This is a genomic window from bacterium, from assembly GCA_035691305.1.
In the GTDB taxonomy this organism is placed as follows: Bacteria; Sysuimicrobiota; Sysuimicrobiia; order Sysuimicrobiales; family Segetimicrobiaceae; genus DASSJF01.
In genome coordinates this window covers 1-50,191 of the sequence record DASSJF010000036.1, presented here as the reverse complement: position 1 = coordinate 50,191, position 50,191 = coordinate 1, and the positions used below count along the sequence as shown (strand labels likewise).

The following is a 50,191-nucleotide window of genomic DNA, read 5'->3' as shown; positions in this document are numbered from 1 at the left end:
CCGGCGTGGATGCCGCCGCGCCCCCTCGTCCGGTCACCCCTCGCTATCGCGGCGCTCGTGGTCGTGGGGGCGTGGCTCACCGTGGCGACGGCCGCGCCGCTCATCGCCCCCTCCCCGCCGCTCGCCCAGGACATCGCCGGCCGCCTCGCCGCGCCCGGTCCCGCGCACTGGCTCGGCACCGATCCGCTCGGCCGGGATATCCTGAGCCGCGTGCTGTACGGGGCGCGGATCTCGATCCCCGTGGGCGTCGCCGCGGTCGCGCTCGCGGTCCTGCTCGGCACGCTGGTGGGGAGCGCGGCCGGATACGGCGGCGGCGCCGCGGACGAGGCGATCATGCGCTTCACGGACCTCATGCTGGCGTTTCCCACGGTCATCCTGGCGATGATCATCTCCGCCGCGCTCGGGGCGGGCATTCGCAACGCGGTGATCGCGATCATGGTGGCGTGGTGGCCGTCGTACGCGCGGTTTGCGCGAGGGCTCGTGCTCGCCGCGCGGGATCGCGAATATGTGGAGGCGGCCCGGGCGGTGGGGGCCTCCCCGCTGCGCGTCTTCGGCCGCCACATCCTGGTCAACATCGTATCGCCGATCGTGATTCTCGGTACGCTCGACATCGGGCACGCGATCCTGACGTTCGCGTCGCTGAGCTTCCTGGGCCTCGGCCCGCCGCCGCAGATTCCCGAATGGGGATCAATGATCGCGTCGGGGCGCGACTATCTCGTGCAGTGGTGGATTTCGACGTTTCCGGGACTGGCGATCCTGACGCTGGTGCTCGCGCTGAACGTGGTGGGCGACGGTCTGCGGGATGCGCTCGATCCCAGACTGCGCCGTCTCTGACGCTCCGCGTCAGAAGTTGATCGTGGCAGACGTGACAGGCAGCGACTTGCTCACCAGCACGTTGTATAGGCCGACCGCGACCTCCACCGCCAGGCCGGCCGGCGTCGCGGCGAGTTTTGCGATCGACCGCGCAGCATGCTCCGCCCAGGTCGCGGCCGGATGCGCTTCCGTCTGGGCGTTGACGTCGAAGACCGGGTACGAGGGATCGTCGTTCGTATAGACCGTCGTCGCCCCGACCGGCCTCACCGTCAGAACCACCAGTACGATCACACTCAGCAGCGCCACCATAGCCCCACGTCCAGTTCCGCCCGGTCGCGTTGGCTTCGATGCCGTTTGCCGTATGAAGGTGTCCTACAGAATGGCGTTCAGATTATTCCATCATTGCGGCTCGTTCCAACATCTTTCGGAAAACTTGTTTGAGCGGCACACGGCGGAACGGCGGGCGGTGGCCGGCGTAGGGAGGCTAGCGGTGCGGGACGACCGGGGTGGAGGAGGACGGTACGTAATCCAACAGTTCGGCGCGGTCCCGGAGGGCTTTGGTCATCACCTTCAACCCCGTCGCGGCGTCGCCCGTCACGCCGGACGCGAGCGGCAGAGCGATGCCGCGGAACCGCTCGACGGCCGTCAGGCGTACCCGGTGCGGTTCGAGCTCGGTGATGTCAAAGGTCACCACGCGCTCGAGCGCCCCCAGAGGGATCTTCCCGCCCCAGCTGATTTCTTGGTTCGGTTTGGCCACGAGCACGGTAGGGTGAAAGTGGATGACGGTGCCCCCCCGGAGGGTCAGATTAAGCTGGTGGCCGGCGATGGGGTCGCCCGAGGCCGGATAGATGTAGGGGTTCCAGATATCGTACGCGGGGAAGTTGGTCAGGATCCGCCAGACGGTGTCGGCCGATGCCTTGATCTCGACCTCGACCTTGATTTCCTTGTGGGTGCTGAGGTCCGGAATGCCGGAAAGCGGGGGGACCTGCGCCAGTGTCAGGACGAGAAACGAGATCAGACCGGTCGCGAACATGAAAGCCCCCCGCGATACCGGGCGCGCCGCCTGCCCGTGGCGCAGGCCGGCCCGCGGGAGTCCACCGTCGCGCCCGCGGCCAGTGGTTCCATCATAGCCCAAGAACGGGCCGGGCGGCAGGCGGGTTCCGCGGCAGCCGCTCCCCCGGGTACGGCCTCGCGGCCGGGAACCCCGGGCGCGGCGGACCACGTTATTATGTAGGCGGCGGGTCAGTTTGGGGCATGAATCGGTGTAGCATGGATTCCTGGAGTCCGTGGCGTGGAGAGGGGGCTCTCGCATGCGATCGCTCGTAATGGCAGTCGCAGTCGTGACCTTGACCGCCGTTCTCGGGCCGGGCGCACCGGCGGCGTTGGCGGAAGACGTGCCGACGGGGCAAGGCTGGTGCGATCCCGCTACCCCGTTCGCTCCTGGAGTCGGGCTCGGTCCCGTCCGGATCGGGACGCCGCTCGACGCCGTCCAGCGCTGGTACGGCCGACCACGCTCGATGGAGAACCGGACCCTGCAGGGTCACCGGTGGACCCACGCCCGGTTCACCAACCTCGACGTGATGGCGCGGGACAACACCATTGTCGCGCTCAACGTGCTGCAGAGCTGGCCCGTGTCGGTGCCGCCGCACTGCGCCGCCCAGGCCGCACGCCCGTTTAACGTTCCGGTCCGCTATGTGCAACAGACCTGGGGGCCGCCGGTCCAGAGCGCCGTCCTGAACGGCCTGCAGTACTGGCTGTACGATCGACTCGGGCTGCTGCTTACCGTTCCCGTGGGCGGGACGTACGTACAGGGGCTCACGGTTTATCAGCCAAACGACTTCTGTTATTGGGCGCCGGTGTACGTGTCCTTCGGCGGTTTCACCATCAACGCGGGCAACGCACTGCATTGCGAGAGGTCGGCGGGAGACCGGGAGCGCTGACGGGCCGCCGAGCCGGCTCGCCAGTTAGTCCGGGGGACGCCCGGGAGACGCCGGCCGGGCGCGGGCGATCCGCTCGCGCGTGCGCTCCGGCACGGTCACGACGAGATCGCCGTCGACGACGTCGATCTTGACGGGACGCAGCCGGAAGTGCGAATTGCCCTGGTGGCGGCCCGTCTCGACGTCGAACTCGTAGCCGTGCCAGGGGCAGGCGACGTTCGTCCGGTCTTTTGAGAACGCCAGCCCGAGGCTCGTCTTGTCCTCCGCGATGACTTCCTGGACCCGGGCGATGATCTTGCCCTGACAGACCGGCCCGCCCAGGTGGGGGCAGACGTTCTCGAACGCCGTGAACCGGCCGTTGACGCGGAACACGCCGATCTCCGCGTCGTCGACGGCGACGACTTGGCGACCGGACTCCGGAAACTCCGATACTCTCCCGATCACCACTTCCCGCATTGGATCACCTCGGCCGCCGATACCACATCGCGAGGTCGAACAGGCTGACGTCCACCGCGCGGAGCATCTCGCTCACGACCACGACGACCTCGGTGGGGGTCACCCGATCCGAGGCGACCGGGGGAGCGGGCGTTTCCTCCGACTCCGTCTTCGCCGCGTAGAGCTTTATCGCCGCGCTCATCGCCCGTTCGATGTCGGCGGAGGCGACGTCCGCGCCGGCCGCGAGCGCCCGTTCCGCCGCGGCCGCGAACGCGCCCGCCGCCGCGGCGAAGTCCGCCGCGCCATCCGCCGGGGCGGCCGCTTCGCCCATCCCGCTACTCACCGTTCTGCCGGCGGGCGGCGAGCACGTCGCGCGCCTTCGGACGGGTCCGCTTTACTTCGAGATTGAACACGCGGGCCGCGTTGAGCCCGAGGATGTTGCGCTTCGCCTGCTCGCCGAGGAACGGGATCGTGGTGAGCGCGGTCGGCGGGTCGAAGTCCCAGTGCGGCCAGTCGGACGCGTAGAGCAGCTGCGTCTCCGCGTTGACCGCCTCGAACGTCGCCTGCAGCAGCTTCATGTTGGTCTTCTCGAGCGGCTGCGTCGTGAAGTACATCTCCCGGATGTACTCGCTCGGCGGCCGCCGCAGCGCCGGCGCTTCGCAGACCCGCATGTGGAACTCGTGGTCGAGCCGCTGCATGATGAACGGCACCCAGGCGAGGCCGCTCTCGACCCACACCAGCTTGAGGCCCGGGAACCGCTCCGGCAGGCCGTTGATGACCCAGTTGGTCAGGTGGATCAGGCTGTAGTGGACGAACGAAATGCTGTGCATCGAGATGAACCGGTTGAGCTGCGCGAACGACGGGTCGCCCCAGTGATAGCCCGAGTGGAAGGCGAGGGGCTTGCCGCTCTTCTCGATCAGCGCGTAGAGCTTCATATAAGAGTCGTGGTGCACGGGCTTGTTCCGAGTGGCGCAGACCGTATAGCCGATCACCCCGGGCGCGTCGCCGAAGTCGTTGATCACGTCGACGCAGGCCTGCGGCGTGTTGAACGGCAGGTAGAGGAGGCCCTTGATTCGCTCGTCCTCGGGGAGGATCCGCTCGATCAGCCAGCGGTTGTAGGCACGGCCGATCGCCACCTCCAGGTCTTCCTGGGGATGCATCCCGAGGACCAGCATCGGCGTCGGGAAGACGACCTGGTAGTCGAGGCCCATCGAGTCCATCGCGCGGCGCACGAGCTGCGTGAAATGATGGCCGCCGTTGCCCTCGACGGTCTCCGCCAGCGCCAGCTGGTGCGGGATCCGGCCGTAGACGTTCTGGAACATGATGCCGGGCATCTGATTGAGGAGCGCCAGCGACTGGCCGGGCCGCTGCATCATGCCCTCGCCCATTTGTCTGATCACGTCGTTTTCGATCAGGCTGATGATCTCCGGCCAGAAATACGTCTCCGTGACGTGGGCGTCGATGTCCACGAGGAAGTAGTCCTCGAGCGCCTCCGCCTGGATCGCGGCGTGCGCGAGGACGTCGCGCGTGTCGGTCTTGATCGTGATCTCGCGGAGTTCCTGGACTTTTTCTTCGGGTCGCTTGAGCATCGGAGACCGGCCTCCGCCATGGGTGACGTGACGGTGCGGGGTTCGCCGCGAGCCCGGCGCAACCTCCGTGGAGGGGACAGGCGTGCGCCTGCCACGCGTGGTATCTGTCGTTGCAGGGCGCCCGCAGCCCGGGCCGCCCGATCCCCGCGCTAGAGGAGGCGCCGTATGCCGTTTGTCCGCGTGACCCTGTTCGAAGGCCGCTCGCTCGAGAAGAAGCGTCGAATCGCCGAGGCCATCACCGAGGCGCTCATCACCATCGGCGGAACGACGCGGGAGGCGTGCGACGTGGTCTTCGAAGACGTCAAGAAGGAGGACTGGATCAAAGGGGGTGCGCCGGAGTTCTCGGTGAGTGCCGCCAAACGGTAGCGCGTCTCAGCTCCCGGCGCCCGCGAGCGCTACACGGATTTCTTCGACCGCCGCGCCGGAGAGCGGACGCTGCGGCGCGATGGGGTCGCCCGCGTCCAGCCCTTGGAGCCGCAGCCCCGCTTTCACGCACGCGGCGAGGCCGTGCCGCTGGAAGACCTCGTTGACCGGCCACAGCCGCCGCTGCAGGCGCTCCGCGTCCTCCCACCGCCCGTTCCGGGCGAGGTCGTAGAGCCGGACGCACGCTTCCGGCACCAGACAGGCGGGACCCGCCATCCACCCGACGCCGCCGAGGCGAAACACCAGCAGCGGCACGTGCGCGGACGCGCTGAAGACGCCGATCCGGCCCTCCGTCCGGTTCAGGATCGTCAGGATCCGCCCCGTCTCTCCGGAGGCGTCTTTGACGTAGCGGATGTTCGGGGTCCGCGACAGTGCGACGACCTGATCCGGGGTGAGGTCGAACCCCAAGAGGCGCGGATTGGTGTAGATACAGATCGGACAGGCTGCCGCCTCCGCCACCGTCTCGAAGAACGACATCACGCTCTCGCGTGCCAGCGCGAAATAGGTCTGCAGAATCAGGATCACGCCGTCCGCGCCCGCGCCGCGGACGAGCCGGATCTGCTCCACCGCGTCGTGGGTGCTGTAGGCGGCGACGCCCGGTACGACCGGCACCCGGCCGCGCGCGGCTTCCGCCACGGCGCGCACCACCTCCACGCGCTGCGCGGTCGTGAGGTACGGAAACTCTCCCGTGCTGCCGAGCGGGCTGAGACCGTGCACGCCGCGGGCGATGAGGTGCTCGGTGAGGCGCGCGAGCACCCCGGTGCGCACCCGCCCGCCCGGATCCACCGGCGAGACGAGGTAGGGGAAAATACCGTGCCACCCGGGCGATCCGGATTCCGCGCGCGCGTCGGCCGGCATGCGGGGACGTTCGTCCCGGGTGTGCCCGGCGCCCTGCAGGAAGCCGCCCGCGCACGCCGCGGGCGGGACGCGGTGAATCCCGCGCCGAACCGACTACACATTATGACTCTGGCCAAGCGTCGCAATCTCGCCGACGTCCAATGGGTCGCCCGGCACCTCGACGACCCGGCCGTCGTCATCGTCGACTGCCGGTTCGATCTGGCGAAGCCCGAGGCCGGCCGCGCGGCTTATGCCGAGGCCCACATCCCGGGCGCGGCCTATCTCGATCTGGATCGGGATCTCACCGGGCCGCGACAGGTCCACGGGGGCCGGCACCCGCTGCCGGACTGGGACACGTTCTGCCGCACGCTCGGCGGACTCGGCATCGACGGGACTGTGACGGTCGTCGCCTACGACACGCCGCAGACCGCGGCGACGCCCGCCGCCCGGCTGTGGTGGATGCTGCGCTTCCTCGGACACGACCGGGTGCACGTACTCGACGGCGGATGGCCCGCGTGGATCGCGGCCCGCGAGCCCGTGAGCTCGGAACTGCCGCGGCGCGCCCCCCGGCGGTTCGCCCCCCGTCCGAGACCGGAGATGGCGGTGGACGTCGAGGGCGTACGCCGCCTCGTGGCGGAGGGCGGTGCCGCCATCGTCGACTCGCGCGCGCCGGAGCGCTACCGCGGTGAGGTCGAGCCGTTGGACCCCGTCGCGGGCCGCGTGCCGGGCGCCATCAACCTGCCGTGGGTGCAGGTGCTCGATGAGCAGGGCCGGCTCAGGCCGCGGGCCGCCCTGGCCGAGCGATTCGACGGGCTCCGCGGTCGGGAAGCCGTGGTGTACTGCGGCTCGGGCGTGACGGCGTGCGAGAATCTACTGGCGATGGACGAAGCCGGGATCGAAGACGCGCGCTTGTACCCCGGCAGCTGGAGCGACTGGTGCTCGTATCCCGAGAATCCCGCGGCGCGCGGCGCCGGCGAGAAGGAGCGGAACGGATGACCCCCCGCCAGCAGGACGGTCCGCCGATCTTCGACGGGCACAACGATACGGTGCTCAGCATGGTCAAGACGGGCCGGTCGTTCTTCGAGCGGTCGGAGAGCGGCCACATCGATCTGCCCCGCGCCCGCGAGGGCAACCTCGGCGGCGGCTTCTTTGCCGTGTACATTCCGGATCCGGCCCCGCCGGCGGAGGACGTTCGGTCCAAGTCGTCCACCCTCGAGTCCTCGATGAACCGCTACGCGGACGAGCGCACGTGGCCGGAGCCGATGTCGCTCGAGTACGCGGAGGCGCAGGCCGTCGACCTGCTCGGCCGCCTGCTGCATATCGCGAGCGCCTCCGACGGGCGGGTGGCTGTGGTGGGGACCGCCGCGGAGCTCCAGGCGTGTCTCGACCGGGGCACTTTCGCGATGCTGCTGCACTTCGAGGGGGCGGAGCCGCTCGATCCGGACGGCCGCGCGCTCGAGACGTTCTACGCCGCCGGAATCCGCTCGGTCGGCCTGACCCACAGCCGGCGCAACCGGTACGCGACCGGCGTGCCGTTCAAGTTCCCGAGCAGCCCGGACACCGGGCCGGGCCTCACGGACCTCGGCCGCGCGCTCGTCCGCCAGCTCAACGCGCGGCGGGTGATGATCGATCTCTCGCACATCAACGAGAAGGGGTTCTGGGACGTCGCGAAGATTTCGACCGCGCCGCTCGTCTGCACGCACTCGAACGCGCACGCGCTGTCGGCGAGCGCGCGCAACCTCACCGACAAGCAGATGGACGCGATCAGGGACTCCGGCGGTATCGCCGGCCTCAACTTCCACGTCGGCTTCCTGAGCGAGACCGGCGAGCGCTCGACCGACGTGCCGATCGCACGGATGGTCGATCACGTCGAGTACATGGCCGAGCGGATGGGTATCGACCACGTCGGGCTCGGCTCTGACTTCGACGGCGCGACGATGCCGGCCGAGTTGAAGGACGCCGCGGGGCTGCCGCGTCTCACGGCGGCGCTCCGGGCGCGCGGACACACCGACGCCGATCTCGCCAAGCTCGCGCACGGCAACTGGGTGCGCGTGCTGCGGCAGACCTGGGGCGCATGACGCCGCCGCCGTCGTTCGAGGCGGGCCCGCGGGCCACGCCGACCCACCCCGTGGCATGTGAGCGGCACGCCGGCATGCGGCTGTCCGACGGGACGCGTCTCATGGCGGACGTGTATCTGCCGGCGGGCGCCCCCGGACCGTGGCCGGCGATCCTCGAGCGCACGCCGTACAACAAGCTCGGCGCGGCGCTCGTCATGTCGGCGAAGTACTTCGCGAGCCACGGCTACGCCGTCGTGCTGCAGGACGTGCGTGGCCGGTTCGAATCGGAAGGCGAATTCTACCCCTTCGGCAACGAGGGCCCCGACGGCGTGGAGACGGTCGGCTGGGTGCGGGCGCAGCCGTGGTGCGACGGCCGCGTCGCGACGATCGGCCTGTCCTACTCGTCGTGCACGCAGACGAGCCTCGCGGCGCTCAACCCGCCGGGGCTCGCGGCGCAGTTTGTCAGCATGGGCTTCCACAACTACCACACCGCGTCGATGCGCCAGGGCGGCGCGCTCGAGGTGCGGTTCGCGACCTACGCGTTCATGATGGCCACCACCTCGCGCGAGGCGTTGGCCGACGCGGCGACGCGCGTGGCGATGAACCAGGCCTGGGGCGAGGTGCGTTCCTGGCTCGGCCGGCTCCCGCCGAAGGCGGGCCTTACGCCGCTCCGGCACGTGCCGTCGTACGAGCGGTGGCTGCTCGACATCTGGCAGCACGGCGATTACGACGAGTACTGGGCCGGCCGGCCCGGCTACTCGATCGAAGGCTTGTACGACCGGCACGCGGACGTGCCGGTCTACTTCTGCGGGGGGTGGTACGACTCGTACGCGCGCTCGACCGTGACCAACTACGTCGAACTGAGCCGGCGCAAGAAGAGCCCGGTGCGCATGGTGATGGGGCCGTGGATTCACGGCGGGGCCAACCTCGATCTGCCCCACTCCGGCGACGCGGAGTTCGGGCCGGACGCGCCGCTCGGCTACGACCGGTTTCGGCTCGGCTGGTTCGACGCGGTGCTGCGCGGCGCGAAGAACGGCCTGCTCGAGGAGCCGCCGGTGCAGATCTTCGTGATGGGCGGCGGCTCGGGCCGCAAGGTCCCGGGCTCCGGCAAACTCGACGTCGGGGGCCGGTGGCGCACGGAGCGCGAATGGCCGCCCGCGCGGACCGAGTACACGCCGTTCTACCTGCAGCCGGGCGGCGGATTGGCGCCGCAGGCGCCGCCCGCGGGGGCCGCGCCGTCGCGGTTCGTTTTCGATCCGGCGGATCCGGTGCCCACGATCGGTGGCAACATCTCCGTCGGCTACGACATCATGCCGGGCGGCGGCTTCGACCAGCGCGGCGGGCCGCACGTCTTCGGCGCGCGCGACCGCCTGCCGCTGTCGGCGCGGCGAGACGTCCTCGTCTTCTCCACGCCGCCGCTCGCGCGGGACGTCGAGGTGACCGGCGCCGTCGAGGTCCGCCTCTGGGCGGCGTCGTCGGCGGCCGACACCGACTTCACCGCGAAGCTGATCGACGTCTACCCGCCCAACGTCGATTATCCCGACGGCTACGAGCTCAACATCGGTGACTCCATCATCCGCGCGCGCTACCGCGACGACCGCGAGCACCCGGAGCCGCTCGAGGCCGGCCGGCCCTACGAGTTCACAATCACGCTCTATCCGACGAGCGTCGTCTTCAAGCGCGGGCACAACATCCGGCTGCAGGTCTCGTCGTCCAACTTCCCGCGGTTCGACGTGAACCCCAACACCGGCGGGCCGCTCGGGCTCGACCAGGCGTACCAGACCGCGACGCAGACCGTCTTTCACGAAGCCGCGCGGCCGTCGCGGGTGATCCTGCCGGTCGTTCCGGCGTAAGGCCCCGGGAGAGGTGTGACCGCTGTGCCGAAGATCGCGATCGGACGGATCTCGCACGAGACCAACACGTTTTCGCCGGTGCCGACGACGCTCGAGTCGTTTCAGGAAGGGGAGGGCATCCTCGAGGGGGACGCCCTCGTCCGCGAGCACACCGGCGCCAAGACGGGTCTCGGCGGCTTTCTGGAGGTCGCCGCCGGCGAACGCTGGCAGGTCGCGGGCACGCTGACCGCCGGCGCGACGCCGTCGGGCAACGTGCAGGCGGCGGCGCACACCGCGCTCCGCGACCGGCTTGTCGCGCGGCTGCGCGCGGCGGGCCCCGTCGACGGGGTGCTGCTCCACCTGCACGGCGCGATGTGCTCCGAGGGCGCCCCGGATGCGGAAGGCGACATCTGCCGGCACGTCCGCGCCGCGGTCGGTCCGGAAGTGCCGCTGATCGTCGAGCTCGACCTGCACGGCAACATGACGCCGCCGTTCTGCGAGAGCGTCGACGGCGTGTTCGTCTACCGGACGAACCCCCACGTCGACCCGTACGAGCGGGGGGCCGACGCGGCGCAGTGCCTCGCACGGATCCTGCGTGGTGAGCTGCCGCGTCCGAAGGTGTACATCGCCAAGCCGCCCATGCTGCCGCCCACGATCAACATGCGGACCGCGGAAGGGCCGATGCACGATCTCAACGTCGAGGGACGCGCGTGGGAGACAAAGCCCGACATCGTGGACGTCTCGGTGTTCGGCGGTTTCCCGTACGCGGACTTCGATCAGGCGGGTGCCGCGGTGCTCGTGACGGCGACGGACCCCGCGGCCGGGCGCGCGTGCGCCGCCGCGATGGGCCGGCGCGCGTGGAGCCTGAGGGAGGCGTTCCTGAAACCGCTGCCCGCGGTCTCCGACGCCGTGGCGCAGGCGCTGCGGCTCGTCGCGGCCCGTCCCGCCGGGCCGGTCGCGCTGGCCGACGTCGCCGACAATCCCGGCGGCGGCGGGACCGGCGATACGACCGAACTGCTCCGCGAGCTGGTGCGGTGCGGCGCGCAGGGCGCGGTCGCCTGCGTCTGGGATCCCGAGACGGCCCGGCGGGCGGCGGAGGTTGGGCTTGGGAAGGCGGGTACCTTCCGGGTCGGCGGCAAAGTGGCGCCGGCCGCGTACGGAGCGCCGGTCGAGGTAACGGGGCGCGTCGCGCACCTCGGCAGCGGCGAGTTCGTCGGCGCGGGCCCGGTGGTGCGCGGCCGCACGATGCGCTGCGGACCGACCGCGCAGATCGACGCCGGCGGCCTCAAGATCGTCGTGACCTCGGTCCGGCACGCGGCCAACGACCGCGGGTTCTTCCGCGTCGGCGGGGTGGACCCGGAGCGCGAGCCGCTGCTCGTGATCAAATCGCGCGGCCATTTCCGCGCGGACTTCGAGCCGATCACGAGCGCCATCATCGAGGTGGACGCCCCCGGCGCCGCCAACCCGAACCTCGAACGCTTCCGCTTCGCGCACGTCCGCCGGCCCATCTGGCCGCTCGACCGTGATCTCGCCTGGAGCGGCGCGCATGTCTTCTGACCGGCAGCGCGATGGCGGCGAGTTTCGCGTCGCGCTGCTCGACGACTACCAGGGAGTCGGGCTCGAGCTGGCCGACTGGGCGTCGCTCGGCCCGCGGGTGGCGGTCGAGGCGTTTCGCGACCACGTGCGCGACGAGGCTGCGCTGCTCCGGCGGCTCGCGCCCTTCGACGCGATCGTGGCGATGCGTGAGCGCACGCCGTTTCCCGAGCGGACGCTGGCCGGGCTGCGGCGCCTGCGCCTCCTGGTCACGACCGGCATGCGCAACGCGTCGATCGACGTCGAGGCGGCGACGCGCCTCGGGATCGTCGTCGCCGGGACCGACGGGCTCGCGCCGCCGACGGTGGAGCTAACGTGGGCGCTGATCCTCGCGGTCGTGCGGCGGATTCCGCAGGAGGACAGGGCGACGCGCGCGGGCCGCTGGCAGACGTCGCTGGGCTCGGGCCTCCACGGCAAGACGCTGGGCGTGATCGGCCTCGGCCGGCTCGGCTCCCAGGTCGCCGCGATCGGGCGCGCGTTTGGGATGCGGCTCCTCGGCTGGAGCCAGAACCTGACCCCCGAGCGCGCCGCGGAATGCGGCGCGGCGCGCGTTACGAAGGAAGCACTGCTCGAGCGGGCCGACGTCGTGACGATTCACTTGCAGCTCAGCCCCCGCACGAGGGGCCTCATCGGGGCCGCCGACTTCGCACGGATGAAGCCGACCGCGTATCTCGTCAACACGTCACGGGGCCCGATCGTCGATGAGGCGGCGCTGCTCGAGGTCCTACGGGCGGGGAAGATCGCGGGAGCGGCGCTCGACGTCTACGGTGAGGAACCGCTGCCGGCGGAGCATCCGTTCCTGGAGCTCGACAACCTCGTGCTCTCGCCGCACCTCGGCTATGTGACGTTCGAAAACTACGTGGTGTTCTATCAGGGCGCATGCGAGGACGTGGCGGCGCTTCTGCGCGGCGCGCCGGAGCGGGTCTTGAACCCGGCGGTGCTGACGTCGCCCCGGCTCAGGCGTTTCTCGACCTGACCGCCTGTCCCCGCCCCTCGCGCGCGCCGGGCAGATTCCGTTATTCCGCCGTGGATAGATCGCCGATCATGTAGCCGTAGTCGCCGGGATTGATGCGGCACGGCGTGAGCCTGAGGAGGACGGTGGCGCTGGGCTCGAAGGGCGCGCGGAAGACTTCGAGTTCGTCGAAGGTGTACGGACTCAGCGTGCGCCCGAGGACCGTCCCTTGGGGCAGGCTCGCGCCGAGCGCCGTGACCTCCGGAAGGAGCAGGCCACCGGCTCGGGGCCGCAGAGTGACCAGCGTGCGTAACACGGTCTGGCGGGGCGGGGACGCAGGCTCTCCCTCGAGCAGTCCGGCCGCGCGCATGACGTTCAGGATCCCCGCCACCCCGCGTTCCACGTACCGGCCCTGATCGACCGCCCCGCCCCCTAATTCGACGGTCACGGAAGGAACGCCCCGTTTCACCGTATACGAGGAAGAGGAGCCGTGATAGCCGTACCCCTGCGGCGGGCGAAACAAGATCGGCGAGCCGAACGCCCGCGACAGCGTCTCTGCGTTGGTGATGTACACGTAGTCCACCGTTGCGTACGCGCCGCCGGCGTGGAGGTCCACGTAGTAGTCGAGCTTGCTCAGAAACTCCGCGGTCAGCACCTCCGCCAACTGATGTGTGAAGAAGCCCTCGCCGCCGCCGGGAAAGACCCGGTTGAGGTTCTGCATGTCGAGCGGCGTGTGCCGGGTGATCGCCTCGTAGGCGAGCGGATTGGCGACCGGGACGACGAGCAGCCGGCCGCGCAGGGCCCCGGTATCGATCCGCTGCAGCAACCGGTAGATGATCTCCGTGGAGACCTGCTCGTCCCCGTGGATGCAGGCGGAAAGCCCGAGGGTCGGTCCCGCGCCCGCCCGGCCCGTCACTTCATGAATGGGTACCCTGATCTCCGCACCGCTGGCGAGCGTCGCCACTGCCGCCGGCAGATATCGCGTCGTCACCGACAAAGCCGTCCCCCCTTTTGTCCGCTCGTTGTTCCGTCTTCCCTCACCGTCCGCGCAGCCTCGGATCGGTGAGATCGCGCACGCCGTCCCCAAGCAGGTTGAACGCCAGCACCGTCGCCATGATCGCCACGCCGGGCACCACGGCCAGATGCGGCGCCTGCCGCATGTAGCGCATGCCGAGCGCGAGGGTCCACCCCCACGACGGCGCCGGCGGCTGCACGCCGAGTCCGAGGAAACTCAGCGTCGATTCGATCACGATCGCGCCCCCCATGCCGAGGGTGGCGATGACGATGACGGGCGCGACCACATTCGGCAGCACGTGGGCAAGGAGGATGCGGGCGTTGGAGAGTCCTATCGCCCTGGCGGCGAGTACGTACTCGGCATTCCGTGTGGCCATGACCGTCGCCCGCACCACCCGCGCGTAGGTGGTCCAGTACACCAGGCCGATGGCGATCATCGTATTCGCGGGGCTCGGTCCGAGGGCCGCGACCAGCGCGATTGCGAGCAGAATGACGGGAAAGGCGAGAAAGACATCAATGGCCCGGCCGATGAGCGTGTCGGTCCAGCCGCCGTAGTAGCCGGCCAGCAGTCCGGCGCACATCCCGATCGAGGACGCGATCGCCACGCCGAGCATCGCGACGAGCAGGGAGTACCGGGCCCCAAGCGCCATGCGCGCCCACATGTCGCGGCCGAAGGCGTCGGTGCCGAGCGGGTGCGTCCACGACGGCCCCTGGAGGCGGTCGCCCATCACCATCTGGAACGGGTCGTAAGGCGTGAGCCACGGCGCAAAGGCCGCGGCCAGCACGATCGCGAGCGCGAGAGTCCCGCCGACCGCCGCCGATCTGGACCGAAGCGCCTGCCTCACCGGTGCCCCTTAACCGTACCGAATCCGTGGATCGAGCCAGGCATACGCGACGTCGACGATCAGGTTGATGCACGCAAACACCACCGCGATCGCCAGCACTGTCCCCTGCACCACGGGGAAGTCACGTTGACCGATCGCGTTCACGAGCAACTGCCCGATCCCGGGCCACGCGAAGACGGTTTCCGTTACGACGGCTCCGCCGAGTAGCGCGCCCACCTGCAGTCCCACAATCGTAATCACCGGAAGCACCGCGGTGCGCAGCGCATGCCGGTAGATGACGACCCGGTCGGGGAGGCCTTTGGATCGGGCCGTGCGGACGTAATCGTGACCCAGGACTTCGAGCATCGCGGAGCGGACCATGCGGGCGATGAGCACCACGGCGCCGGCGCCCAACGTGACGGCCGGCATGACGAGGTGCCGGAGGCTGCCGCCCAGCGGCCGGCCGTCCCCTCGCAGGAGCGCCGCGACGGCCGCGCCCATGGGGTCACCGCGCCCAAAGGTAGGCAGCCACCGCAGCTCAAGCGCGAACAGCAGAATCAAGAGAATGCCGAGCCAAAACACCGGCATCGAGACGCCGATTTGGGCAGCCGCCATGCTGATGACATCGACCAGCGACCCGCGCCGGACCGCGCTCACCACCCCCACCGGGATTCCGACGGCGACCGCCAAGACCGCGGCCGCCACCGCCAGCTCCGCCGTGGCCGGCAGGTGGGCGCCGATCAGCGCGGTGACCTGCTGCCCTCCCTGGAAGTTGGACGTGCCAAGGTCGCCCTGGGCGGCCCGCCACAGATACTCGCCGAACTGTTCCCAGATCGGGCGGTCGAGGCGCATCGCGTGCCGGAGACGGGCGATGTCCTCGGATGTCGCCTGCTGGCCGAGAAAGACCGCCGCCGGATCGCCCGGGATCAGGTGCAGCAGGCCGAACACGAGCAGCGAAATGCCCGCAAGCACCGGCAGCATCTGAACGAGGCGGCGGACGATGTACCAGGCCATCGCGTGCGGCGTCCGGACCGTTTCGGCACGGACGATCTGCCGTCCGCGCGGTCAGCGCGTCACGGCCGGCCTGAACCGTTCACCTGGCGTCACGGCGCCGCGAGGACGGCGCCGCGGAGGGACTTGAGGCTCCCCGTCGGATTCGGCACGAATCCATGGAGCCGGCGGGTGTGGACGACGACGTATCCCTGGTAGAGCAGCACGTCGTAGGGCTGCTCCTGCGCCAAGATGGCCGCTGCCTCCTGATAGATCTTGGTTCTGGCCGCGCGGTCCAGAGTCGTCCGGCCCCGCTCCAGCAGCGCATCGACCTTTGGATTCGAATACCGTTCCCAGTTCTGGCTGCCATTCGAGACGAACTGGTTGTACAGCAGCCGGTCGGGGTCGACGAGGTAGAGCCATCCCAGCAGCGCAACCTGGTGTTTGGAGGCCTGGACACCGCCCGAGAACGTGGGCCATTCGGTCGTCGTAACCTTCACCTGGATGCCGTTGCGCTGCCACTCGTTCTGTAAGAACTCGACCGCCTGAACCCGGTTGGGGTCCTCGCTGTGGGTGCTCAGCACGATCGAGAGCGCGCGGCCGTCCTTCTGGTACACATCGCCGCGCAGCGTGAAGCCGGCCTCCTGGAGGAGCGCCCGCGCCCGCGCCGGGTCGTAGTCGGGCTGACGAACGCCGCGGCCGTAGGCCCAGGAGCCTGGCAGCAGAAGGGAGGTGGCGGGCTGATCCATCCCCTGGTAGATCTTGGACGCGATCGTCTTCCGGTCGGTCAGGTACGCGAGCGCTCGACGAACGCGCATGTCGTCGAGGGGCCACACGGACGTGTTCATGTTGAGGTACGTGATGCCGAGCCCCGTCATTTTAGTAACGCTGAGGTCGGCGGCCCGGCTAAGCGCCGGCAGGTCCTGTGGCGATAGGGGGGAGTGGATGAGGTCGAGATCCCCGGCCTGGACCGCGGCGGCCCGGGCGGTGTTGTCCGGGACGATGTCTAGGACGACGCCCCGCATCTTGGGCGCGCCGCCCCAGTAGCGCGGATTGGCATCTAGAACGATCTTCGACTGCCGGTCCCAGCTGACAAACATGAAGGGCCCTGTCCCCACGGGATGCGCCGCCAGCGACGCCGGGTCCCGCTCGGCGATGTGCTTGGGCACGATCCCGATGTCCAGATAGGAGAGCAGCGGCGCGTACGGCGTTTTCGTCGTCAACCGGACGGTATACGCATCCAGTTTCTCGACTGTGCTGATCGGCGTGTAGAGGGCGCGGTAGGGGGCTTTGGAATCCGGCGCCAGGATGCTCTCGAAAGTGTAAACGACGTCGTCGGCGGTAAAGGGCGTCCCGTCATGAAATGTGACGCCGTGCCGGAGACGAAACACCCACGTGGTGGGCGTTGGATTCTCCCACGAGACCGCGAGGCCGGGCTCCGGCGTGACCTTGTTGTCGAGGTACACGAGGCCGTCGTACACCAGTTCCACCAGGCGAAACGCCGACGTATCGCGGGCATACCGCGGATCCGCCGATCCGGCATCCACATCCAGTCCGACCCGAACCAGGGCCGCCGCGGGGCCTCCGGTGGCGCGGTCCGTTGTTCCGAGGAACGCCGCGAGCAGGCTGACGGTGATCATCACGAGCATCGTCCGACAAGGGCGGCGCATGCATACCTCCCGTGGTGCGCGGATTGCAGCAGGGGTTCGCGGCGCGAATGCCCGCCCCCTCGGGCGGGTTACGGGCAGGGCTTCCGCGGCGCGCTGCTGCTGATGCCGGGGCGACGCGCGAGCCACGCGCTCCCCCGGGGCTGTCGCGGCGGTCCTACCGCACGCGCGAGGCGCCCGCGTCCGGCGCGCGCCGCTTCGCAGCCGACGCGAGAGCGGACACGACGCGCTGCGGCGTAATCGGCAGGCTGTCGACCCTGGCGCCGGTGGCATCGGCGATTCCGTTCGCGATCGCGGCGGAGACCGGAACGACCGGCGGCTCCCCGACGCCCTTCGCGCCGAAGGGGCCGCGCGGCGACGGCACCTCGACGAGCTGGACGTCGACGGGCGGCACGTCGGTCGATCGCGGCAGGGCGTAGTCCGCGAAGGTGCCGGTGGTCAGCGTCCCGCCTTCGTCGTACACCACCTGCTCGAGGAGCGCCCAGCCGATCCCCTGGGCGACCCCGCCGTGGATCTGGCCGCGCACGAGCGCCGGGTTGATCGCCTTGCCCACGTCCTGCGCGACCGCGTAGCCGGTGACCCGGACGCGCCCGGAGTCCGGATCGACGTCGACCGCGGCGACGTGCGCGCCGAACGCGGGCGAGCGCGTGGTGATCGCCTCGGACGCGGTCCCGAAGACCGGCGCGTGCTGCGCGCCGAAGCCCGACGTCATCTTGATGACGTCCGCCAGGGCCACCGCGCGCGACGGCACGCCGCGCACCCGCACCGTGCCGTCGACGATGTCGAGGTCGGCCGCGGACGCTTCCAACCGCTTCGCGGCGAGCGCGAGGATCTGCCGCCTGGCGTCGGCCGCGGCCTTCTCGACCGCCGAACCGACCGTATAGATAATCTTGCTGCCGCCGGACATGCCGGACTGCGGCGCGCCGTCGCTGTCTTCGGGGACGAGCCGCACTTGCTGCATCGGCACGCCCAACGTCTCGGCGGCGATCTGCACGAGCGAGGTGGAGCTGCCGCTGATGTCGACCGATCCGACGACGACGTGGATCGTGCCGTCGGGGTTCGGGCGGATGCAGGCGCTCGCCGCTTCGAGCCCGCCGAGCCAGCCGCCCACCGCGACCCCCGTGCCGGCCGGCGTGCCGTCCGCGGCGCGCGCCCCAGCGCCGCCGCCGCGGTGCGGCCGCTCCCGCCAGAGCCGGCTCTCGCGTACGGCGACCAGTGATTCACGCAGTCCGATCCGCGGCCACGCCCCGCCGTCGGGCATCGGATCGCCTTCCTGCGAGACGTTGCGGACGCGCAGTTCGAGCGGATCCTGCTCCAGCGCCGCCGCGAGTTCGTCCACCAGGCACTCGATCGCGAACGCGGCCTGCACGGAGCCCGGCGCCCGGTAGGCTCCCTGCGGCGGAGTGTTCGTGAGGACCTCGCGGCCGCGGATGTCGAGGTTGGCGACGCGATACGCGCCGCCCATCAACAGTCCGCAGATCGTCACCGGGGCGCCCGGCAGGGCGCCCGCGTCGAACAGCAGGCGCGCCTGCAGCGCGCGGAACTCGCCGTCGCGCGAGGCGCCCAGCGCCACTTCGAGGATCGACTGCGGCGCCGGCGTCGCGGTTTGAAACTCCTCCGCCCGGGTCAGCACGAGCCGTACCGGACGCCCCACGACCATCGCGAGGGCGCCGGCGATCGGCTCGAGAAGCAAGATCTTGCCGCCGAAGCCGCCGCCGACCGGCATCGGCACGATCCGCACGGACGACTCCGGCAGTCCCAACACGCCGGCAGTTTGCTCGCGCGTGTAGAAGAGGCCCTGAGTGGGCGTCCACACGGTTAGCCGGTGGGCCGTGCGGTCGTAATCGGCGATCGCGGCGTGCGGCTCGATGTAGGCTTGATGCACGACGGCGGTGCGGAACGTCCGCCGCACGACGACGGCGGAGTCGCGCAGGCCCCGCTCGATGTCGCCGCGCGCGAACTTCACCCGGCTTGCCACGTTGCCGGCCGGCTTTTCCTCGTCCTCCTGCGCGGCGGCCGCGGCGCCGTGCGCGCCCGCCTCCGAGCTCGCGCCCTGCAGCCCCGGCTGGACGAGCGGCGCCGAGCGGTCGGCGGCCGCCACCGGGTCGATGAGCGCGGGCAGCGCGTCGTACTCGATCGCGGCGGCCAGCCGGGCCGCCGCGTCCGCGGCGGCGGCGTCCGATTCCGCGACGATCGCGGCCACCGGCTCGCCCGGGAACCGCGCCTCTCCGCGCGCCAGCAGACAGCGGCCGCGCGCGTTCGGCGCGTCTTCGCCGAACGGCAGATCGGCCGCGGTCAGCACCGCGACCACGCCGGGCACGCCTTTCGCGGCATCCACCGGAATCTTCCGGATCTTCGCATGCGCATGCGGGCTGAGGACGAGCCGCGCGTGCAGCAGGCCCCGGAGGTCCTGGTCGGCCGTGAACACCGCGCGCCCGGTCAACTTCTCCCGCGCGTCGATGCGGGCCGGAGATTGGCCTACGATCGTCAAAGCCACAATGTCACCTCGGGAAGGACGTCTCGGGGAAGACGCCGGCTACCGGACCGATTCTCGTCCTTTCGGGGCGGTCCCTTGCGCGGGCTCGCCCCGCGCCGCCGCCTCGCGCGCACGCAGCACGTAGCGCTGCATCTTGCCGGTTGTCGTCAGCGGCAGCTCGGCGACGAACTCGATGAGGCGCGGGTAGGCGTGGAACCCGATGCGGGTCTTGACCCATTCCTGCAGGTCGGACACGAGGTCCGCGGACGGCTCGCGGCCCGGGGCGAGGCAGACGAAGGCCTTCACGCTGTGGCCGCGCTCGGGATCGGGGACGCCGATCACGGCCGCGAGGGCCACGGCGGGGTGGCGCAGCAGGCACTCCTCGACTTCGCCCGGGCCGATCCGGTAGGCGCCGCTCTTGATGAGGTCGTCCTTGCGCGCCGTGAACCAGAGGTAGCCGTCCGCGTCGCGCGCGGCGAGGTCGCCCATGAGCGCCCAGTCTCCGCGGAACTTCCGCGCCGTCGCCTCCGGGTCGTTCCAGTAGCCGAGAAACATCACCGGGTCCGGCCGCCGGACCGCGACCTCCCCAACCTCGTCCGTGCGGGCCGGGGCGCCGGACTCGTCCAGCACCTCGACCCGGTGGCCGGGATACGGCGTACCGATGCTGCCCGGCTTGACCGGCTGGGCGGCGCCGCAGTTGCCGGTGACGAGGTTCATCTCGGTCTGGCCGTAGAACTCGTTGATCGTCACCCCGAGATGCTCGCGCCCCCACGCGACCAGCTCCTCGCCGACCGGCTCGCCGGCGCTGCAGACCGACCGCAGGCGCAGGCCCGCGGCGCGCCGCGCCGCCGGCACCTGGCGCATCAGCTTGAGCGCGGTGGGGAAGATGAACGTGTTCCGGATGGCGTACCGCTCGAGCAGCCAGAAGGCGCGCTCCGGATCGAACCGCGTCTGCCGGTAGGCGACGACCGGCAGGCCGTAGTGCCATCCCGCGAGCAGCACGTTGAACAGGCCGCCGATCCACGCCCAGTCCGCCGGCGACCAGAGCCGGTCGCCCGGTTGGGGCGCGAGATCGTGGAACAGGCAGAACGCCGGCAGGTGGCCGATCAGCGCGCGGTGGGGCAGCACCGCGCCCTTCGGCTGGCCGGTGGTCCCCGACGTGTAGAGAATGCCCGCGGGATCGTCCGCGCGCGTCGCGTGCGGCGTGAGGCGGTCGGAGCCCCCTTCTTCGAGCGCCGCCGCGTCGAGCGCGCCGGGGATCGCCCGGGCCTCGGCGTCGGCGGCGATGACGGACGCGAGATCCGGCAGCCGGTCTCGAATCCGGGCGAAGCGCGGCGCCGCCTGCGCGTCCAGCACCACCGCGCGGGCGCCGGAATCCCGCAGCCGGTACTCGAGCGCGTCCTCACCGAAGAGCGTCGCGAGCGGCACCGCGACCGCGCCCAGCTTGTATACCGCGAGATGGGCGAGGGCGGTCTCGGGACGCTGCGACATCACGACCGCGACGCGGTCGCCGGGCCCGATGCCGAGCGCCGCGAGCGCGTTGGCCCACCGGTTCGAGCGGTCGCGCAGTTCGGCGAACGTGTAGGACCGCGGCGGGTCGCCGCTCGCGTCGACGAGCGCGATCCGGTCGCGGTCGCCGGCCCACTTGTCGCAGACGTCCGCCGCGATGTTGTACGCGGCCGGCACGGTCCAGTGGAACGCGGCCCGCAGTTCAGGCATCGGCCGGCGATCGAAGTGGACGAGCGTGCGAGGCTCCATCGCCGACCGACTTCTACGGCACGGGCGGCATCGCCTCGCGACCGGCGCGGCACGCGGCCGACGGGAGCGCGGCGCGAGCGCGTGGAAGACATCCGCGCCGCAGCACCGCGCACCGACGCGATGACGCGCACCATTTCTTGAAGGAAGGGAAGTGACAGTATCGATGCCCGCAACCTATGAAATCCTGGCGCTCAGCCCCGGGGCGAGGGAGGTCGATTGGTCGACACGTCTCTACCTGCATCCGGCCGGGACGGGCATGACGACGTCCGCGTACTTCCTGTGGCTGCTTCGGGGACCGGGGTCGCCCGTGCTCGTCGATACCGGCTTTACGCCGCGCCTGGCCGCGCTGAAGGGTCTGCCCGCCGAGGCGATCCCGCGGACCCGTTACCAGCTGCTGGAGGCCGTCGGCGTGTCCGCCGACTCGATCGAGACCGTGATCCTCACGCACCTGCACTGGGACCATTTCGATCTCGAGGACTGGCTGCCGCGGGCGACGTTCTGGGTGCAGCGGCGCGAACTGGAGTTCTGGACCGGCGGCGGCGGCCGGGACCCGTGGGTCCGCCGCTTCATCAGCGACTGCTTCACCGCGGATCTCGACGCGCTGCGCAGCAGCGGGCGGCTCCGCACGATTGAGGGGAACGCTCAACCGGCGGAGGGGATCCGGCTGGAGTGGGTCGGCGGCCATTCGCCGGGCATGCAGATCGTGGTGGTGGAGACCGCGACGGGGCCGTTCGTGATCGCGAACGACGCCCTGACGACCTACCGGAACCTCACGGACTGGGCCCCCCCGGCGATCCATATCAACAGCATCCCGGAATGCATGGACGCGATGGCGCGCATCCGGGACCTCGTCAAAGGGGACGAAAGGCGTCTTTGCCCCGGCCACGACGGGGAGGTGTACCGGCGTTTCCCGGAGACCGCCCCCGGCGTCTACCGCCTGGCGTAGCCCCCGGAGATGGCTGCGTAATGGGGGAGGGAATTGTAACAACCCGGCGAATCGCTCAGGCCACATCAGCCGAACCTGCGCGTCACCGCGCGATGGGGTCGTCGCGCCCGCTGCACTGACTCTAACGTCAGAAAAACGGAAGAGGTGGCGAATGTCGGCACAGGTAGGCGCAATGTCACGGGGCGGCGCCAAGCCGCTCAGCCTCATGCAAATCATCCTCGCGTCATCGGCAGGAACCGTTATTGAGTGGTACGACTTCTATATTTACGCCAGCCTTGCGGTATTCTTTGGCGCCCTGTTTTTCCCGAAAGAGAACCCCACGGCTCAGCTTCTTTCCACGCTGGCCGTCTGGGGGGCCGGCTTCGTCGTCCGGCCCTTCGGCGCGGTCGTGTTCGGGCGAATCGGCGACCTGGTCGGCCGGAAATACGCGTTCCTCGTGACACTGAGCGTCATGGGCCTCGCGACGACGCTGACCGGCCTCGTGCCGACGTACGCGTCGATCGGCATTCTGGCGCCGACGCTGCTGGTGTTGTTCCGGCTGATGCAAGGCCTCGCGCTCGGCGGGGAGTACGGCGGCGCGGCCACCTACATCGCCGAGCACGCGCCGGACGAAAAGCGCGGCTACTACACCGCGTGGATTCAGACGACCGCGACGGTCGGACTGTTGGTGTCGCTGCTCGTCGTGCTCGTGTGCCGGCTGTCGTTCGGCGACGCGGCGTTCAAAGCGTGGGGCTGGCGGGTGCCCTTCCTCGTCTCGGCGCTGCTGCTGATCGTCGCCATGTACATCCGCGTGCGGCTCGCGGAGGCTCCTCTGTTCGCGCGCCTCAAGGACCAAGGCAAGTCGTCGCAGCACCCGCTCAAGGAGAGCCTCGGCAGCGGCAAGAACTGGAGGATGATTATTCTCGCGCTCCTCGGGGCGACGTCCGGCCAGGCCACGGTCTGGTATACCAGCCAGTTCGTCGCGCTGCTGTTCCTGCAGACGCAGGTGTTCCCGAAGACGGACTTCGTCTCACCCCCGATCGTGGTGGCGATCGCGCTCGCGATCGGGACGCCGTTCTTCCTGGTCTTCGGCTCTTTGTCGGATCGGATCGGCCGCAAGAAGGTGATCATGGCCGGCCTCCTGCTCGCCGCCGTGACGTACATTCCGATCTACCACGCGATGAAGGCGAACGCCGGCAACCTGCCGGTGCTCGTGCTGCTCGTGCTGATTCAGGTCCTGTACGTGACCCTGGTGTACGGACCGATCGCGGCGTTCCTGGTCGAGTACTTCCCGGCCCGCATCCGGTACACGTCGATGTCCGTGCCGTATCACATGGGGAACGGCTGGTTCGGCGGCTTGACCCCAATCATCGGGGCGTCGATCGCGGCTGCCACCCACAACATCTACGCGATCCTGTGGTGGCCGATTGCGACCGCGCTGTTCTCGTTTGTCGTCGGCGGGCTGTTCCTGCCCGAGACCAACCAGACGAAGATCTGGGACGAGGTCGGCGGCCAGCCCGCGGGGGCCCTCGCGGGAGGCGGCGGCGAGTAGCCGCGATCCCGGCAGTCACGTTCTTCGGTCGTCGATAGCATACCGGGCCGGCGCGCTGCGCGCGCCGGCCCGGATCTTTTGTGCCGTCAGATCGGAGACGTCGACGCTGCAGGCCGCGTCTTCGGCACCGGCGAATTCAAGTACGGTGAAGTGGGCCAAGGTCATCGACCACACCCGGTGCATCGGGTGCCACGCCTGTACCACCGCCTGCAAATCCGAGAACGACGTTCCGCTCGGCGTCACGCGTACCTACGTGAAGTACGTCGACGCCGGCGTCTTTCCGGACGCGCGCCGCGCCTTCCAGGTCACCCGCTGCAACCAGTGCGACGACGCCCCGTGCGTCGCGCCGTGCCCGACCTCCGCGATGTACCGGCGGCCGGACGGCATCGTCGACTTCGACAAGTCGGTGTGCATCGGGTGCAAGGCGTGCATCGCGGCGTGCCCCTACGACGCGATCTTCATCAACCCCGACGACCACGCCGCGGAGAAGTGTAACTTCTGCGCGCACCGCCTCGACGTCGGGCTCGAACCCGCCTGCGTCGTCGTCTGCCCGACCGAGGCGATCCTGGTCGGCGACCTCGAGGATCCGTCGTCGAAAGTCGCGCGGATCGTCCGGACCGATCCGGTCCGGGTGCGCAAGCCGGAGAAGGCCACGCTGCCCAAGCTGTACTACAAGGGGGCGGGGGACGCCACGCTCGATCCGCTCGCGGCGCGGCGGCCGGACGGCGGGCTGTTCATGTGGAGCGAGCAGCACAGCGGCCACGGCGGCGTGACGTCGGGCGCGCCGGAAGGGTGGGCCTCGTCCCAGGCCGCGGCGCTTCTGAGCTACGACACGCCGCACCAAGTGCCGTGGGGCTGGCGCGTGAGCCTGTACACCTGGACGAAGAGCATCGCCTCCGGCGCCTACCTCGTCGCGGTGCTGCTTCTCGCATCGGGCGCGCTCCGCGCGGCGAGCCCGCTGTGGCGGTGGGGCGCGCCGCTGCTCGCCGCGGTGTTCCTCGCCGTCACCGGCGTGCTGCTGATCGCCGACCTCAAGCATCCCGAGCGGTTCTATCTCATCTTCACCCGGCCGCAGTGGAAGAGCTGGCTCGTGCGCGGCGCGTTTCTCATCGCGGCGTACGGCCTCGTGCTCGCGCTCGATCTCCTCGCCGGGATCGCGGGATCGTCTCCGCTCCAGACGGCGCTCGCCGTGCCCGGCTTCGCCGCGGGCGCGCTCACCGCGATCTACACCGCTTACCTCTTTTCACAGGCGCGCGCCCGCGATCTGTGGGAGAGCCCGTGGCTCGCCCCGCACCTGGGCGTGCAGGCGCTGCTCGCGGGGGCGGCCGCGCTCTTGCCCTGCGCCGGCCGGCTCGATCCCGCGCTGTTGCGGCCGCTCGCCGCGGTCATGGCCGCGGCCGGGCTCGCGCATCTCGGACTGGTCTGGGTCGAGGCGGGCGGCCGCCGGGAGACCGCGCACGCGTGCCTCGCGGTGCACGAAATGACGGGCGGCCGGCACGGCCGGATCTTCTGGCCGGGGGCCGCGCTGAGCGCCCTCGGCGTCCTCGCGGCCGCCGCGGTCGGGGCGGGCGGCGCGGTGCCGGGTCTGCAAAACGGCGCCCTCGCGGCGGCGCTGGCGCTCGCGGGCCTCCTGGCGTACGAACACGCCTACGTGCAGGCGGGACAGGCGGTGCCGCTGGCATGAAGACGGACGATCTCGGCCGCCGCGTCAGCGCGGCGCGCGACGCGGCGGAGCAGCGCGGCGAGACCTTCTATCCCGGGCCGAGCCGCGTCCATCTCGCGGCTTTCCCGCCGAAGGAGCGCTGGGACGATTGGGTCGAGCTCGACACCCACGCGTGGCCGCGGCGGGTCGAGAAGCGGTACATGCTCGTGCCGACGACCTGCTTCAACTGCGAGTCGGCGTGCGGGCTGCTCGCCTACGTGGACCGCGAGACCGTCCAGGTCCGGAAGTTCGAGGGCAACCCCGAGCACCCGGGCTCGCGCGGGCGCAACTGTGCGAAGGGCCCCGCCACGCTGAACCAGGTCACCGACCCGGACCGCATCCTCTTTCCGCTCAAGCGGGCCGGTGCGCGCGGCGAAGGCGCCTGGGTGCGCGTCGGCTGGGACGAGGCGCTCGACGACATCGCGTCGCGCATTCGCGCCGCGATCGCCGCGGGCCGGCACAACGAGGTGATGTACCACGTCGGCCGGCCGGGCGAAGACGGATTCACCGAGCGCGTGCTCGCCGCGTGGGGCGTCGACGGCCACAACACGCACACCAACATCTGCTCGAGCGGCGGACGGACCGGCTACCACTACTGGCTGGGCTTCGACCGTCCGAGCCCCGACCACGCCAACGCCAAGGTCATCCTGCTCATCAGCAGCCACCTCGAGGCGGGCCACTACTTCAACCCGCACGCGCAGCGCGTGATCGAGGCGAAGCAGGCCGGCGCGAAGCTGATCGTCATGGACACGCGGCTTTCCAACACGGCGACGCACGCGGACTACTGGATCGCGCCACGGCCCGGCTCGGAGGCCGCGATTCTGCTGGCGATCGCCCGCCACCTCATCGCGGAGCGGCGGTACGACCGCGAGTTCGTGCGGCGCTGGTGGAACTGGCGCGAGTACCTCGCCGCCGAGCACCCGGATCGGCCCGACACGTTCGAGACGTTCGAAGCAGTCCTCGGCGCCGTCTACGCCCGGTACACCTTCGAGTACGCGGAGGCCGAGTCGGGCGTGGCGGCCGCCACGCTTCGCGAGATCGCGGATACCGTCGCCGGCGCCGGGACGCGCCTCGCGACCCACACGTGGCGGAGCGCCGCCGCCGGCAACCTCGGCGGCTGGCAGGTGGCGCGCACGCTGTTCTTCCTGAACGCCCTGCTCGGCGCGGTGGCGACGCCGGGCGGCACCTACCCGAACGCCTGGAACAAGTTCGTGCCGAAGCCGATCTACGTTCCGTCTCACCCGAAAGCCTGGAACGAACTGACGTGGCCGCGTGAGTACCCGCTTGCGGTCAACGAGATGTCGTTCCTGCTGCCGCACTTGCTGCGCGAGGGCCGCGGTCGCGTACAAGTGTACTTCACGCGCGTCTACAATCCGGTTTGGACCAACCCGGACGGCTTCTCCTGGATCGAGGCGCTGACCGACGAGCGGCTCTTCGGGCTGCACGTCGCGCTGACGCCGACGTGGAGCGAGACCGCCTACTTCGCCGACTACGTTCTGCCGATGGGCCACGGCTCGGAGCGCCACGACCTCCACTCCTACGAGCAGTACGACGGCCAGTGGATCGGTTTCCGCCAGCCCGTGCTGCGCGCGGCGCGGGAGCGCCTCGGCGAGCGCGTCACCGACACGCGCCAGGTCAACCCCGGCGAGGTGTGGGAGGAGAACGAATTCTGGATCGAGCTGTCGTGGCGCGTCGACCCGGACGGATCGCTCGGGATCCGCAAATATTTCGAGTCCCAGACGCGGCCGGGCGAGAAGCTCGGCATCGACGAGTACTACGCGTATATCTTCGAGCACTCGGTGCCCGGCCTGCCCGAGCGCGCGGCCGCGGAGGGCTGCACGCCGCTCGAGTACATGCGGCGGTACGGCGCGTTCGAGATCAGGCGCGGCGTCGGACCGCTGTACGACCAGCCGGTTCCCGCCGCCGAACTCGACGATACGCGCGTCGACCGGTTCGGCCGCGCGTACACACGCGGGCCGGCGCCGGCGAACCCCAACGTGGTCCCGCAGGGCCTTCCGGATCCGGACCCGGAGGGCCGCCGCCCGGTCGGCGTGGAGATCGACGGCACGATCCGGCGCGGGTTCCCCACGCCGTCCGGCCGGCTCGAGTTCTATTCGTCGACAATGGCGCGGTGGGGCTGGCCGGAGATGGCGCTGCCCGCCTACGCGCGGAGCCACGTGCATCCGGAGTGCCTCGCGCCGGACCAGATGCCGCTCATCTCGACGTTCCGCCTGCCGGTGCAGGTCCACACGCGCAGCGCGAACGCGAAGTGGCTCGACGAGATCGCGCACACGAACCCGCTGTGGGTGCATGCCTCGGACGCGGCGCGGATCGGCGTCCGCACCGGTGACCTCGTGCGCGTGGAAACCGAGATCGGCTACTTCGTGGTCAAGGCGTGGGTCACCGAAGGCATTCGACCCGGTGTCGTGGCGTGCAGCCATCACATGGGCCGCTGGAAGATCGACCGCCCCACGGGCACGGAGACCGGCCAGCGCCAGTTGATGGCGGCGGTGTCCCTCGACCGGGAGCCGGCCGACGGCGGCGGGAGCCGGTGGAGGATGCGGCGCCGCGCGGGGGCCGGCCCGTACGCGTCAACGGACCGGGATACCCTGAGGATCTGGTGGACGGATGTGGGCGTGCACCAGAACTTGACGTTTCCGGTGCACCCGGACCCAATCTCCGGCCAGCACTGCTGGCACGTGGCCGTCCGCGTCCGGCGCGCGTCGCCGGGAGACCGCTACGGCGACATCGCGGTAGACACCCGGCAATCCGCCGCCGTCTTCCGCGAGTGGCTGGCCCTCGCGCGGCCGGCGGACCGCCACTCGCCGGACGGCACGCGCCGTCCGCACTGGCTGATGCGTCCGCTCCGTCCCGGGAAGGACGCCTACCGGCTGCCTTCGGGGACGCCGCCCGCGGACCCGGCGCGCGCGGGGCGGTGAGTATCGGCTCGGCCGCGTCCACGGCCGGCGGAGGCGCCGGCACGCCGCGCGCGGAGGCCTTCCGCGCGCTCGGCGTGCTCTGCGAGCCGCCCGCCCCCGGTCACGCGCGGGTGTGCGAGGCGCTCGGTCTTCCGGGCGTGCCGGGGGCCGCGGAGTTCACGGACCTCTTCGTCCTGCACCTCTATCCCTACGCGTCGGTGTACCTCGGGGCAGATGGGATGCTCGGCGGCGAGGCGCGCGACCGCGTCGCCGGCTTCTGGCGCGCCCTTCATCTCGCGCCGCCGCCGGAACCGGACCACCTGGCCGCGTTGCTCGGGTTGTACGCGAGCCTGCTCGAGCGAGAGGACGACGAGCGCGAGCCGGCCCGCCGGTTGTTGCGGGGCCGAGCCCGGGCCGCCCTGCTGCACGAGCATCTCGTCTCGTGGTTGCCGCCGTACCTCGACCGGGTCGAGGCGCTCGCGCCGCGGGCGTACCGCGCGTGGGCCGAACTGCTTCGCGCCGCGCTCGCGGAGGAGGCCGCCCGGACCGGAGAGGCAGTAGACTCCCCGGCCGAGGCTCGGGCGGCCGCGCTGTCTGCGCATCTGCGCGCCGCGCCGCCGCTGCCGGATCCGCGGCTCGAAGGATCGCGCGGTTTCGTCGCCGGACTGCTCGCGCCCGTCCGCTGCGGGGTCATCCTCACGCGCGCCGATCTCGCCCGCGCGGCCCGCGATCTCGGCCTCGGCCTTCGCGTCGGCGAGCGCAGGTTCGCGCTCGCCGCGCTTCTGTCGCAGGCGCCGGAGGCCGTCCTCGGGTGGCTCAGCGGCGAGGCCCGCGCGGCCTCGGCGCGCCATGCCGCGCACGCGGATGTGATGGGGGCCGCGGCGAGATTCTGGTCGGATCGGGCGGCGGGCGCGGCGCATCTCCTCAGCGACCTCCGCGCGTCCGCGGCCGCCGCCGTGGAAGGTGACGCCTGCGCTCCCGCCGCCGGCAGCTGAACGGCGGCCCGGTCAGGTCTGGGGCGCGGACTCCACCGTCGGCACGATCCCGGTCGGGCAGGCGCTCTAGGAACCGCTCGCGCAGGGCGGCAGCGTGATCTGAATCGCCGCGCCGTAGTCGTAGTAATCGATCGCCTGATCGCCGCGGGGTGTCGCGAGCACGACGCGCCGCGGCAGACTGTTCGCGGCGCCGACGTAGAGCGTGTTCTTGATGGCGGCGCCGCCCATCTGCCCGCCGCCGGCGCCCTGCACCGTGTAGACGTACACGTGCATGGGTTCGCCGTCGATCGCCGCGTCGGGCGCGCGTGCAACGTCTACCGTTCCCTGAAAGGCCGTGGGGTCGCTCATCCTCGGTATCTGCGGAGCGTTTACGCACCGCCATCCGGACGGCGAGCCGGACGCGGTCGTGCGCATCCGTGACTGGCCGCCGACCACGATGAATTCCGCGCCGCCATTCTGCATCTGCATCGTGGAGTGCATCGCGCCGGTGGCCGGGACGACTTCCACCACCATGCTGCCCTGCGGCATCGCGGCCTTCATCCGGTATCCCGACAGCGCGCCGAGCTTCTGGTAGGCCGCGGTCACCTCGCGCCACGCGGCGGCGTCGCCGTTCACCGTCAGATCGGCGGAGGCCGGACCGGCGAGGGTCGTCGCGAGGAGCAGGACGAGTGCCGCGAGCAGGGCGGCGACCGGCGTCGCCCTGCTCGCGGTGGCGTATGTCGGCGTTGCGCGTGTGGGGGTCATGGTACGCGGATTCGGCGGAAGGGGGGAGCCGCCCTGTGTGCGGCGCCGCCCCGACCCTGGCCGGACCACTCGTTGACCGCCTCCGTTATCCGCGCCGCTCGGCGTGAAGGAGGCCGATCCCGGCGCAGAGCGGGGATTACGGCGAGGGCGGGAGCCGGCGACCATGTCCGGGCGGAGTCGCATGGCGTTACCGGACCGCCCCCGCCGCAACTTGTCTTCTAGGTTATACCCGGCTGCCGGGGGACCGCTACGTTCTATCGAGATGCGGGCCGCGCGCGCGTCCCGGCGGTCAGCGCGATGCCCGCGAGCACCAGCCCCGTTCCCGTCCAGAACCACCGGTCCAACTGCTCGCCGAACAGCGCCGCGGACGCGAACACGCCGACGAGGGGCTGCAGGTACTGCAGCGCGGCGGGAATGCGGGCCGGCAGCGCGACGAGCGCGCCGAACCAGACCCACAACCCCGCGACCGTGACGAGGAGGCCGAGGTAGAGCACGACGCCGGCCGCCTCGAGCGTTATGCGCACCGGTGCGTGCCCGAGTTCCCACGCCGACACGGGGACGAGCGCCGCCGCGCCGGCGAGCGAACTAATCGCCGCGACCGTGAGGACCGAATGGCGTTCGATCAACTCGACGCTCAAGACGTAATAGAGCGCCACCGCGACGGCGGAGAGCAGCACGAGCCCTACGCCGGTGAGCAGATGCGGACTTGCCTGGCCGCTCGTCGCCCCGGCGGCCGTGAGCCGCGCCCATGTCCGCGGATCGCCGCCCGCGACCAGCGCCACCCCCGCGAGCGCGGCGACGAGGCCCCCGGCCTGGACACCGCCCACCGGCTGCCGCAGCCGCACGGCCGCAAGGGCCACCACGAAGACGGGAATGAGCGCCGACACGACGGTCGCCACCGACGCCGGGGTCAGCCGGACGCCAAGGGTCTGCGCGACCTGGCCGATACCGATGCCGAGCAGCCCGAGACCGGCCGCGGCCGCGGTGCCGCGGGCCTCCGGCAGCCGGCGTGCCCGCAGCATCCAGAGAAAGCACGGCGCCGCGGTCAGATAGCGCAGCGCCGTGAGCGTCAGCGGCGGTAGGTCACGCAGTCCGAGTTTGGTGAGCGGGATCGATCCACCCCAGACGATCGCGAGCAGCACCAGCGCGCCGAGGGACCGGGCGATCATCCCGCCGGGGCAACCACCGGCGTCTCGAGAACGCCCACCTTGGTGATCGAGATGCGGACCGTATCGCCCGCGCGCAGCCAGCGCGGCGGCTTGCGGGCGAACCCCACGCCGCTCGGCGTGCCGGTGGCGATGATGTCGCCGGGCTCGAGCGTCATCGCCCGCGAGACGTCCGCGATGAGGTAGGCGACCGAGAAGATCATCGTGTTGGTGCCGGCTTCCTGGAGACGTTCCCCGCTCACGTCCACCGTGAGCGTGAGCGACTGCGGGTCCGGGACCTCGTCGCGCGTGACGAGCGCCGGGCCGAGCGGACCGCTGCGGTCGAAGTTCTTGCCGATCATCCACTGCGTCGTCCGGCGCTGATAGTCGCGGATGGAGATGTCGTTGAAGAGCGTGTAGCCGGCGACGTAGTCGAGCGCCCGCGATTCCGGAATGTCGTGTCCGCGCCGTCCGATGACTGCGGCCAGTTCGCCTTCGTAGTCCACCTGCCCGCTGACCGACGGCAGCACGTACGGCTCGCCCGGGCCGAGCAGGCTGTGTGGAAACCGGCCGAAGTAGATCGGGATCTCCGGCGGCTCGCCGCCGCCTTCCCGGGCGTGTTCGGCGTAGTTGCGTCCGACGCAGAGGATCTTGGGCGGCGCGGGCACCGGCGGCAGCAGGCGCACGTCGCCGGAGCGCCAGACCACCCCGTCGCTCTCGAGCGCGCGCCCCCCCGCACCGCCGAGCGCCCGGCGGACTTCTCCCACGACCTCGCGTGCGAATGCCAGCGCTTCGTCGCCGCCGGCCAACACCTGGGTCATCGACGGCGGAAGCAAGACGCGGGCCCGCGCGCCGGGCCGCGACACCCCCCGCGCCGCGTAGTGCTCGCGGGCCGCACGGGTGAGATCGATGAGCCAGTCGCCTTCCCAAGCACCCACGCGGGTCTGCCCTCGGGCCGCGAAGGTTACCAGGCGCATTCGTCACCTCCCACACAATCGCCCGCGCGGGGAACGCACGGGCGTTTCCCCGCGCGGCGGATCTGACAGATACTTGGCCCCGTGCGCGCACGGTCCCTGTCACGCGGCGTTGACAGGCGGCCGGCCGGCCGTTAGATTACCGATAATGAGTCTTAATAAGAACTCGGTCCTGAAAACGACGCGCGCCGCCGGGCCGGCGGGGGCGTGGGCCGGGTTGCGCCGGCTGCTGCGCGGCCGCGGCGGCCGCCTCACCCCGCAGCGCATGGCGATTTACGACGCCGTCGTCGGGCGGACGACGCACCCGAGCGTCGAAACCGTCTACGCCGAGGTCCGGGCACGGTTTCCTGGCGTCGGCCGGGCGACCATCTACGCCACGCTCGGCCTGTTCGCGGAGCTCGGGCTCGTCCAGGAAGTGGGCGGACGCGTGCGGCGCTACGACGGCCGCGCGGGACGCCACGTCAATCTGGTCTGCGAGCGCTGCGGCGGGGTGACCGATGTCGCCGATCCGCGGCTCGAGGCCTTTGAGCGGAGGACCGCCTTGCGCGCCGGGTTCGATGTGCGATCCGCTCGGTTCGAGTTGCACGGTGTCTGCCCGCGCTGCCGCGCGTTCGCGCGGCGGGGGACGGCGTTCTCGCGCGGCGGCGCGCACGGCCGCGGCGTGGGACGGGGGACCGAGGCGGCGCGCGATGCCTGAGGTCCGCGGCGAAGTCACGATCCCCGGGGTCAAGCAGGATCTCGAGGCGCTCGAGCGGCACAGTACCAGTTATCTGCTCAAGGTCGTGCAGCCGGCTCTGCTCGGCCTCATGGACGGATCGATTTCGACGCTCGCGCCGCTCTTTGCGACCGCGTTCGCGACACGCAACCCGCACACCGCGCTGCTCGTCGGCACCGCTGCAGCGCTCGGCGCGGGGATCAGCATGGGCTTCGCCGAGGCGCTGTCGGATACCGGCAAGCTCACCGGCCGCGGGCACCCGTTTGCGCGCGGCACGATCACCGGGGTCGCGACGCTCATCGGCGGCATCCTCCACGCGCTGCCGTTTCTGATCCCGCACATCGGGCTGGCGCTCGCGGTCGCGTACTTGGTGGTCGGCGTCGAACTGGTCGTGATCGCGCTGATCCGCTACCGGTACTTCCAGCTGAGCTTCTGGCTCTCGATTCTGCAGGTCGTGGTGGGCGGCGGCCTGGTCTTCCTCGCGGGCGTGTTGATCGGCAAGTCCTAGCGGCCCGCGCGGCGCGGGCGCGGCGCGACTCGCGCACCGCGGGTGGGCGCAGAGGGATTTCCCCCGCGCGGAATGGAACAGAGCGTGGGAGGAAATCTGCGAATGCTCAGCAACCCGGTCAAGACGAAAATCCGCGCGGGCGAAGCGGCCTTCGGCACGATCTGCGCGCTGCCGTCTCCCGAGGTCGTCGAGATCATCGGCGTCGCCGGCTACGACTGCGTCCTGATCGACCTCGAGCACGGCCCGCTGGACGTCGAAACGGTACAGGCGATGGGCCGCGCCTGCCGCGCCACGGGCATCGTGCCGTTCGCACGCGTGCCCGACGGCAACCCCAAGACGATCCTCCGCATGCTCGACAGCGGCTGCCTCGGCGTGATGGTGCCGCAGGTCGAGACGCCGGAGCAGGCGGCGGACGTCGTCGCCGCCTGCCGGTACCCGCCGGCCGGCCGGCGCAGCCTCGCCGGCAACACGGTGGCGGCGAACTGGGGGGTCGTGCCGGCCGCGGATCACGTCCCGGCGAGCAACGACGCGGTGCTGTCGATCGTGCAGATCGAGACCCGCCGGGCGCTGGAGGCCGTGGAGAAGATCGTCCGCGTGCCCGGGCTCGATATGATCTTCATCGGTCCGAACGATCTCTCGACGAGCCTGGGGCATCCCGGCGAGATGCGCCACCCCGAGGTCCAGGAGGCGATCCGCCGGATTCTCAAGGCCGCGCGCGATGCCGAGACTCTCTCCGGCATCCTGACGCTCACCCCCCAAGACGTCGAGACCTACCGGCCCCAGGGCGCGGGCCTCATGCTCGACGGCATCGGGCGGTTGTTGCTCGGCGCGGCGCAGCAGCAGGTCAAGGGGCTTCGCGACGCCGCGGCGCGGGCCGCGGTTTCCGGCCGCCCGTAGCCCAGCGTATGGCCGGCAGGCTCGACTACCACGATCCGTTTCACGAATTCGCCGGCCGCCTGACCGAAGCGCTCGAAGACAACCACCTGATCGTTTCGGGGTACGCGTTCCTCGTGGACGTGGACCACATGAGCCGCGAATACCGGTACGTCGTCCACCTCGAGAGCGAGCCGCCCGCGGATGCCCCGCAGACCTCGGCGTGGCCGTGGGCCGAACTGCGCTTCCTCGTCGACGCGCTCTCGTTCGGACGCCACATCGCCGAGTACGATGAAGGGGTCGAGTTCTCGCGCACCGTGCACGAAGAAGTGCAGGTCTTCGGCGAGCTTCTCACCGAGGTGACGATGGACCGGTTGCTCGTGCCGCCCGACGTCGTTGCGCTGCGGCGCGCGATCGGGCCCGCGGGCGCCGACCCCGGGGTGCCGAGCATCAGCCTGCAGCAGCACTTCTCGACCGAAGACGCGCCGCCCGTCTACAGCGCGCGCGTGCAGTCGAGCGTCGTGCTCAAGGAAGACGAGTTGGTCGAAGAGGATCGTCCCCGCAAGATCGCCCAGTCGGTCTCCGCGCTGCTGACCGCCCTCCAGGTGCTCCACCTGGCGGCCGAAAGCGCGCCCATGCCCAATCCCAACGAGTAGGTTTCGCATGTCCGGCATCCCGCCGGGTCCCGCGTCGTCCTTGGGCGACGAACGGTTCATGCGCGCGGCTCTGGTCGAGGCGGCCGAGGCCGGCGCGCTCGGGGACGTGCCGATCGGCGCCGTGATTGTGCGCGACGGGCGGATCGTCGCCCGCGGTCAGAACCGCCGCGAAGTGGATCGCGATCCCACGGCCCACGCGGAGATGCTCGCGCTCAGAGAGGCGGCGCGCCACCTCGGCGGTTGGCGGTTGTCCGGCTGCACCGTCTACGCGACGCTGGAGCCTTGTCCCATGTGCGCCGGTGCGATGATCCAGGCTCGGATCGACCGGCTCGTGTACGGCGCGAGGGATCCCAAGGCGGGGGCGGCCGGCGGCGTGGTCGATTTGTTCCACGGCGCCCGGTTCAATCACACCGTTGCGGTGGCGGGCGGCGTCTGCGAGGCGGAATGCGCGGAACTGCTCCGGCGATTCTTCGCGATGCTGCGCGCGTGACCCGGGACGATACGGAATTGGTAGGGTCGATCGGCACCGGGTGGATTGGTGAATGCGGCGGTTGTCCTTCCTCGCGGTCATCCCGGCGGCGCCGCGCCCGCCTCGCTTACGCTTCGACGTGGCCGCTGATGCAGGTGATCGTGCGGCCGCCGACCCAGACCGTGCCGTCGCCGTCGCGGTGGATGTGGACGCGCCCGACGCAGCCCAGCACCGTGCCCTGACTCGCGACATACGGGGACCCCGCCCGGCCGGCGTCCAAAAGCCACGGCGCCAGCGACGCGTTGAGACTGCCGGTCACCGGATCTTCGGCGGTGGCGCCCTGCTTCGGGAAGAACGCCCGCACTTCGAACGCGGCGGGGGACCCCGCCGGATATGGACCGACGACGCCGATGGGCATGTCGACCGTGCCGGGCTCCAGCGCCAGCACCGCCTCCGCGCTCGCGAGCAGCACTCCGATCCATCCGGGGCCGTTGTCGCACCAGGCGGCGTCGACGATGCCGTCCCGGTCGATCCGCAGCATCGACGCGACACGGCGCACCAGCGCGTCCTCTGCCGGCCCGCTGCGGATCACCGGCGGCGCCGCAAACGCGAGGCGGTCATCGTCGCGCCGGATCCGGATGAGGCCGGCGGGACTTTCCTGGACGACGGTCTCGCCGCGCTTCGGCCTGCCTCCCGTCCCCAGCCACGCGTGGCACGTGCCGAGCGTCGGGTGGCCGGCGAACGGCAGTTCGGCGGCCGTCGTGCCGCGCGTGCCGAGCGGCGCGAAGATGCGCACGCGGTAGTCGGCCTCGGGCCGCGTCGGCGGCAGCACGAACGCCGCCTCCGACAAGTTCGTCCACCGCGTGATGTGCTCCATCTGATCCTGCGTTAGGCCCTCGCCGTCGAGCACGACCGCCACGGGATTGCCGGCGTAGGGCGTCGTCGTGAACACGTCGACCTGCTGGAAGCGGCGTCGCATCATGCCGGACATTCTAACGTACGCGGGGCGGCGCCGAAAGACACGGCGCAGGAATTTTCCACCATAACACCCGGTGTTCCGCCGCGGGCGGGCGGCACACCCATCGGTATTACCGGAGTGGCAGTCCGGGCGGAGGCGTCGATCGCGGTACGGTTCGAGGCGTGTCGCGGTCGAACGAGCTGGCCCGCAGCAGGCACTCGATGTGCGCGCGCCGGTGGGAGGGACCTCCCGCCGCGCGCGCCGAACACGGTGCCCGCGGTCCACGACGCGTACACGGGTGTGAGAGATGGCCCTGCTCCTGAGAGAGCCGCATCTCCGCGAACTGCTCACGATGCGCGATCTCATTCCGCTCATGGCGCGCACGCTCGGCACGTTCAGCGGCGGCGGCGCCGTGCAGCCGCCGCGATCGGTCGTCCCGATTGCGCCGCACGAGGGGTTCCTCGGGCTCATGCCGGCCTATCTGTCGGCGAGCGCCGCGGGCGCCGCGGATGAAGCTCTCGGCCTGAAGGCGGTCGCCGTCTACCCGGGCAACACCGGCCGTCGCCTGCCGACCCATCTCGCGACGATTCTGCTGCTCGATCCGGCCACGGGCGTTCTGCTGGGAGTGCTGGACGGACGGCTGATTACGGAGATGCGCACGGCGGCGGTCTCGGCCGCCGCGACCGATCGGCTCGCCCGCGCGGACGCGGACGTGCTGGCGATCATCGGCGCGGGTGTGCAGGCGCGCAGCCACGTCGAGGCGCTGCGCGAGGTCCGGCCGCCGTCGGAGGTCCGAGTGTGGAGCCGGACCCAGGCGCACGCGGATCGCTTCGCGTCAGAGATGCGTGAGCGGTTCGGCGTGCGGATCGCGGTGACCGCCTCGGCGGAAGCCGCCGTCCGCGGCGCCGGCGTGATCTGTACCGTCACCAACAGCCGGGCGCCGATTGTTGAAGCGGCGTGGCTCGCCGCCGGCTCGCACATCAACTCGGTCGGAGCCGCCCAGCCGCAGTGGCACGAACTCTCGACCGAGGCGCTCCGCCGGGCGCGGCTGTTCGTGGATTCACGCGCAGGCGCGGTCGTCGAAGCCGGCGACATCGTGGCCGCGATCCGCGGGGGCGCGATCACGGAACGGCACATCGTCGCGGAGATCGGCGAGGTCTTCACCGGACGCCACGCCGGGCGCGAGAGCCGGGATGAGATTACGCTGTTCACGTCCGTCGGGATCGCCGTCGAGGACGTCGCGACCGCGCGGTTCGCCTACGCGCGCGCGCAGGCGCGGGGGGTCGGCGAAGAGATCCGGCTCGAGTGACGCGCGCCGGAGGGCGGCGGCGGCCGCGGCCCGATGGAGGGAACCACCGCGCCGCGTCCGTACGTAGTCTCATAGTTCTTCACGATCCACTCCCTGACGAGGTGACCGAGATGGGTGCACGCCCGTTGACGGCGGTCATGGGCCGCCGGACGCTCCTGCGCCGTTCGTTCGAGGCGGCCGCCGCGATCGCGGCGGGCAGCCGGCTCGCCGGCAAATCAGCCGACCGCGCCGAGGCCGCGACGCGCGCGGCGGTGCAGTTCGGCTGGGTGAAGACCGTGGAGTTCGCCGGCAGCTTCATCGCCGACGCGAACGGCTACTACAAGGACGAGGGGTTGGACGTTGACATGATCTCGGGCGGCCCCGGCATCGACGTGGTGACGTCCATCGTCTCCGGGAAGGCGCTTTTCGGGTGCGGGACGGGCGCGCAGATCCTGGCGAAGGCGCGGGAGCGCGGGGCGCCGATCAAGGTGCTCGGCGTTCTCTATCAGAAGAGCCCGCTCGCGATTCTCTCGCTGAAGAAGAATCCGATCCGCACGCCGCAGGACCTGATCGGCAAGCGCGTCGGCGTGGCCGCCGCGGACAGCATCCCGTGGACGACGTGGATCGCGCTCAACCACCTGGACGCGGCGAAGGTCACCCGCGTTCCCGTGCAGTTCGACCCGGCGCCGCTCGTGACGGGGGACGTGGACGCGTTTGTCTCGTTCGCCACCGAGCAGCCGGTGGAATTACAGGTCTCCGGCGTGCCGGTGGAGTTTTTCCTGTTCGCCGACTACGGCTATTCGTCGTACTCCGGCTGCTATTACGTGCTCGAAGACACGCTGCGCAGCCGCCGCGCGGACGTGGTCCGCTTCCTGCGGGCGGAGATCCGCGGGTGGCAGGCCAACGCCGCCAATCCGTCGCTCGGCGCGAAGCTCACCGTGGAGAAGTACGGGAAGGCGCTCGGCCTGAGCTACATGTCGCAGTACCTCGGCAACAAGGTCACGATCGAGAAGCTGATGCAGACCCCCGTGACCGCGCAGCACGGCCTGCTGTGGATGGCCGATGCCGACATCGCCAAGAACGTGGACCTCTTCAAGCGCACCGGCATCAACGTCGGCGCCGAGCTGTTTACCACCGACGTGTTGCAGGAGATCTATCACGGCCGGACCCGCGTCTAGGCGCGCCGTTTCAGCCACATGAGCGCCGGCGAGTCCGGCGCCGGGCTCGTCCTCGAAGGCGTCCGCAAGACCTTCCTGCTCGACGGGAAGCCGGTCTACGCGATCGGCCGCATGGACCTGCGCGTCGCGGCCGGCGCGTTCGTCGCGCTGCTCGGCCCTTCGGGCTGCGGCAAATCGACGGCGCTCCGCATCCTCGCCGACCTGGAGACGCCCACCGAGGGCCGCGTGCTCGTCGAAGGCGGACCGCCGGCGGAGGCTCGGCGGCAGCACCGCGTGGCGATCGCCTTCCAGGATCCCGCGCTGCTCCCGTGGCGGACCGTGCTCGGCAACGTGATGCTGCCGCTCGAAGTCACGGGCCTCGAGGCGTCCCGGCCCGAGATTCTCGACCTAATCGCGCTCGTCGGCCTGACGGGTTTCGAGGGCGCGCGCCCGGCGCAGCTGTCCGGCGGCATGCGGCAGCGCGCGGCGATCGCGCGGGCCCTCGTCACCCGCCCGCGCGTGCTGCTGCTCGACGAGCCGTTCGGCGCCCTCGACGAGATGACGCGGCAGCGCATGAACCTCGAACTCCTCCGCATCTGGGGCGAGCAGGCTCCGACGACGCTGCTCGTCACGCACTCGATCGCCGAGGCGGTCTTCCTCGCCGACCGAGTGGTGGTGATGACTCCGCAGCCGGGCGAGGTGCGCGCGGAAGTTGCGATCGACCTGCCGCGGCCGCGCGGCCCCGAGGTGCTGCGCAGCCCGCGTTTCCACGCGCTGTGCGACCGGCTGAGCGAGCTGCTCTTCGCCCCGCCGCAGGCCGGGCCCCCGGCCGAGCCCGGGCGGCCTCCGGCGGGCGCCGCCGTTCGATGATCGGTTCCCCCGCGGTGCGCGGCGCACCGGGCCGGCTCGACGCGGTGCTGGGTCCCGCGGCGCTGCTCGTCCTCTGGCAGGTGCTGGGGAGCGTGCTGCCGTGGGCGCGGTACACGATCTCGTCGCCCGCCGCGATCGTGCTGCGGGCGTGGCACGACCTTCCCATCTACCCCGCCAACGTCGGCGCGACCCTTTGGGAGGCCGCGCGCGGCTTCTTCTGGGGCAACCTCGCGGCGATCGTGCTCGCCCTCGTCATCATGCAGGCCCGCCGGCTGGAGGGCCTGCTGATGCAGATCGCGATCGTGATCTACGCGACCCCGCTGCTCGCGATCGCGCCGATCATCGCCGTCGTGCTGCCGGGCGACGAGCCTAAGGTCGCGCTCGCGGCGCTCGCGGTGTTCTTTCCGACCGTGATCACGTCGCTGATCGGGCTGCGTTCCGCCGACGGCGCCTCGCTCGACCTGATCCACACGCTCGGGGGGCGGGCGCTCGACGCGCTGCGCAAGGTGCGGCTGCCGGCGAGCGTGCCGTGGCTGCTCGCGGGGTTCCGCGTCGCGGCGCCCGGCGCGATTCTCGGCGCGATTCTCGGCGAGTTTCTGGGCGGCGACCGCGGGCTCGGTGTGGCCATGGTCAACGCGATGGCGACGCTCGACACGCCGCGGGTGTGGGGGCTCGCGATCGTCGCGAGCGCCCTCGCCGGGGGCGGCTACGCGCTCGCCGCGACGGCCGCCCGCGCGCTCGTGACGTGGGCGCCCCCGCTGGACGCGTCGCCGGCGCTGACCGGGCGGACGGACGGCTCGGCCGGCGCCGCGTACTGGGCGGTACGGCGCGCCGGTTTGACTCTCGTGTCGCTCGGGGTGCTGCTCGGGCTCTGGGTCGCGTTCATCCGCGTCTTTCATTTGAACCCGTTCTTTGCGAAGACTCCGGCGCAGGTGCTGCGCGACCTCGTCGTCGGGGCTGCGGCGGCCGACAACCGGCGGGCGCTCGCGGCGGCGCTCGCGATGACGCTCGAGGACGCCGCGGCGGGGTTTGCGGTCGGGACGCTCGCGGCCGCCTCTGTCGCGGTGCTGTTCGTCGTCTATCCGCGGCTCGAGCGGGCGTTCATGCCGGTTGCGATCACGCTGCGGTCCGTGCCCGTCATCGCGATGACTCCGCTGCTCGTGCTGCTGTTCGGCCGGGGTATCGCCGGCACGACGGCCATCACGGGGATCATCACGTTCTTCCCGACGCTGGTGAACGTGATGCAGGGGCTGCGGTCGGCGCCGCCGCAGGCGGTCGAGGTGCTGCGGCTGTACGCCGCGTCGCCGTGGACGGTGGTCTGGAAGGTGCGGATGCCCAGCGCGCTGCCGAGCGTGTTCGCCGCGGCCCGGATCTCCGTGCTCGCGTCGCTCCTCGGCGCGATCGTGGCGGAATGGCTCGCGACCGGCCGGGGCCTCGGCTACCTCATGATCATCGCGCGCGCACAGTTTCAGTTCACGATGCTCTGGGCGGCCGGCATGCTCGTGACCCTCGTGTCGGTCCTGCTCTACGGGATGCTGACGTGGATCGAGGCGCCGGTGCTGCGGCGGTACGCGCCGAGCCAGGCGGGCCGGTGAGGCGCGCGCCGATGCGCGACGACGGGAGGAAGCGGTTGTGACTGCGCCGTGGCACGTGGAGCCGGCGTACGACCGGCGTGCGCTGATCGAGGCGGCGGCGGGACGGCGGGAGCTGGATCTCGTGCTGCGGGGCGTGACGCTGCTGAACGTGTTCACCGGCGAGACGTATCCCGCCGACGTCGGCATCTTCGCGGGGCGCGTCGCGCACGTCACGGCGCCCGGCGACGCGCCGCTCGACGGGCGCACGGTCCTCGACCGGCGGGGCCTCGTTGCGATCCCCGGCCTGATCGACACGCACGTGCATATCGAGAGCAGCATGATCACGCCGGCGCATTATTCGGATGCCGTCGTGCCGCACGGAACCACCACCGCGTTGATCGATCCGCACGAACTCGCCAACGTCCTGGGCCTCGCCGGTGTGCGCTACATGCTCGAAGCGTCCGAGGCGATTCCCCTGCGCGTCCTCGTCATGGCGCCGTCGTGCGTGCCGTCCGCGCCCGGTGTCGAGACCGCGGGCGCCGAGTTCGATCGGGCGGAGATCGAGGAGATGCTGGGATGGCCGCGCGTAGCCGGGCTCGCCGAGGTGATGGACTATCCCGGCGTCCTGCGGGGCGAGGGACGCATGATGCGCCTGCTCGAGGCGACCGAGCGGGCCGGCGGCCTGATCCAGGGCCACGCGCCGCGCGTGCGCGGCCGCAACCTCTCCGCCTACGCGGCGGCCGGCATCGACTCGGACCACGAGAACCGTGAAACCCAGGACGGGCTGGCGAAGTTGCGGGCGGGCATGTACCTGGAGGTGCGCGAGAGTTCCCTCTCCGCGAACGCCGCGGCGCTCGCGGCGGCGCTGCGCGGACGGGGCCCTCTGCCCAACGTGACGCTGTGCACCGACGACGTCGTGCCGGAGGACCTCCTGCGGCACGGCGGCATCGACCACGTCGCCCGGCGGCTCGTGGAAGGGGGTCTTGAGCCGGTCACCGTCGCGCGGTTCGCGACCCTCAACGCCGCCAACCGGCTGCGCCGGCGGGACCTCGGCGCGCTCGCGCCGGGCCGCATCGCCGACGTCGCGCTGCTCTCCGACCTCCCGACGTTTCGCGCGGCTGAAGTCTACCGCGCCGGACGCCTGGTGGCGCAGGACGGCCGCGCGGTCGCGGGCCGGTCTCGGACGGGTCCGGCGCCGCAGAACCGCGCCGCCGCGATCGAGCGGCGGAACACCATCCATCTGCCGCGGGGACTCGGGGCGGACGCGTTTCGGATCCGGGTGCCGGAGACGCGAGACGGCGAGGCGACGATCCGGGTGATCGACTTCAACGGCCGTTCCGCGCCGGTGCGGACGACGTATGGGACGATGCGCGCGCGGGTCGCGGACGGGGAGGTCCCGCTGCTGCCGTCCGGCGACGGGCGCGAGATCGCGATGCTGGCGGTCGTCGAGCGGCACGGCCGCCACGGTGGAACCGCCTGCGCCGTGATTCGCGGGTTCGGGCCTCGGCACGGCGCGATCGCCTCCTCGGTCTCGCACGACTCGCACAACGTGACGATCGTCGGAAGCGACGCGGACGACATGCTGCTCGCCTGCCGGACGCTCGCGGAGTCGGGCGGCGGCATCGTGCTGGTGGGGGACGGACGTGTCGTCGCGCGGATCGACCTGCCGGTGGCGGGGTTGATCTCGCTCGAGCCCGCGGAAGAGGTGGCGGCGGAGGTCGCGGCGTTCCGCGCGGCCGCGGAAGCGGCCGGCATGAGCGGGGAGCGCGCCTTCACGGCAATCGTCTCCCTCACGCTGGCGGTGAGCCCGGAGGGAAAACTGTCGGATCTTGGGCTGGTGGACGTGGAGAAGCAGACGCTGCTGCCGACGGTGATCGAGCCCGCCTAGTTTCGAGCGCCGCGGCGGCGACCGTCGATCGCGAACGTGTGGGTGGAAAATGCGAGAGCGGGGCCGGCGCCGACCCCGCCCTCGTGCGACCGAATTTGTTCGGTGGCCTCAGGACACCCCGTTGACTACGGCTGCTCACCGAACCGCTTGATGTCCTCGGGCGCGTCCTTCAGCTTCACCGGACCCGCGCCCTGGACGGCCTGCCGGATCTGCTCGACGACGTCCGGGTTGGCGAGCGTCGTCACGTCGCCGGTGTCCATCGAGTTGGAGATCGCGGCCAGCACGCGCCGCATGATCTTGCCGGAACGGGTTTTCGGCATATCCGGCACGACGCGGACCTGCTTCGGGCGCGCGATCTTGCCGATGATCGTCTCGATCGCGTGCACGACCTTCTCCTGAACCTGCGGGGTCGCCGGCACGCCGGGCTTCAGCGAGACGTACACTTCCGGTACGCGGCCTTTCAAGTCGTCGACGACCGGCACGACCGCGGCTTCCGCGACCTCCGGCACCGTGAGCGAGGCGGATTCGAGCTCTTTCGTGCCGAGGCGGTGGCCGGCTACGTTGATCACGTCGTCGACCCGGCCCAAAATCCGGAAGTACCCGTCCGCGGCCTGCAGCGCGCCGTCGCCGGCGAAGTACGGCCAGTCGCGCCAGTCCTTGCTCTTGGGATCCTTGCAGTACTTCGCGTAGTACGTGCGCACGAACCGGTCGGGATCGCCCCACACCGTCTGCATGATCCCCGGCCACGGATTACGGATGCAGATGTTGCCGGCGCGGCTGCTGCCGCGGGGGATCTCGCGTCCCTGTTCGTCGTAGACGACGGGATGGATGCCGGGCGCGCCGGGCCCGGCGCTGCCGGGCTTCATCGGGTCGATCGCCGGTTTGGTGGTGCAGAGGAAGCCGCCGTTCTCGGTCTGCCACCAGGTGTCGCAGATCACGGCTTCGCGCTTGCCGACGGTGTCGTAGTACCAGCGCCACGCCTCCGGTTCGATGGGCTCGCCGACGGTCGTCATGTGCTTGAAGTGGTACCGATATTTCCTCGGCTCGTCGGGCCCGACTTTGCGCAGCAGGCGCACCGTCGTCGGCGACGTGTGGAAGATGTTCACGTCGAGACGCTCCGCGATCCGCCAGGGCCGGCCGGCGTCGGGGTAGGTCGGCACGCCTTCGTACATCACGCTCGTCGCCGCCAGCGCGAGCGGGCCGTAGACGATGTAGGAATGGCCCGTGATCCAGCCGATGTCGGCGAAGCACCAGTAGACGTCGGTGGGGTGGATGTCCTGAATGTACTTGGACGTTCCCGCGACGTACGCGAGGTATCCGCCGGTGCGGTGCTGGGCGCCCTTCGGCCGCCCCGTTGTGCCGCTCGTGTACATGATGAAGAGCGGCGCTTCCGCGTCCATCGAGACCGGCTCGACGATCTTGCCGCGGTAGCCCTCCAGCACCTCGTTCATCACGTGGTCGCGGCCCTGGACGAGCGGGGTGTTGGTGGCGGACCGGTCATGTAGACGGCGCCACACCATCACCTGGTCGACCTTCTGGCCTTCCTTGGCGGCGGTCGCGACCGCGATGTCGGCGTTCGCTTTATGGTCCAAGAGCTTTCCGTTGCGGTAGTAGCCGTCCATCGTGATCAGGACCCGGCTGCCGGAGTCGGCGATCCGGATGCCGCACGCCTCGCCGCTGAAGCCGCCGAAGACGACCGAGTGGGCGACACCGAGCCGGGCGCACGCCAGCATCGTGATCGGAAGCTCCGGCGTCATCGGCAGGTGGATCGTCACGCGGTCGCCGGTCTTGAGGCCGCAGAAGTCGCGCAGCAGCGCGGCGACTTCGTTCACCCGCGCGTACAACTCGCGATAGGTGATCACGACATGCGCATCCTGCTCGGGCTCGGGCACGAAGATGATCGCGGCCTTGTTCTTGTACTGCGCGAGGTGCCGGTCGACACAGTTGTAGCACGCGTTCAGCCTGCCTCCGACGAACCACTTCCAGAACGGCGGGTTGCTGCCGTCGAACGTCGTATGCCAGTAGCGGTCCCAGCTGAGCAGATCGCCGTACTCACGGAAGCACTCCGGGAAATTCTCGAGCTTGAAGCGGTCCATTACCGCGGGATCGGTGAGGTTGGCCTGCCCGATGAACTTGGGCCCGGGGTGATAGTACTCTTCTTCCTTCCAGTGGACCGCGATCTCCGCCTCGGTCACCGCGGTGGCGGAGCGGGTGTCGGGTGCGTCTGCCATGCCTGCTGTGCCTCCTTCGGTGGAGGAGATTGACCGGCCGAGTCCCGAGGGGAGGGACTCCAGACCGGGCTTGTTTTCAGGCCCGCCGCGTCTCGCCCGGCAGCGGCCTCGATTTCTATTCTATCGAGAGGCAAACCTGCCGCGCATGCGGCGGGCCCGTCACACCGTAAAGAGCCGCTGCTCGGCCAGGGTGAGCCGCTCGCAGCCGGTCGCGGTCACGGCGTACTGATCCTCGATCCCGGCGACGCCCACGCCCGGGAAGATCATCTTCGGCTCCACCGCGAAGACGCAGCCGGGTTCGAGCGGATCCGTGAAGCCGTCCGCAAGCACCGGCCACTCGTCGAGCTCCAGGCCGACCCCGTGGCCTACGTACCGGACGCGGTACGCGCCCGCGCCCATGAAGGCCTCCGCGTAGCCGAGCGTTTCCGCGCGTTCGAAGGAGATCCGGTTCAACGCTTCCGGCGTGACGCCCGGCCGGATCGCGGTCTCCACGGTCTTGAGGATGTCGACCGCCGCGTCGTGGGCGCGCGCGAGTCTGTCGGAGAGCCGGCCGATGACGAGCGTCCGGGTCGCGTCGATGATGTAGCCGCCCAGGACCGCGGGGGCATCGACGATGACCGGCTCCCCGCGCGCGATCCGCCGCCACCCCGCGCCGTACGGTGCCGACGGGCCCGGGCCTTCGCCGCCGAGCGGCAGGTCCGGAAAGGCGGGCACGGCCGCCGCCGGGCCGGCGGCGATCGCGCCGTAGTACGTTTCCTGGTTCCAGCCGTGCAGCCGGATCAGACCCTCGTGGCCCCGGCGCCGCGCCGCGGCTTCGATCTCCGCGGAGAATTCGAGTTCGGTCATTCCCTCGCGGAGGGCTTCGACGGCCGCGTCGAGGATGGCGTCGGAGAGCCGCGCCGTCGCCCGCAGCCGCTCCAGCTCGTACGCCGACTTGACCGAACGCAGCCTCCGCACGGCCGCGGACACGTCGGCGATCTCGACCGTCCCGAGCGCGGCGGCGTAGCGGTCCCGCACGGCGACGGGCAGCACGTCGAGTTCCATCCCCACCCGCGCGGCGGGCCGTCCCACGGCTTCTTCCAGACGCGCCGCGAGCCCGCGGAGGCTGGGCAGCGGTGCGATCCGCTCCAGCGCGCTCTCCGTGCGGGCGCGCTCGATCACCCGGCGCACCGCATAAACCGGGTCTCCCTCGGCCGGCACGATCAGGACGCCGCTTTGGACGCTGCCGCCGAAGTAAAAGAGGTTGACGTTGTGCGCGATCACCGCCGCGTCGAGCCCGGCGATGCGCAGGTGCCGCTGCAGCGTCTCGGCGCGCCGGCGCAGTTCGTCGCGCGGCGTCGACGGGGCCGGTTCGGACCCGGCGTTCATCGCGTCACCCGACCGTCCGGCGATGCGCGACGAGCAGCCGGAACGCCACGAGACCCGAGTACGGCGTCCACGACGCGGCCGCGGCGCGGACCTGAGACTCGGACAGCAGGCCCGCGCGCCCGGCGAGCCACGTCACGGCTTTGCGGATCGCGAGATCTCCGGCCGGCACGACGTCGAAGCGCCGCAGCCCCCGGAGCAGCACCCACTCCGCCGTCCAGCGTCCGATGCCCGGCAGCGCGGTCAGCGTCGCGATCGCGCTCTCCGCCGGCATCGCCTCGAGCGTGCCCTCCGATACGTCGCCGCGCTCGAAGGCGCGCGCGATGCCTCGGACCGCGACGGCTTTCGCCGTGCTCAGTCCGGGACGGCGCAGCGACGCCAGCCGTTCCAGAGCCACATCACCCGGCAGCGGAAACATCCAATAGGTGCCCCCGTCGAACTCAAACGGCCGGCCGAACCGTCTCGCAAACGCCGCGCGGTGCGCGTTGGCCGCGAGCGCGCTGATCTGCTGGCCGAGGATCGTGTGGACGAGCGCCTCAAATAGCGTGGGGTAGCCGGGGAGGGCCGCCGTGCCGCGCGATCTTCCCACGGCCCGCCGCACCGCGGCGGGGAGGCCGCGCGACAGCGCCCGCGCCGGATCGTCGAGCCCAAACAGCCGCGCAACGGTGTGCTCGAGAATTGCATGCGGCGCACTCCCGTGAAGGAGGCGGGCGGAGAGGCGGACGTCCGGGCGCGCCACCGCCCGCCGCGGGGCGGCCGCGGCGGCCAAGGAGACTTCGACGAGGACGGGTGTGCCGCGCAGCTCGAGCCGGCGGCGCCACCGTGTTCCGTCGTACCAGACGAGGGGATCGGCCGGCCCGCGACGCATGACGGCGGCCGTCGCGTGGAAATCAAAGCCCGGTGGACACGACAAGACGCTCGCGCGCACTTCAATAGAATAGCATGCGAGACGCTCGCGCCAGAACGCCGGCCGCGGCCCGGCGCGGCGCTACTCGAAGGCGGCCGCGGCGAGCGCGGCCGGCGCGCCGGAGAACACAAGCTGGCCGCCCGAGAGCACGTTGACGCGTCGCGCGATCGCGGCGTCCACGACGTCGTGCGCGGTGCAGACGACGATGCGGCCGGCCTCACTCGCGGCCCGGAGGACGCCGGCAATGCCGGCCCGGGAGCGCGCGTCCACCCCGGCCAACGGCTCGTCCACCAGCAGGACGCGTGGATCGGACAGCCACGCGCGACCGAGCGCGGCGGCCACGCGGTCCCCGGCGCCCAGGACGGCCGCCGGACGCCGCGCCGCCGCCGCGAGCGAGGGAAACCGTTCGAACCATTCCGAGAGTTGGCGTCGCACGGCGGGCCGGTCTCGGCGCCGCCACGCCCCGACCAGAAGATTGTCGCAGACACTGAGCCGCTCGATGATCCGTTCGGCGCCGCCGACATAGGCGATGCCGCGCGCCGCGCGCGCGTGTGGCCCGAGCGAGGTCACGTCCGTCCCGTCGAGCCGAATGAGCCCGCGGTCCGGACGGGCCAGCCCGGCGACGCTGCGCAGCACGGCGGACTTGCCTGACCCGTGGCCGCCGATCAGGACGAGCAGGTCGCCGGGATGCGCGAAGAGCGTGACGCCGGCGAGCGCCGCCGCACCGTCCGGGGCGGTCAGCCGGAGGTCGCGCGCCTCAAGCACCGCGCACCTCGGCCGGGCGGCCCGCGGCCGCGATGCGCCCGTCGCGCATCAGCACCGCGCGGTCGCAGAGGACGCGCAGTGACGCCGCGTCGTGCGCGGTGACCACGAGCGCGATCCCAAGATCGCGGAGACGGCGCAGCGCCGACAATACACGTCCAGCGCCGTCGGGCTCCAATCCGGCGAGCGGCTCGTCGAGAAGCGCCAGGCTCGGCGCCGCGGCCGCCACGCGCGCGAGCGTCAGCAGCCGCTGCTCCACCCGATCGAGCGCCGCGCCCGTAAGGTACATCTTGGCGTCGAGCCCGGCGATCGCGAGCCCGCGTCCGATCGCGTTGCGCGCCTCGCGCCGCGGCAATCCCCGGCCGATCGCCGCCGCCGCGAGGGCGTCGCGGATCACCGTGCCGTCGAGCGGTGCCGGCGTCTGAAATGTGCGTGCGACACCCGCGCGGGCGATGCGGCGGGCGGTCCATCCGGTAATGTCCGTGCCGCCGAGCATGATCCGGCCGCGCTGCGGACGCAGGATGCCTGAGATGACGTCGAGCAGCGCGGTTTTCCCGCTGCCGCGGGCCCCCAGCACGCCGAGCGCTTCGCCCTCCGCGACATCGACCGCGAATACGCGCTCCGGCCGCGGGCCGTCCGCGGGAAGGACCACGCCGTCGAGGCGCAGGAGCGGCCCGGCGCCGGTGCCGGTGCCGGTGCCTGCGCTCACGGGAGGCCGCGCCGCTCCGGCGGCGCGTTCCAGCTGAACGCCGCCCCGAGCACGTGCCGAGGATCCCGCAGGCCCGCGGCGGCGAGCACCGCGGCGAACGCCAGCAGCTTGAGCCCGGACGGCGCGTCGACGAGTTGCGCGATCCCGCCGATGAGGTACCCCGCCGCGGCGGGCCCGACGACGGTGCCGGCGCCGCCGAGAAGCGCCGCGGCCGGCGCGAACAGCGAGGTCTGCCAGGACACCATTGCCGGCGAGACGTGTCCGGTGGATTGCGCCGCGAGCGCGCCGGCCACGCCGGCGATCGCTCCCGCCGTCACGAACGCGAAGAGCCGGAGCCGCGGCGCGTCGAAGCCGAGGGCGTCCGCGTCCCGGTCGGCGCCGGCGGCGGCCCGAAGCGCGACGCCGGTTCGCGAGCGCACGAGGACTGTGACGAGCAGGACCCCGGCCGCGAACGCCGCCGCGGTGATCCATGTTGCCGCGCGGTCGCCGGCGAGCGCGGCTACGGGGATGGCCGTGTCGGTCACGATGCCGCCGTGCAGCACCGGCGCCATCCACATCGTGGCGAGACTGTGCGCCGCTTCCACCGTGGCGAGCGTGATCGCCGCCGTCCACACGGGCGCGAGGTTCCGCACCAGCCGGCCCTGCAGCGCGCCGGCGCATCCGCCGGCGGCCGCCGCGGCTGCGGTGAGCGCGGCCGGCGTGGCGCCGTTCGGATCCGCGGCCTGCACGATGCCGCGGTGCACGAGAAAGGCGACGGTGTAGGCTCCGGCGCCGTAGGGCAGCGCATGCCCCAGGCTCGGCAGTCCGCTGACCGCGAGCAGCACCCAGCTTACCGCGAACAAGCCCTGCACCGCGGCCGCGGTCACGACCGACCACGCGAACCGTCCGTGTGCGAGCGCGGCCGCGGCGAACGGCACCGCGATCCAGCCCGCGGCCGCCCACCACGGTAAGAGAGGCCGCACAGGCGCGGGCCGGGGCAAAGACCGGACGCGGACCGCGGCGCTCATGCGTTTGCACGCCGCCAGAGCGGCGGCCGTCTCACCACCGCCGCTGCGGCGAGGACGATGACGGGCACGAGGACCGCCCACTGCGGCGCGATGTAATTGGCC

General features: G+C 71.2%; 45 protein-coding genes. 23 read left to right on the top strand and 22 right to left on the bottom strand.

The genetic code is table 11. The features are described 5' to 3' along the window. On the top strand, positions 1 to 834 hold an 834-nt coding region (locus tag VFL28_06690), incomplete at its 5' end, for an ABC transporter permease (protein ID HET7264339.1). 9 nt (positions 835 to 843) lie between these two features. Here VFL28_06690 and VFL28_06685 read toward each other — a convergent pair. Then, positions 844 to 1,122 (bottom strand): hypothetical protein, encoded by a 279-nt coding sequence (locus tag VFL28_06685; protein HET7264338.1) that lies wholly within the window; start codon positions 1,120 to 1,122, stop codon positions 844 to 846. 175 nt (positions 1,123 to 1,297) lie between these two features. Beyond that, positions 1,298 to 1,846 (bottom strand): SRPBCC domain-containing protein, encoded by a 549-nt coding sequence (locus tag VFL28_06680; GenBank protein HET7264337.1) that lies wholly within the window; start codon positions 1,844 to 1,846, stop codon positions 1,298 to 1,300. Between the two features lie 277 nt (positions 1,847 to 2,123). Here VFL28_06680 and VFL28_06675 point away from each other — a divergent pair, with 277 nt between their 5' ends. Further along, positions 2,124 to 2,753, top strand: a complete 630-nt coding sequence (locus tag VFL28_06675) for a hypothetical protein (GenBank protein ID HET7264336.1) — start codon at positions 2,124 to 2,126, stop codon at positions 2,751 to 2,753. Between the two features lie 24 nt (positions 2,754 to 2,777). Here VFL28_06675 and VFL28_06670 read toward each other — a convergent pair whose 3' ends face one another. The 3 genes from VFL28_06670 to VFL28_06660 are packed head-to-tail and all read right to left on the bottom strand — an operon-like array spanning position 2,778 to position 4,774. Beyond that, positions 2,778 to 3,206, bottom strand: a complete 429-nt coding sequence (locus VFL28_06670) for a Rieske 2Fe-2S domain-containing protein (protein HET7264335.1) — start codon at positions 3,204 to 3,206, stop codon at positions 2,778 to 2,780. 4 nt (positions 3,207 to 3,210) lie between these two features. After that, positions 3,211 to 3,528, bottom strand: coding sequence for a hypothetical protein (locus tag VFL28_06665; protein HET7264334.1), 318 nt, complete (start codon positions 3,526 to 3,528; stop codon positions 3,211 to 3,213). Then, the gene (locus VFL28_06660; protein HET7264333.1) at positions 3,521 to 4,774 is read right to left on the bottom strand and encodes an amidohydrolase family protein; all 1,254 of its coding nucleotides are present in this window, start codon (positions 4,772 to 4,774) and stop codon (positions 3,521 to 3,523) included. The genes VFL28_06665 and VFL28_06660 overlap by 8 nt, the downstream gene beginning before the upstream one ends. Before the next feature lie 165 nt (positions 4,775 to 4,939). On the opposite strand from VFL28_06660, the gene VFL28_06655 reads away from it, so the two are divergent. After that, entirely contained in the window at positions 4,940 to 5,140 is a 201-nt protein-coding gene (locus VFL28_06655; protein HET7264332.1) for a tautomerase family protein, read from the top strand. 6 nt (positions 5,141 to 5,146) lie between these two features. Here the strand turns inward: VFL28_06655 and VFL28_06650 are convergent, their stop codons facing one another. Next, positions 5,147 to 6,055 (bottom strand): dihydrodipicolinate synthase family protein, encoded by a 909-nt coding sequence (locus tag VFL28_06650; GenBank protein ID HET7264331.1) that lies wholly within the window; start codon positions 6,053 to 6,055, stop codon positions 5,147 to 5,149. A gap of 102 nt (positions 6,056 to 6,157) precedes the next feature. Here VFL28_06650 and VFL28_06645 point away from each other — a divergent pair, with 102 nt between their 5' ends. The 5 genes from VFL28_06645 to VFL28_06625 are packed head-to-tail and all read left to right on the top strand — an operon-like array spanning position 6,158 to position 12,492. Next, on the top strand, positions 6,158 to 7,030 hold the full coding sequence (locus VFL28_06645) for a sulfurtransferase (GenBank protein ID HET7264330.1): 873 nt from the start codon (positions 6,158 to 6,160) through the stop codon (positions 7,028 to 7,030). Next, the gene (locus VFL28_06640) at positions 7,027 to 8,112 is read left to right on the top strand and encodes a dipeptidase (protein ID HET7264329.1); all 1,086 of its coding nucleotides are present in this window, start codon (positions 7,027 to 7,029) and stop codon (positions 8,110 to 8,112) included. Before VFL28_06645 ends, VFL28_06640 begins: the two co-directional genes overlap by 4 nt. Beyond that, positions 8,109 to 9,944, top strand: coding sequence for a CocE/NonD family hydrolase (locus VFL28_06635; protein HET7264328.1), 1,836 nt, complete (start codon positions 8,109 to 8,111; stop codon positions 9,942 to 9,944). The genes VFL28_06640 and VFL28_06635 overlap by 4 nt, the downstream gene beginning before the upstream one ends. Positions 9,945 to 9,968: 24 nt before the next feature. Further along, on the top strand, positions 9,969 to 11,480 hold the full coding sequence (locus VFL28_06630) for a M81 family metallopeptidase (protein HET7264327.1): 1,512 nt from the start codon (positions 9,969 to 9,971) through the stop codon (positions 11,478 to 11,480). Next, complete coding sequence (locus tag VFL28_06625) at positions 11,470 to 12,492, top strand: D-2-hydroxyacid dehydrogenase family protein (protein HET7264326.1); 1,023 nt, start codon at positions 11,470 to 11,472, stop codon at positions 12,490 to 12,492. Before VFL28_06630 ends, VFL28_06625 begins: the two co-directional genes overlap by 11 nt. Before the next feature lie 40 nt (positions 12,493 to 12,532). Here the strand turns inward: VFL28_06625 and VFL28_06620 are convergent, their stop codons facing one another. From VFL28_06620 to VFL28_06595, 6 genes are all read right to left on the bottom strand, one after another. Continuing rightward, positions 12,533 to 13,459, bottom strand: a complete 927-nt coding sequence (locus VFL28_06620; GenBank protein HET7264325.1) for a M14 family metallopeptidase — start codon at positions 13,457 to 13,459, stop codon at positions 12,533 to 12,535. A gap of 46 nt (positions 13,460 to 13,505) precedes the next feature. After that, complete coding sequence (locus VFL28_06615; GenBank protein ID HET7264324.1) at positions 13,506 to 14,327, bottom strand: ABC transporter permease; 822 nt, start codon at positions 14,325 to 14,327, stop codon at positions 13,506 to 13,508. 9 nt (positions 14,328 to 14,336) lie between these two features. Beyond that, a complete protein-coding gene (locus tag VFL28_06610; protein HET7264323.1) occupies positions 14,337 to 15,320 on the bottom strand; it encodes an ABC transporter permease in 984 nt (327 codons plus the stop codon). Positions 15,321 to 15,409: 89 nt separating this feature from the next. Continuing rightward, on the bottom strand, positions 15,410 to 16,966 hold the full coding sequence (locus VFL28_06605; protein ID HET7264322.1) for an ABC transporter substrate-binding protein: 1,557 nt from the start codon (positions 16,964 to 16,966) through the stop codon (positions 15,410 to 15,412). Between the two features lie 154 nt (positions 16,967 to 17,120). Then, positions 17,121 to 19,460: a xanthine dehydrogenase family protein molybdopterin-binding subunit gene (locus VFL28_06600; GenBank protein HET7264321.1), complete on the bottom strand. Its 2,340-nt coding sequence runs from the start codon at positions 19,458 to 19,460 to the stop codon at positions 17,121 to 17,123. Between the two features lie 39 nt (positions 19,461 to 19,499). Further along, positions 19,500 to 21,197, bottom strand: a complete 1,698-nt coding sequence (locus VFL28_06595) for an AMP-binding protein (GenBank protein HET7264320.1) — start codon at positions 21,195 to 21,197, stop codon at positions 19,500 to 19,502. 163 nt (positions 21,198 to 21,360) lie between these two features. On the opposite strand from VFL28_06595, the gene VFL28_06590 reads away from it, so the two are divergent. From VFL28_06590 to VFL28_06570, 5 genes are all read left to right on the top strand, one after another. Further along, on the top strand, positions 21,361 to 22,143 hold the full coding sequence (locus VFL28_06590) for an N-acyl homoserine lactonase family protein (protein HET7264319.1): 783 nt from the start codon (positions 21,361 to 21,363) through the stop codon (positions 22,141 to 22,143). A 151-nt stretch (positions 22,144 to 22,294) separates the two neighbouring features. After that, positions 22,295 to 23,674: an MFS transporter gene (locus VFL28_06585; GenBank protein ID HET7264318.1), complete on the top strand. Its 1,380-nt coding sequence runs from the start codon at positions 22,295 to 22,297 to the stop codon at positions 23,672 to 23,674. Positions 23,675 to 23,819: 145 nt separating this feature from the next. Beyond that, the gene (locus VFL28_06580; protein HET7264317.1) at positions 23,820 to 25,358 is read left to right on the top strand and encodes a 4Fe-4S dicluster domain-containing protein; all 1,539 of its coding nucleotides are present in this window, start codon (positions 23,820 to 23,822) and stop codon (positions 25,356 to 25,358) included. Then, a complete protein-coding gene (locus tag VFL28_06575) occupies positions 25,355 to 28,315 on the top strand; it encodes a molybdopterin-dependent oxidoreductase (protein ID HET7264316.1) in 2,961 nt (986 codons plus the stop codon). The genes VFL28_06580 and VFL28_06575 overlap by 4 nt, the downstream gene beginning before the upstream one ends. After that, on the top strand, positions 28,312 to 29,289 hold the full coding sequence (locus tag VFL28_06570; GenBank protein HET7264315.1) for a molecular chaperone TorD family protein: 978 nt from the start codon (positions 28,312 to 28,314) through the stop codon (positions 29,287 to 29,289). Before VFL28_06575 ends, VFL28_06570 begins: the two co-directional genes overlap by 4 nt. A gap of 66 nt (positions 29,290 to 29,355) precedes the next feature. Here VFL28_06570 and VFL28_06565 read toward each other — a convergent pair whose 3' ends face one another. From VFL28_06565 to VFL28_06555, 3 genes are all read right to left on the bottom strand, one after another. Beyond that, a complete protein-coding gene (locus VFL28_06565) occupies positions 29,356 to 30,033 on the bottom strand; it encodes a hypothetical protein (protein ID HET7264314.1) in 678 nt (225 codons plus the stop codon). A 254-nt stretch (positions 30,034 to 30,287) separates the two neighbouring features. Beyond that, positions 30,288 to 31,202 carry a DMT family transporter gene (locus tag VFL28_06560; protein ID HET7264313.1) on the bottom strand — a complete coding sequence of 305 codons (915 nt, stop codon included), beginning with the start codon at positions 31,200 to 31,202 and terminating at the stop codon, positions 30,288 to 30,290. Continuing rightward, positions 31,199 to 32,155, bottom strand: a complete 957-nt coding sequence (locus VFL28_06555; protein HET7264312.1) for a fumarylacetoacetate hydrolase family protein — start codon at positions 32,153 to 32,155, stop codon at positions 31,199 to 31,201. The genes VFL28_06560 and VFL28_06555 overlap by 4 nt, the downstream gene beginning before the upstream one ends. A 145-nt stretch (positions 32,156 to 32,300) precedes the next feature. Between VFL28_06555 and VFL28_06550 the strand changes: the two genes are divergently transcribed. The 5 genes from VFL28_06550 (at position 32,301) to tadA (ending at position 35,394) form a co-directional block, all read left to right on the top strand. Continuing rightward, positions 32,301 to 32,849: a transcriptional repressor gene (locus VFL28_06550; GenBank protein ID HET7264311.1), complete on the top strand. Its 549-nt coding sequence runs from the start codon at positions 32,301 to 32,303 to the stop codon at positions 32,847 to 32,849. Further along, positions 32,842 to 33,375, top strand: coding sequence for a VIT family protein (locus VFL28_06545; GenBank protein HET7264310.1), 534 nt, complete (start codon positions 32,842 to 32,844; stop codon positions 33,373 to 33,375). The genes VFL28_06550 and VFL28_06545 overlap by 8 nt, the downstream gene beginning before the upstream one ends. A 102-nt stretch (positions 33,376 to 33,477) precedes the next feature. After that, on the top strand, positions 33,478 to 34,272 hold the full coding sequence (locus tag VFL28_06540) for an aldolase/citrate lyase family protein (protein HET7264309.1): 795 nt from the start codon (positions 33,478 to 33,480) through the stop codon (positions 34,270 to 34,272). A gap of 8 nt (positions 34,273 to 34,280) precedes the next feature. Next, positions 34,281 to 34,904, top strand: coding sequence for a hypothetical protein (locus VFL28_06535; GenBank protein ID HET7264308.1), 624 nt, complete (start codon positions 34,281 to 34,283; stop codon positions 34,902 to 34,904). Between the two features lie 7 nt (positions 34,905 to 34,911). Further along, the gene (tadA, locus tag VFL28_06530; protein ID HET7264307.1) at positions 34,912 to 35,394 is read left to right on the top strand and encodes a tRNA adenosine(34) deaminase TadA; all 483 of its coding nucleotides are present in this window, start codon (positions 34,912 to 34,914) and stop codon (positions 35,392 to 35,394) included. Positions 35,395 to 35,500: 106 nt separating this feature from the next. Here tadA and VFL28_06525 read toward each other — a convergent pair whose 3' ends face one another. Then, complete coding sequence (locus tag VFL28_06525) at positions 35,501 to 36,352, bottom strand: PhzF family phenazine biosynthesis protein (GenBank protein HET7264306.1); 852 nt, start codon at positions 36,350 to 36,352, stop codon at positions 35,501 to 35,503. 286 nt (positions 36,353 to 36,638) lie between these two features. Between VFL28_06525 and VFL28_06520 the strand changes: the two genes are divergently transcribed. From VFL28_06520 to VFL28_06500, 5 genes are all read left to right on the top strand, one after another. Then, complete coding sequence (locus VFL28_06520; protein ID HET7264305.1) at positions 36,639 to 37,640, top strand: ornithine cyclodeaminase family protein; 1,002 nt, start codon at positions 36,639 to 36,641, stop codon at positions 37,638 to 37,640. A gap of 110 nt (positions 37,641 to 37,750) precedes the next feature. Beyond that, the gene (locus VFL28_06515) at positions 37,751 to 38,797 is read left to right on the top strand and encodes an ABC transporter substrate-binding protein (protein HET7264304.1); all 1,047 of its coding nucleotides are present in this window, start codon (positions 37,751 to 37,753) and stop codon (positions 38,795 to 38,797) included. A gap of 18 nt (positions 38,798 to 38,815) precedes the next feature. Continuing rightward, the gene (locus VFL28_06510) at positions 38,816 to 39,646 is read left to right on the top strand and encodes an ABC transporter ATP-binding protein (GenBank protein HET7264303.1); all 831 of its coding nucleotides are present in this window, start codon (positions 38,816 to 38,818) and stop codon (positions 39,644 to 39,646) included. Continuing rightward, the gene (locus VFL28_06505) at positions 39,643 to 41,241 is read left to right on the top strand and encodes an ABC transporter permease subunit (GenBank protein HET7264302.1); all 1,599 of its coding nucleotides are present in this window, start codon (positions 39,643 to 39,645) and stop codon (positions 41,239 to 41,241) included. The genes VFL28_06510 and VFL28_06505 overlap by 4 nt, the downstream gene beginning before the upstream one ends. A 37-nt stretch (positions 41,242 to 41,278) precedes the next feature. Further along, complete coding sequence (locus VFL28_06500; GenBank protein ID HET7264301.1) at positions 41,279 to 43,108, top strand: adenine deaminase C-terminal domain-containing protein; 1,830 nt, start codon at positions 41,279 to 41,281, stop codon at positions 43,106 to 43,108. Positions 43,109 to 43,233: 125 nt separating this feature from the next. Here VFL28_06500 and acs read toward each other — a convergent pair whose 3' ends face one another. The 6 genes from acs to VFL28_06470 all read right to left on the bottom strand — a co-directional run bounded on the left by acs (position 43,234) and on the right by VFL28_06470 (position 50,089). After that, complete coding sequence (gene acs / locus VFL28_06495; protein ID HET7264300.1) at positions 43,234 to 45,339, bottom strand: acetate--CoA ligase; 2,106 nt, start codon at positions 45,337 to 45,339, stop codon at positions 43,234 to 43,236. A 159-nt stretch (positions 45,340 to 45,498) separates the two neighbouring features. Continuing rightward, on the bottom strand, positions 45,499 to 46,707 hold the full coding sequence (locus VFL28_06490) for a Xaa-Pro peptidase family protein (GenBank protein HET7264299.1): 1,209 nt from the start codon (positions 46,705 to 46,707) through the stop codon (positions 45,499 to 45,501). Between the two features lie 4 nt (positions 46,708 to 46,711). Further along, positions 46,712 to 47,572 carry a hypothetical protein gene (locus VFL28_06485; protein ID HET7264298.1) on the bottom strand — a complete coding sequence of 287 codons (861 nt, stop codon included), beginning with the start codon at positions 47,570 to 47,572 and terminating at the stop codon, positions 46,712 to 46,714. Between the two features lie 120 nt (positions 47,573 to 47,692). Next, a complete protein-coding gene (locus tag VFL28_06480) occupies positions 47,693 to 48,376 on the bottom strand; it encodes an ATP-binding cassette domain-containing protein (protein ID HET7264297.1) in 684 nt (227 codons plus the stop codon). Continuing rightward, positions 48,369 to 49,082 (bottom strand): ATP-binding cassette domain-containing protein, encoded by a 714-nt coding sequence (locus tag VFL28_06475; GenBank protein ID HET7264296.1) that lies wholly within the window; start codon positions 49,080 to 49,082, stop codon positions 48,369 to 48,371. Before VFL28_06475 ends, VFL28_06480 begins: the two co-directional genes overlap by 8 nt. Next, entirely contained in the window at positions 49,079 to 50,089 is a 1,011-nt protein-coding gene (locus tag VFL28_06470; protein ID HET7264295.1) for a hypothetical protein, read from the bottom strand. The genes VFL28_06475 and VFL28_06470 overlap by 4 nt, the downstream gene beginning before the upstream one ends. Positions 50,090 to 50,191 lie beyond the last annotated feature (102 nt).

Bases quoted from the DNA above. Each gene is read 5' to 3' on its own strand.
- VFL28_06595 (HET7264320.1), bottom strand. From the start codon at position 21,197: ATGGAGCCTCGCACGCTCGTCCACTTCGATCGCCGGCCGATGCCTGAA.
- VFL28_06525 (HET7264306.1), bottom strand. From the start codon at position 36,352: ATGCGACGCCGCTTCCAGCAGGTCGACGTGTTCACGACGACGCCCTAC.
- VFL28_06470 (HET7264295.1), bottom strand. From the start codon at position 50,089: ATGAGCGCCGCGGTCCGCGTCCGGTCTTTGCCCCGGCCCGCGCCTGTG.
- VFL28_06550 (HET7264311.1), top strand. From the start codon at position 32,301: ATGAGTCTTAATAAGAACTCGGTCCTGAAAACGACGCGCGCCGCCGGG.
- VFL28_06490 (HET7264299.1), bottom strand. From the start codon at position 46,707: ATGAACGCCGGGTCCGAACCGGCCCCGTCGACGCCGCGCGACGAACTG.
- VFL28_06485 (HET7264298.1), bottom strand. From the start codon at position 47,572: ATGCGTCGCGGGCCGGCCGATCCCCTCGTCTGGTACGACGGAACACGG.
- VFL28_06590 (HET7264319.1), top strand. From the start codon at position 21,361: ATGCCCGCAACCTATGAAATCCTGGCGCTCAGCCCCGGGGCGAGGGAG.
- VFL28_06680 (HET7264337.1), bottom strand. From the start codon at position 1,846: ATGTTCGCGACCGGTCTGATCTCGTTTCTCGTCCTGACACTGGCGCAG.
- VFL28_06510 (HET7264303.1), top strand. From the start codon at position 38,816: ATGAGCGCCGGCGAGTCCGGCGCCGGGCTCGTCCTCGAAGGCGTCCGC.
- acs (HET7264300.1), bottom strand. From the start codon at position 45,339: ATGGCAGACGCACCCGACACCCGCTCCGCCACCGCGGTGACCGAGGCG.
- tadA (HET7264307.1), top strand. From the start codon at position 34,912: ATGTCCGGCATCCCGCCGGGTCCCGCGTCGTCCTTGGGCGACGAACGG.
- VFL28_06535 (HET7264308.1), top strand. From the start codon at position 34,281: ATGGCCGGCAGGCTCGACTACCACGATCCGTTTCACGAATTCGCCGGC.
- VFL28_06555 (HET7264312.1), bottom strand. From the start codon at position 32,155: ATGCGCCTGGTAACCTTCGCGGCCCGAGGGCAGACCCGCGTGGGTGCT.
- VFL28_06635 (HET7264328.1), top strand. From the start codon at position 8,109: ATGACGCCGCCGCCGTCGTTCGAGGCGGGCCCGCGGGCCACGCCGACC.
- VFL28_06565 (HET7264314.1), bottom strand. From the start codon at position 30,033: ATGACCCCCACACGCGCAACGCCGACATACGCCACCGCGAGCAGGGCG.
- VFL28_06610 (HET7264323.1), bottom strand. From the start codon at position 15,320: ATGGCCTGGTACATCGTCCGCCGCCTCGTTCAGATGCTGCCGGTGCTT.
- VFL28_06575 (HET7264316.1), top strand. From the start codon at position 25,355: ATGAAGACGGACGATCTCGGCCGCCGCGTCAGCGCGGCGCGCGACGCG.
- VFL28_06640 (HET7264329.1), top strand. From the start codon at position 7,027: ATGACCCCCCGCCAGCAGGACGGTCCGCCGATCTTCGACGGGCACAAC.
- VFL28_06515 (HET7264304.1), top strand. From the start codon at position 37,751: ATGGGTGCACGCCCGTTGACGGCGGTCATGGGCCGCCGGACGCTCCTG.
- VFL28_06655 (HET7264332.1), top strand. From the start codon at position 4,940: ATGCCGTTTGTCCGCGTGACCCTGTTCGAAGGCCGCTCGCTCGAGAAG.
- VFL28_06540 (HET7264309.1), top strand. From the start codon at position 33,478: ATGCTCAGCAACCCGGTCAAGACGAAAATCCGCGCGGGCGAAGCGGCC.
- VFL28_06625 (HET7264326.1), top strand. From the start codon at position 11,470: ATGTCTTCTGACCGGCAGCGCGATGGCGGCGAGTTTCGCGTCGCGCTG.
- VFL28_06685 (HET7264338.1), bottom strand. From the start codon at position 1,122: ATGGTGGCGCTGCTGAGTGTGATCGTACTGGTGGTTCTGACGGTGAGG.
- VFL28_06675 (HET7264336.1), top strand. From the start codon at position 2,124: ATGCGATCGCTCGTAATGGCAGTCGCAGTCGTGACCTTGACCGCCGTT.
- VFL28_06585 (HET7264318.1), top strand. From the start codon at position 22,295: ATGTCGGCACAGGTAGGCGCAATGTCACGGGGCGGCGCCAAGCCGCTC.
- VFL28_06520 (HET7264305.1), top strand. From the start codon at position 36,639: ATGGCCCTGCTCCTGAGAGAGCCGCATCTCCGCGAACTGCTCACGATG.
- VFL28_06650 (HET7264331.1), bottom strand. From the start codon at position 6,055: ATGCCGGCCGACGCGCGCGCGGAATCCGGATCGCCCGGGTGGCACGGT.
- VFL28_06645 (HET7264330.1), top strand. From the start codon at position 6,158: ATGACTCTGGCCAAGCGTCGCAATCTCGCCGACGTCCAATGGGTCGCC.
- VFL28_06670 (HET7264335.1), bottom strand. From the start codon at position 3,206: ATGCGGGAAGTGGTGATCGGGAGAGTATCGGAGTTTCCGGAGTCCGGT.
- VFL28_06505 (HET7264302.1), top strand. From the start codon at position 39,643: ATGATCGGTTCCCCCGCGGTGCGCGGCGCACCGGGCCGGCTCGACGCG.
- VFL28_06660 (HET7264333.1), bottom strand. From the start codon at position 4,774: ATGCTCAAGCGACCCGAAGAAAAAGTCCAGGAACTCCGCGAGATCACG.
- VFL28_06605 (HET7264322.1), bottom strand. From the start codon at position 16,966: ATGCGCCGCCCTTGTCGGACGATGCTCGTGATGATCACCGTCAGCCTG.
- VFL28_06560 (HET7264313.1), bottom strand. From the start codon at position 31,202: ATGATCGCCCGGTCCCTCGGCGCGCTGGTGCTGCTCGCGATCGTCTGG.
- VFL28_06545 (HET7264310.1), top strand. From the start codon at position 32,842: ATGCCTGAGGTCCGCGGCGAAGTCACGATCCCCGGGGTCAAGCAGGAT.